The organism is Pseudomonas sp. G2-4 (genome assembly GCF_030064125.1).
Taxonomy (GTDB): Bacteria; Pseudomonadota; Gammaproteobacteria; order Pseudomonadales; family Pseudomonadaceae; genus Aquipseudomonas.
Genome location: NZ_CP125957.1, coordinates 455269 through 512939 on the forward strand (window position 1 = coordinate 455269; position 57671 = coordinate 512939).

The window sequence follows — 57671 nt, forward strand, 5'->3', positions numbered from 1 at the left end:
AGCCTGGAACAGCGGCAGGTACAAACCAAGGGTCTCGCGCAGGGCTTCGACGCTGATGAACGGCGTCAAGGCCTGGGCCAGGGCGCTGAGGTTCCACTGGCCGATGGGCACCTGGTTGCTGAACGAGTAACGGCCCTGGTCATCGGAGTGGTTGCAGATGAAATTGGCGTCGAAGTCGTCGAGGAAGGCGAACGGCCCGAAGTCGAAGGTGATGCCCAGGATCGACATGTTGTCGGTGTTCATCACGCCGTGACAGAAACCGTAGGCCTGCCATTTGGCAATCAGCTCGGCGTTGCGCTCGACGATTTCGCGGAACATCGCCAGGTACGGTTCCGGCTGCTCGCGGCATTCGGCAAAGTGCAGATTCAGCACATGCTCGGCGAGGGCCGCGTGCAGCTCGGGCTTCTTGGTGTAGTAGAAATATTCGAAATGCCCGAAGCGCACATGGCTGGGCGCCATGCGCAGCACCATGGCGGCGCGCTCCTGCTTTTCGCGCCACACCGGCGTGTCCGAACCGATCACGCACAAGGCGCGGGTGGTGGGAATGCCGAGGGCATGCAGGGCTTCGGACGCGAGGAATTCGCGGATCGAGGAGCGCAGCACGGCACGGCCATCGCCCATCCGTGAGAACGGCGTCTGGCCGGCGCCCTTGAGGTGCAAGTCCCAGTGCTCGCCAGCCTCGTTGTACACCTCTCCCAGCAGCAACCCTCGGCCATCGCCCAGTTGTGGGTTGTAGTGTCCGAACTGATGCCCGGAATACACCATCGCCCGCGGCTCGGTTTCGGCCCAGAGCTTGTGGCCGCCAAAGATCTCGGCAAACAGCGGTGCCTGGGCTTCGCTCGGGTCCAGGTCCAGCAACGCCATCGCCGCCGGGCTGGCAACCACCAGCCGTGGATTGTCGATGGGCTCGGGCAGCACATGGGTCGAGAAACCGTCGCCCAGCCGGGCAAAACGGTTATCTAAGGTCAGGGTTTCCAGCGTTTTCATGGCCGTCTCCGGCGGGACGCCCGCAGGGGCAACCCGCAATCAGTCGAGTGTGCCTTGCGGCGGCTCAGGCACCGGCTTGATGCTGGCGACAGCCGACGGCGCGGGCGTGATGGTCTTTTTATCAGGCTCGGCGGGTACCAGTTTGTACTCCTGCCCCTGCATATTCTTCAGATAGATTTCCATTTGCCGGAAGGAGATGTTGATGTGCTCCTTCTTGAACTCACGGTTGATGAAGCGGTTGATCTCGTCCAGCACCGGGTTGCGGTCACCGAGGTCGCGCACGTGCATGCGCAACTCGTGGTCGAGAGTGCTTTCACCAAAGTTCAGGAAGTACACGATCGGTTCCGGTTCCTTCAGCACCCGTGGGTTCTCGCGGGCCGCCTTGAGCAGCAACTCACGCACCAGATCCAGGTCCGAGCCGTAGTCCACGCCCAGTTTCAGGGTGACCCGGGTGACGGTGTCGGTCAACGACCAGTTGATCAGTTGTCCGGTGATGAAGGTCTTGTTCGGGACGATGATGTCCTTGCGGTCGAAGTCGGTGATGGTGGTTGCACGAATGCGGATCTTGCTGACCGTGCCCGACAGGTTACCAATGGTGATGGTGTCGCCGATCCGCACCGGGCGCTCGAACAGGATCATGATCCCGGAGATGAAGTTGGCGAAGATCTCCTGCATGCCGAAGCCCAGGCCCACCGACAACGCGGCCACCAACCATTGCAGTTTGTCCCAGCTCACGCCGAGGGTGGACAGCGTGGTGACGAAACCAAAGCCGGCGATCACGTAGGACAGCAGAGTTGTGGTGGCATAGGCACTGCCCTGGGCCAGGTTCAGCTTCGACAGCACGAACACTTCCAGCAGGCCTGGCAGGTTGCGGGCCAGGGCGAAGGTGATGCCGATAATGATCAGCGCGCCGAGCATATCGCCGATGCTGATGGGCACCATGCTCATGTTGGCGCCGGTGCCGCTGGTGTATTCGTAGAGGGTGATGTTGTCCAGGTACGAGAACACGCTGATCAGGTCCGACCAGACCCAATACAGCGCGGCGATGAAGCCGCCCAGCAAGGCCAGTCGGATCAGGCGCAGGGACTGTTCGTTGACCTTTTCGATATCCAGCGTCGGTTCCTCGATCACCGCTTCGCCGTCGCCGGCCTCCTTGGCCGCCTGACGCTTGGCCAGGGCACGTTGGTAGGCCAGGCGCCGAGCCGCGACCGACAGGCCGCGGACAAAGGTGGCTTCGATTACCAGCCAGAACATCAGCAGGTACAGGGTGTTGATCAGCCGGTCGCTGAGCTTCAGCGCGGTGTAGTAGTAGCCGAAGCACACCGCTACGAACAGTGCGATAGGCAATGCGGTGAACATCACCCCGACGGCCTTGCGGAACAGCGAAGTGTTCCGGTGCGTCGGGCTGTTGAGCAGCAGGCGACTGAGCAGCCACGCCATCAGGGCGTAGCAGGTCAGGACCACCGGCATGCCGAGCACGTCGTCGGCCAGGGCCGAGGGCTGCAACTCAGCCACGGCGACCACGGCCACCAGCGCCAGCACCACCAGCCCGAGCCGCCGGATCCAGCCCCGGAGGAATTCGACCTGGGGTTTCTCCCAGCGGAAATGCAACTCGGCGACGCCGCCGGGGGCCAGCACTCGATAGGCGGTGTAGAACACCAGCCAGGCCTGGCCGATCTGCAGCAGCGCCGCGCCGAGGTTGGCGTTCTGGCCGCGGGCGTCGATCTGCAAGGCGTAGCCGCACAGCGCCAGTGCCAGCGCCACTGGCATCGCCAGCAGGATATTGATCAGGATCGCTTGGGGGGTGTGCCACTGACTGTCGCGCTTGAAGTGACCCACGTCCTGGTGAACCTTGTTCAGCCGGGCATAAAGACTCTTGCGGCGCCACAGCAGCGCACCAATCAGCAGCGCCAGGGGCAGGAACAGCAGCGGCCGTTGTGTCAGGCCATCGGCCAGTTCACTGAGGCTTGAGGCCCAAGGCAGCGAGTCGACCTGCTTTTCCAGGCGGTTCGGCACGCCACGCATCCACTCGAAATCCAGCGGTTTGTTGCTGGGAATCCAGAACATCTGCTCTTCGAGGGTCGACCGCAGGTTCTGGGCGGTGCTGAGCAGTTGCTTCTGGTTGAGCTGCAAGGTGATGGATTCGTTGAGCACTGCGCTCAACTCGCGGTTCAGGCGTTCCAGCAGGTCGACGCGGGTCAGTGCCAGTTCCAGCAAGGTTTTGCGCAATTGCGGCGTAACCTGCTCCGACGGCTGGGTGGCCAGCAGGTTGTCGACATAGGTGCCCGGGTTGTTCAGCAATTCGCGCTGTTGGCTGACTTCGAACTGGTACAGGCGGATGTCAGCGATCTGGTCGGCCAGGTTCTGGTCCAGCTTCAGGCGCGGCAGGGTCTGGCGCTGCTTGTAGAGAATCTTGGAGAGCAGCAGGCTGCCTTTGAGCACGCTGATCTGCTCGTCCAGGGCTGCATCGGTCTGGGTGACGCTGTCCAGCAATTGCTTGGTCTGCAGATTCTGCTGGGTCACCTCGTTAAGGCGGTCGGTGCTCTTGAGCAGGTAGTCGGAGAGCTTCAGGTTGGCCGCGCTTTCGGTCGCCAGCAAACTGCTACCACCGGCCTTCTGGGCTTCAATGGATTGCTGCGTCACCGTCTCCTGGGACTGGGCCAGGCGCTTCTGGTTGATCAGGTTTTGCAGGTCCTGGATTTCCTGCTCCATGCGGGCGATCTTTTCCATCAGCAAGTCATGCTGACCATTGCCCAGGTCTTGCAGTTGGCTGTTGCCAGCCAGTTCCTGGCGGCGTAGCGGAATCAGCGCATTGAGCGCCAGCAGCTCGGCGCTGAGCTGGTCGCGTTGCTCGCTGCTCAGGGTTTTGCCGGCGTCCCGGCCGGCCTTGAGGAGGGTGTTGATCTGCTGGATGCGGGTCTGGCTACTGGAAATTTCGGCCTGGGCGCGCTCCGGGCGTGTCTGGGCCGTGATGATCAGGCTGTTGGCGTCGGCCAGGGCTTTCTGCAGGTCGCTCTGCTGGGTGGAGCGTTCCGTCAGCATTTGTTCGAGCTGGGGAATCGGCAGGTTGGCGTAGCGTTGCGCCACCGGCACCACCGTGGTGCCCTTGAGTCGCGCCAGCTCGCGCTGGTTTTCGATGTTCTGCTTGGGGGCGGTCGCCAATTGCTGCTTGAGGGCGAGCAGCTTCTGTTCGTAGTCGGCCTTGTTGTTGAGCTGGGTCAGGGTGCTTTGCAGCACTGCCTGCAAGGCCTTCTGCTCGGCTTCCGGCAGTTTGCGGTCGGCGATCTTGTCCAGGCTGGCCTCTACTGAGGCGCTGGTCAGCGGTTCAGCGGCTTGCAGCGTGCAGACGGAAAGACTCAGGCCCAGCAGGGCGATGGTGAAAAAGGAGCGCAGGGTAGGCATAGAGACCGGTCAAGCAAGTGAGAGTGGGAGCAGTTTAGAGGAACAAGCCGGGACCCGGGCGACTTCCTTCGGGGAATCTGACGCCCACTTTGCCGATCTTGTTCCCGTCCATGACCGCGACGGTCCACAGGGTGTTGTTCCATTCCACCTGGTCGCCGACCACCGGTGCGCCGCCCACTTTCTGGGCGATGAAGCGGCCCAGGGACATGTCCGGGTCGATGCCGTCCAGTTGCAATCCGTACAGGGCGGCAACCGCGGCCAGCTGGGCGTCTCCTTCGAGTACGAAGTCGCCGAAAAAGCGCAGATCCAGGCCGCGTTGCGGCGCCTGGCTGAACAGTTTTCCCAGTGCTGGCAAGTCGTGTTCATGGCCGATAACACACAACAAATCATTGACTTCCAGCACCGTACTACCCGACGGATGGAGCAGTTGCTGGCCACGAAACAGGGCGGCGATGCGTGTGCCATCGGGCATTTTCAGGTCTCGCAGGGGCGAGCCGATGCACCATTTTTCCGCGCCCAGGCGATAGATGAACAGCTCCCACTCGCTGGTGACGTGGACCTCCAACGCCGCCCGGGAAATCGGCAAGGGCTCCGGCGGGACGGTCACGTGCAGCAGCTTGGCGACCCAAGGCAGACTCGTGCCCTGCACCAGCAGCGACACCAGCACGATAAAGAACGCCAGGTTGAAGTAGAGCTGGGCGTGGGGCAGGCCGGCCATCAACGGGAACACCGCCAGGATGATCGGCACCGCGCCGCGCAGGCCGACCCAGGAAATGAACACCTTTTCGCGCCCATGGAACGCCTTGAACGGCAGCAGGCCCACCATGACCGACAGGGGCCGTGCAAACAGAATCATCCACAGCGCCAGGCCAAGGGCGGGCAGGGCAATGGGCAGCAGGTCATGGGGCGTGACCAGCAGCCCCAGCACCAGGAACATGCCGATCTGTGCCAGCCAGGCCATGCCATCGAGCATGTGCAGAATGCCGTGGCGGCTGCGTACCGGGCGGTTGCCGATCGCAAGACCGCACAGATAAACCGCGAGGAAGCCGCTGCCGTGCAAGGCATTGGTCAGGGCGAACACGGCAAGGCCGCCGCTGATGACGAGGATCGGGTAGAGGCCGTTGGCCAGATTGATGCGATTGACCAGTTGCAGCATCAGCCAGCCGCCACCCAGGCCAATCACCGCGCCAATACCGAATTCGCGCACCAGATGCCCCAACAGGTTCCAGTGCAAGCCGGTTTCACCACTGGCGAGCATGCCGATCAGCGTGACAGTGAGGAACACCGCCATGGGGTCGTTACTGCCAGACTCGATCTCAAGGGTGGCGCTGACCCGCTCGTTGAGGCCCTTGCCGCCCAGCAGTGAGAACACCGCGGCGGCATCGGTCGAGCCAACGATGGCGCCAATCAGCAGGCCCTGGATCAGGTTCAGATTGAACAGCCAGGCCGCCGCCAGCCCAGTCAGCCCGGTGGTGATCAACACGCCGACCGTGGCCAGCGACAACGCGGGCCACAAGGCCACGCGAAAACTCGAGACCCGCGTGCGCAAGCCGCCGTCCAGCAGGATGACGGCCAAGGCGAGGTTGCCGACCAGATAGGCCGTGGCGTAGTTATCGAAAAGAATGCCGGCGCCGTCGACACCGGCCACCATGCCCACGGCCAGGATGATCACCAGGATCGGGATGCCCAGGCGGGACGAAAGAGAACTGACCAGAATGCTCGCACCTACCAGCAACGCGCCGATCAAGAACAGGCTGTTGATGGTCGTCGCAGTCAAAGGCAGTACTCCGGGAAAAACTGAAGGGCGGGCACAGACTGACCATGCAGTCTGCGTGCCAGCGATTCTAACCTGTTGAAATGTGATGCTGTCAAAAAAGGTTGGGGATTGGGGTACAAGTGCGGCAGCAATCCCTCGCCACAAAAGCTGGAGGGTTGATCGCTCTCGGTCTGTGGGCGATCAACCGTTCCGCGGATTAAAGGCTGAACCGCCCAACCATGCTGTTCAAATCCACGGCCAGGCGCGACAGTTCGTTGCTGGCGGCGCTGGTCTGGTTGGCGCCGGTGGCCGATTGCACCGACAGGTCGCGGATGTTCACCAGGTTGCGGTCCACTTCACGGGCCACCTGGGCCTGTTCTTCGGCGGCGCTGGCGATGACCAGGTTGCGTTCGTTGATCTCGACGATGGCGGTGTTGATCGTGTCCAGGGACATGCCGGCGCCGCGCGCGATGTTCAGGGTCGACTCCGCGCGTTCGGTGCTGTTACGCATCGAATCCACGGCGTGTTCGGTGCCGCTCTGGATGCTGCCGATCATGCGTTCGATCTCGCTGGTCGACTGCTGGGTACGATGGGCCAGGGCGCGCACTTCGTCCGCCACCACGGCAAAACCGCGACCAGCTTCACCGGCACGGGCGGCTTCGATGGCAGCGTTCAGGGCCAGCAGGTTAGTCTGGTCGGCCAGGCCACGGATCACGTCCAGCACCTTGCCGATGTCGCGGGACTCATCGGCCAGGTTGCCGATCAGCGTGGCGGTGCTTTGCACATCGGCGCTCATGCGTTCGATGGCGCTGACGGTTTCCTGCACCAGGTCCCGGCCGTCGCCGGCGGAAGTGGTGGCGTTTTTCGAGGCTTCGGACGTGCTGACCGCGTTGCGCGCCACTTCTTCCACGGCGCTGGTCATTTCGTTGACCGCCGTGGCGGCCTGTTCGATTTCGTTGTTCTGCTGGGTCAGGCCACGGGCACTTTCGTCGGTGACGCTGTTGAGCTCTTCGGCAGCGGAGGCCAGTTGCGTGGCCGAACCGGAGATCCGCTGCAGGGTGTCGCGCAGCTTTTCCTGCATGGTCGACATCGCCCGCAGCAGGCGACCGGCTTCGTCGCTGCCATCAACATTGATCGGCCGAGTCAGGTTGCCCTTGGCAATTTCTTCGGCTGCGTCCAGCGCGCTGCCAATTGGCCGAGTAATGCTGTTGGTCAGCAGCCAGGCGAACAGCAGGGTCAGGCCGGTAGCGATGACCAGCAGGGTGACCACCCAGTTGAAGGCGCTTGAATATTGTTGAGCTGCGTCCTGATTGAGGGCCTCGGCTTGCCGATTGTTGATCTCCACCAGGCGGCCGATCGCGGCATTGATGGCATCTGAGTTACTCAGCAGTTCAGTGTTGAGCAACGCCCCCAATTCAGCGATCTGATTGTTGCGTGACAAGGTTTTCATGCGCTCTTCGAGCTGGCGGTACTGCCCGAGCAGCTGCACATACTGATCGTAGGCGGCCCGTTCGTCGGGGGCGCTGATGAGCTTTTCGTAGGCGGCCTGGGCCGCGCGGATCTGCTGGCTGCGTTGTTCGAACAGCTCGTAGGTTTTCTGCTGGACGTCCGGTTCGCGGTTGACCATCAGGCGATAGGACAATACTCGCAAGCGAAGGGTGAGCTGGGTGAACTCATCCAGGGCCTTGATACTGGGCACACTGTTCTCGGCGATGCTTTCGCCGGACGCGCGGATTTTGCTCATCTGGGTCAGGGCAAATACCCCAAGGGCGAGCATCAGGGCGCCGATCAGGGCAAATCCCAGGAACGCCCGCGGCGCGATGTTCATATTACGTAACGACATGGAAAATACCGGAAGGAGGCGCGTCCGTGCGGGGCTGTGACGGGTGTTCAAGACTTATCGGTCATCCGACTGAAGTCTTGAGGGGCTGCGTGCTTTTGTCGCAGACCACCGGCCATGGCACGACGAAGGGTCGGAACCAGATCTTTGATGTGCAGTCTCTACAGCTCATCAGCGAAGCACTGCCCCCCTAAACCGTGGCATCGGCGGTGACTTTTCTTTATCGTACGCGCCCCTTGAAAAAGCCTGGAAATCAATATGTTGGAAACATCCCTCAGCCAGCTGGAGCAACTGGTCAACGACCTGGTGCAACAGAATCGACACCTCACCGGCCTGAACGAAACCCTGAGCGCGGAACTTGCCAGGGCCAAGGATGAAAATGAAAGCCTGCAGTTGAGCCTGATGGAACAGGAAGAACTGCACGGAACGACCGCCGCCCGTATCCAGGCCCTGATCGAGCGCGCCAGCGCCGGTCCTGTCAGCGCATGACGCATGGCGCCGATGGGGTGACAGTCGTCTCGATCCTGGGAGAAGACTATTCAATCAAGGCGCCGGCCGGGCAGGAACAGGCCCTGCTGGACGCTGCGTCGATGCTCAAGGCCGCACTGGCCGACACCAAAAGGAAATACCCGACGCTGATCGGTGATCGCCTGCTGGTGCTGGCGGCGATGAACCTGTGTTCGCAACAGATGGACATGCAGAAGCAACATCAAGCGGAACTCGACCGTTATCAAGAGCAAGTCAGTGCCACGGTCGATGTGATTGCCAAGACGATTCAGCAAGCCTGAAACCGTTAACGAATGTTGACTGTGGGGCTTGTGGGAGCGAGCTTGCTCGCGATGGCGTCAGCACAGCTACCTGTGTGTTGGCCGAAACACCGCTATCGCGAGCAAGCTCGCTCCCACAGTGGATTGGTGGTGAATGCACATGTTGTGTTCACTTGGAACCCCTGTGGGAGCGAGCCTGCTCGCGATTGGATTTCAGTGGCGCCGCAAGAACTGGATCAAAACCACTCATCCCGCATCCCCAGGCACGTATCATCCCGCGCCTCAAGAATCGCCAGTTCATGCTGACAGCCCGGCACTTCCCAGGTCAGGAAGTACCGCGCCGCTTGCAGCTTGCCTCTATAGAAATCACTATCCGCCGCCTGACCCTTGGCCAAGCCTTCCTCGGCACGAATCGCCTGTTCCAGCCAGCGCCAGCCAATCACCATGTGACCAAATACCTTGAGGTACACCGCTGAGTTGGCGAGGCTGCTGTTGACCTTGCCTTGGGCCAGGTCCGTCAGTAGCCCGAGGGTGACCGTTTGCAGGCGCGCCACCAAGGCTTCCAGTGGCTGACGCAAAAGCGTCAGTGAATCGTGCGCCTGGGCGCGTTCGGTGGTGTCGGCCACCAGGCGAATCAGCTGCTTGAGCCCTGCGCCGCCGTTTTGCGCCAGTTTGCGCCCCAGCAAGTCCAGGGACTGGATGCCGTGGGTGCCTTCATGGATCGGGTTCAGGCGGTTATCGCGGTAATACTGTTCCACCGGGTATTCACGGGTGTAGCCATGGCCGCCAAGAATCTGGATCGCCAGCTCGTTGGCCTTCAGGCAAAACTCCGATGGCCAGGATTTGACGATGGGCGTCAGCAAATCCAGCAGCTCTTGGGCGCGCCTGCGCTCGGCTTCGCTTTCCAGGGTCGTGGTGTCGTCGAACAACCGCGCGGCGTACAGGCCCAGATCGAAAGAGCCTTCAACATAGGCCTTCTGAGTCAGCAGCATGCGGCGCACGTCGGCGTGCTGGATGATCGCCACGGGGGCGGTGGTGGGATCCTTGCTGTCGGGCACCCGACCCTGTGGACGTTCGCGGGCGTATTCAAGGGAATACAGGTAGCCGGCGTAACCCAGCATCACTGCGCCCATGCCGACGCCGATCCGCGCTTCGTTCATCATCTGGAACATGTAGCTCAGGCCGTGGTGCGGTTTTCCTACGAGATAACCGACACATTCGCCGTTGTCACCGAAGTTCAGCGCCGTGGAGGTGGTGCCGCGCCAGCCCATCTTGTGGAACAACCCGGCCAGCAGCACATCGTTACGCTGGCCGAGGCTGCCATCGTCGTTGACCAGGAACTTGGGCACGATAAACAGCGAAATACCCTTCACGCCCGGCGGTGCGTCCGGCAACTTTGCCAGGACCATGTGCACGATGTTTTCCGACAGCGGATGGTCGCCACCGGAGATGAAAATCTTGTTGCCTTTGAGTCGATAGGTGCCGTCGGCCGCCGGCTCTGCACGTGTACGAATATCCGCCAGCGAAGAGCCCGCATGGGGTTCGGTCAGGGCCATGGTGCCGAAGAAGCGACCGTCGATCATCGGTTGCAGGAAGCGTTGCTTCTGCTCCTCGCTGCCGAAGCTTTCGATCAGGTTCGCCGCGCCCATGGTCAGGAACGGATAAGAAGTGGATGCGGCGTTGGCCGATTGGAAGTGGGCGAAGCAGGCCTGGGACAGCAACGTTGGCAGTTGCATGCCGCCCGCGTCGAAGCTGCGCGCAGCGTTGAGGAAGCCGGCCTCGAGAAACGCATCCACCGCCGGCTTCACTTCCGGAATCAGAATCGCCTGGCCGTTCTCGTAGCGCGGTTCGTTTTCATCGTTCTTGCGATTGTGCGGCGCGAAATATTTCTCGGCGATGTTGCGTGCCGTTGAGATGGCCGCGTCGAAGGTTTCGCGATTGTGTTCGGCGAACCGCTCGCGCTGGGTCAGGCCCTCGGCATCAAGGACTTCATACAGCTCGAAAGCCAGATTGCGGGAACTGAGCAACGTCTCGGACATGGCGGCCTACCTTTTTTTGGAGTGGACCGAGTCTAGGTGTGAGGCAGGAGGGTGAACAGCAAGATTGATTTGGGTGATGGAGTGGCAGAACGCAGGGGGTGATCTGACGCGGATAAAAAACTGTGGGAGCGAGCTTGCTCGCGATAGCGGTGCCCCAGTCGACAACATTCCTGACTGAAGCACCGCTATCGCGAGCAAGCTCGCTCCCACAGGGGGATTCGATTGCCAGGCACCCTTGCAGGTGCCTGGTCTACAGCGGTTTAGCCGATGGTCATCAGGCTGGCGTTACCACCCGCGGCAGCGGTGTTGACGCTCAAGGCCCGCTCGATCACCAAACGCTCCAACGCGATGTTGGTCTCGCCCTGGGACAAACCGTGCACCCCGACGATGGCGCCGGCACGCTTGGCCACTTGCTGGCAAACGCTGCGCAGTTGATCCGAGTCACCGTGATGCAGGACCGCATCGAACAGCACCTCGTCCTTGGCCCAGTCGGCAACCCGTTGGATACGTGCCTGAATGTCCTTCGGCAAGCGTGCGAACAAGGCCTTGCTGGTGTCGGTTTCCGGCCACACGGCCGAGCCGCCGACCGCCAGTACGGCCGCCAGTTGCGTCAGCAGATCGCCTTCCACGTCCGCCAGGCACAGCACGTGTTCGCGCGGCAGGATGGCGTAGCTGTTGCGTTCGCCGGTCGGGCCGGTCAGCTGGCGGGTAATACCGCTTTGCGATTGGGCGGCGAACTGCACGCACAGGGCGCTCAGCTCAGCGAGCTTCTGGCTGTCGGCCCACGCTTGCAGGGCAGTCAGCGGTTTGCTCATGGCGTCGCGCAAACGCAGGTCCGGTGCGGTGACGGCATCGCCACGCACGAAGGATTGCTGGATCGCATCGGTAGGACGAGTCGACAGCAGGCGGTACAGGTACAGCGGACCACCGGCCTTGGGGCCGGTGCCCGACAGGCCTTCGCCACCGAACGGCTGCACACCGACCACGGCGCCGACAATGTTGCGGTTCACATAGACGTTACCGGCATGGACGTTGTCGATCACCTTGGCGATGGTTTCGTCGATGCGGGTATGCACACCCAGGGTCAGGCCATAGCCGGAGGCGTTGATCTGGCTGATCAACTGATCCAGTTCCTTGCGCTTGTAGCGCACTACGTGCAGCACCGGACCGAAAATCTCGCGTTGCAACTCGTCGAAGCTTTCCAGCTCGATCAGGGTTGGCATCACGAATGTGCCGCGCTTGCACTCGTCGCTGTCGGCGATTGCCATCTGGTACACGGTGCGACCTTTGTCGCGCATGGCCTGGATGTGTTTCTCGATGCCGGCCTTGGCTTCGGCGTCGATCACCGGGCCGATGTCTACCGACAGACGCTCCGGGTTGCCGAGACGTGCTTCAGCCATGGCGCCCTTGAGCATTTCGATGACACGGTCGGCGGAATCTTCCTGCAAGCACAGTACCCGCAGGGCCGAGCAACGCTGGCCAGCGCTGTCGAATGCCGAGGACACCACGTCGATGACCACTTGTTCGGTCAGCGCCGAAGAGTCGACGATCATTGCGTTCTGGCCGCCGGTTTCGGCGATCAGGGGGATCGGGCGACCCTGGTTGTCCAGGCGACCGGCGATGTTGCGTTGCAACAGGCGAGCGACTTCGGTGGAGCCGGTGAACATCACACCTTTGACCCGATCATCACCGACCAGACGGGCGCCAACGGTTTCGCCACGGCCCGGCAGCAGTTGCAGCACGCCTTCTGGAATGCCGGCTTCGAGCATCAGGCGCACAGCTTGAGCGGCCACCAATGGCGTCTGCTCGGCTGGCTTGGCCAGCACCGGATTACCGGCGGCCAGGGCGGCCGCTACCTGCCCACTGAAAATCGCCAGTGGGAAGTTCCACGGGCTGATGCAAACCACCGGGCCCAGTGGGCGGTGGGCATCGTTGGTGAAATCGTTGCGTGCCTGCACCGCGTAATAGCGCAGGAAGTCCACGGCTTCACGCACTTCAGCGATGGCGTTGGCGAAGGTCTTGCCGGCTTCACGGGCCAGCAGGCCCATCAATGGCTGGATTTCGCCTTCCATCAAGTCGGCGGCACGCTCCAGGATCGCCGCACGCTCGGCCGGCGGCGTGGCCTGCCAGATAGGTGCCGCATTGAGGGCGCACTGGATGGCATTGTCGACGTCGGTGATCGTGGCTTCCTGTACATGGCCCACCACGTCACGCAGATCGGACGGGTTCAAAACCTGCACCGGTGTTCCTTCACTGGCTGCGCAACCGAGCATCGGTACAGCTTTCCAGTCGTTATGAGCGGTGGACAGCAGGGCACAGGACAGCGAAGCCAGGCGATGTTCGTTGGCCAGGTCGATGCCGGCGGAGTTGGCGCGCTCGCTGCCATACAGGTCACGTGGCAGCGGGATACGTGGGTGCGGCAAGCCGAAGCCGCCTTCCAGCGTTGCCATCTGCTCGATGCTGGCCACTGGGTCGGCCACCAGCTCCTGGATGGAAATGGACTGGTCGGCGATGCGGTTGACGAACGAGGTGTTCGCACCGTTCTCCAGCAGGCGACGAACCAGGTAGGCCAGCAGCGTCTCATGAGTGCCCACCGGTGCGTACACGCGGCATGGACGGTTCAGCTTGCCTTCGGAAACCTTGCCTACAACCTGTTCGTACAGCGGTTCACCCATGCCGTGCAGGCACTGGAACTCGTACTGACCCGGGTAATAGTTCTGACCGGCGATGTGATAAATGGCTGCCAGGGTGTGGGCGTTGTGCGTGGCAAACTGCGGGTAGATGACTTCCGGCACCGACAGCAGTTTGCGCGCGCAGGCGATGTAGGACACGTCGGTGTACACCTTGCGGGTATAGACCGGATAGCCTTCCAGGCCTTCGACCTGGGCGCGTTTGATTTCGCTGTCCCAGTAGGCGCCTTTTACCAGGCGGATCATCAGGCGATGACGGCTGCGGCGTGCCAGATCGATGACGTAGTCGATCACGTATGGGCAGCGCTTCTGGTACGCCTGGATCACGAAGCCGATGCCGTTCCAGCCGGTCAGCTGCGGCTCGAAGCACAGGCGTTCGAGCAGATCCAGCGACAGCTCGAGGCGGTCGGCCTCTTCGGCGTCGATGTTCAGGCCGATGTCGTATTGCTTGGCCAGCAGGGTCAGCGACAGCAGGCGTGGGTACAGCTCTTCCATCACGCGCTCGTACTGGGCGCGGCTGTAACGCGGGTGCAGCGCCGAGAGCTTGATGGAAATGCCCGGGCCTTCATAAATCCCACGACCGTGGGACGCTTTGCCGATCGAATGGATGGCTTGCTCGTACGAGGCCAGGTACTTCTGGGCGTCATGTTCGGTGAGGGCTGCCTCACCGAGCATGTCGTAGGAGTAGCGGAAACCCTTGGATTCGAACTTGCTGGCGTTGGCCAGGGCTTCGGCGATGGTTTCGCCGGTGACGAACTGCTCGCCCATCAGGCGCATGGCCATGTCGACGCCCTTGCGGATCATCGGCTCGCCGCTCTTGCCGATGATGCGGCTCAGGGAGGAGGTCAGGCCTGCTTCATTATGGGTGGCGACCAGTTTGCCGGTCAGCAGCAAGCCCCACGTGGCGGCGTTGACGAACAGCGACGGGCTGTTGCCCAGGTGTGGATGCCAGTTGCCGGTGCTGATCTTGTCGCGGATCAGTGCATCGCGAGTGCCTTTATCCGGGATGCGCAGCAACGCCTCGGCCAGGCACATCAGCGCCACGCCTTCCTGGGACGACAGGGAAAACTCCTGCAACAGGCCCTGGACAATACCGGCACGACCGCCGGCACTCTTCTGGTTACGCAGCTTTTCAGCAATCGAAGCCGCCAGCTTGTTGGTGGCTTCGGCCATTTCGACCGGCAGACGAGCCTGCTCGATCAGCATCGGCACCACTTCCGGCTCGGGGCGACGGTAAGCGGCGGTGATGGAGGCGCGCAGGACCGACTGTGGCAGGATGCTCTCGGCAAACTCCAGGAAGCATTGGTGGGCGTGATCGACCTGGACGTCGCCAGCATCATCGCTGTCGCTGCGAGGCGAACCGTTCAGCTCGGTCAGGGTTGCACCACCCTCGAGTTTTTCCAGGTAATTGAAAATTGCCTGTTTGATCAGCCAGTGAGGCGTGCGATCAATCGAGGTCGCGGCCGCCTTGAGGCGTTCGCGGGTCGGGTCGTCGAGTTTGACCCCAAGGGTGGTGGTAGCCATATTTTTATCCTCATGTTTACCACGTATCGCGTGGCATCAGCTGGCGGCAAGATTAGCTGCGAGCTGACCTGGGTGCAACCGGGTGCAACCCTTTTTTCGTCGAAATACTAAGCAGCTCATCAGGAAACAAATACGCCCGGGGCAATCCAGCCTCGCCTTAGTGCGTTGGCTTCTAGCGAGGTCTGTTGACTGCACTAAAAAGGAGCAAAAAACAGCGGAATTGCGATAAAACCGATCAGGTGCAACTTATTCGAACGAAACTGGTTGCACCTTATTTGATTTGTTGAATAGCATTCGCGGCCAAGGTGCAACCGGCTCCAAACCGAGGGGCATCGGCTGATGGCTTTCCTGGGGAAACATCAGTCATAAATTCGCGGGACTGCAAAAACGTCGCTACAACCTTTATGTTGTCGGCGTTTTCAACTGCCACCGCTACATAAAAACAAAGCCAGGGCGTAACTCATGAGTGTTAGTAATCCTACCTTGATCACCTTCGTGATCTACATCGCAGCCATGGTCCTGATCGGCCTGATGGCTTATCGCTCCACCAATAACCTTTCCGATTACATCCTGGGCGGTCGCAGCCTGGGCAGTGTCGTGACGGCCCTGTCTGCCGGTGCTTCCGACATGAGCGGTTGGTTGTTGATGGGTTTGCCTGGTGCAATCTACATGTCCGGTTTGTCGGAAAGCTGGATTGCCATCGGCCTCATCGTCGGCGCCTACCTGAACTGGCTGTTCGTGGCCGGTCGCCTGCGGGTGCAGACCGAGCACAACGGCGATGCGTTGACGCTGCCGGATTACTTCTCCAGCCGTTTCGAGGATAAGAGCGGCGTGCTGCGGATCATCGCTGCGGTGGTGATCCTGGTGTTCTTCACCATCTACTGTGCTTCCGGCATCGTGGCCGGCGCCCGTCTGTTCGAAAGCACCTTCGGCATGTCTTACGAGACTGCGCTGTGGGCCGGTGCTGCCGCGACCATTGCCTACACCTTCGTCGGTGGTTTCCTGGCCGTGAGCTGGACCGACACCGTACAGGCGACCCTGATGATCTTCGCGCTGATTCTCACGCCGATCATCGTGCTGTTGGCCACCGGCGGCGTGGACACCACGTTCCTGGCCATCGAGGCGAAAGATCCTTCGTCCTTCGACATGCTGAAAAACACCACTTTCATCGGCGTGATCTCGCTGATGGGTTGGGGCCTGGGCTACTTCGGCCAGCCGCATATCCTGGCGCGCTTCATGGCGGCCGATTCGGTCAAGTCCATCGCCAAGGCACGTCGCATCTCCATGGCCTGGATGATCCTGTGCCTGGGCGGTACCGTTGCCGTTGGCTTCTTCGGCATCGCTTACTTCTCGGCACACCCTGAAGTGGCCGGTCCTGTGACCGAGAACCCTGAGCGTGTATTCATCGAGTTGGCTAAGATCCTGTTCAACCCATGGGTTGCCGGTGTACTGCTGTCGGCCATCCTGGCGGCGGTGATGAGCACCTTGAGCTGCCAACTGCTGGTGTGCTCCAGTGCCCTGACCGAAGACTTCTACAAGACGTTTCTGCGCAAGAGCGCTTCCCAGCTGGAACTGGTCTGGGTCGGCCGCGCCATGGTGCTGCTGGTGGCGTTGGTCGCCATCGCCCTGGCTGCCAACCCGAATAACCGTGTACTGGGTCTGGTGAGCTACGCCTGGGCCGGTTTCGGTGCCGCCTTCGGCCCTGTTGTCCTGATCTCCGTGATCTGGAAAAACATGACCCGTAACGGCGCATTGGCCGGCATCCTGGTGGGTGCGATCACCGTAATCGTCTGGAAGCACTTCGAACTGCTGGGCCTTTACGAAATCATCCCGGGCTTTATCTTCGCCAGCCTGGCTATCTACTTCGTCAGCAAGATGGGCTCGCCTACCGCCGGTATGCTGCAGCGCTTCGAAGCGGCCGAAAAAGATTTTCGCCTGAACCAGTAAGGCTTCCAGCGAGGCCTGTATGGCTCGCTTGAAGGTTTATACAAAAAGCGGCCCGTCTCCCATGGAGACGGGCCGTTTTTTATGGCGCCTCAGTCCGGGCTAGCGTCGGGTTGGTTGAGGAAAATCAGCACACCCAGGATCGCCATGTAGAACCTGAACGCGGCATCCTGGCCGTTCCAGATTTCTGACTGCCACATCAGAAACCATTCGCCGCCGACGACCATGAAGCCGAAAAACCAGACGAAGAAACCCACCGTCAAACCGGCGATGGCCCAGCCCTTGGCCCGGGCGAACACCACGCCCTCGGCCTTGCGTGCCTGCCACAGCTTCAGCGCGCCGTAGCCCAGCAGCTCCGCCGTGATCGCTTCACCGAGGATGATCAGCCAATAGGCGCCGTGCCATATCCAGGGTTGGTCGATGGCTCGATAGCGGGCGGCATTGTCGGGGAAGGTGGTATCCATACTCAGCACGTGATGGACGAAATTGAAGTTGGAGCTGTAGTCCGTGATGTTGTTGAACACGGTCAGGAAGGCGAATGCGGCGAGCGCCAGGGTCATTGCAATCTTTGCGTAGCGAATGGTCATGCGTTGCGTCCTTTGATTTTTATAACGGGTAAAAAACGTTATCACGCCAACTTGCAGCCCGAGTCCTGTTGCGTTGTAAGAAGTTGTTGATTCATTCGTGCGCCGGTTTCTGTAGGGCACGATGCAAGGAATGTCTGTCGGAAAGTGCCATACGTTTTGCAGCTTTTAGCTCCTTGCACGTAAGGCAAATCTGTTTTTTCTGAGCGTCGATCAACTTTCCGGATGGCTGATGCAGAATCGCCCGCCTTTCATTCAGCAGAGGACATCGGATGTTCGCGCCTGCCAACCAACCGCGTTTCACATTGACGCTCGACAGCGGGCCGAACGGGCTCAAGGTGCTTGAGTTCAAGGGCCAGGAGGCCATCAGCCAGCCCTATCGCTTTGACTTGGAACTGGTCAGTGAGCGACCCGACCTGGCATTGGAAGAACTCCTGCATTGCCCGGCCTACCTGGGTTTCGATGTGCCGGGCCGTGGCATACATGGCCAGGTCTACAGCGTGGCCCAGGGTGATTCGGGCAAGCGCCTGACCCGTTACCAGATCAGCCTGGTGCCACGCCTGGCTTACCTGCGTCATCGCATCAACCAGCGGATTTTCCAGCATCTGAGCGTGCCGGCGATCATCGCCAGGGTCTTGAAGGACCATGGCATCCAGAGCGACGCGTTCCAGTTCAGCCTCGGCGGGCAATACCCCGAGCGTGAATATTGCGTGCAGTACGGTGAGAGCGATCTGGCCTTCATCGAACGGCTTTGTGCCGAGGTTGGCATCCATTACCACTTCCGGCACAGCCCTGACGGTCACCTGCTGGTGTTTGGTGACGACCAAACGGTGTTTCCCCGTTTACCTCAGTCGACGATATACCTGCCGGGCAGCGGCATGGTCGCCGACGAGCCGGCGATCAAGCGCTTGGCGGTGCGGCTCCAGGCCCGGACCAACGCGGTGACGCTGCGTGACTACGATTTCCGCAAACCCAGCTTGCTGTTGCAAGCCAGTCTCGATAATCAGCAGCAACCGGTGCTGGAGGACTATCGCTACCCCGGCCAGTTTTCCGACCGCGAACAAGGCCGCTACCTGACCCGGCGCGCCCTCGAACGCCATGGTGCCGATTCTCGGCTGGCAGAGGGTCGCAGTGATCAGGCAGCACTTGTCAGCGGGCACTTCATGCACATCCATGGACATCCCCGGGCGCAGTGGAATGACCTGTGGCTGCTCACGGAGGTCAGCCACCATGGCCGCCAGCCGCAAGTGCTGGAAGAAACGGCTGGCGATAATCCGGACGATTTCCAGGGTTACAGCAATAGCTTTCTGGCAACCCCATGGGAGGTTTTCTTCCGTCCTCCCCTTTGTCACGAAAAACCGCCGGCCCACGGTTATCAGCCGGCGGTGGTGACCGGGCCCGTCGACAGCGAGATCCATTGCGACGAGTTCGGGCGGGTCAAGGTGCAATTGATCTGGGATCGCGACGGCCAACGAAACGAGCACTCCAGTTGCTGGCTGCGGGTAGCCTCCGGTTGGGCTCACGACCGTTACGGCGGCGTGATGATTCCTCGGGTCGGCATGGAAGTACTGGTGGGTTTCATCGATGGTGATGTGGATAAGCCTCTGGTGGTGGGTTGCCTGCCGAACGGCGCCAACCCAGTGCCACTGGATCTGCCGGCGGACAAGACCCGCAGCATATTGCGCAGCCAGAGCAGCCCCGGCGGAGGGGGCTACAACGAGTTGCGTATCGAAGATCGCAAGGGGGCCGAGGAGATCTATCTGCGAGCGCAGCGCAACTGGACCCAGCATGTGCTGCACGACCAGCGGTTGCAGGTCGATCATGAACGCAGCGTTGTCGTCACCGGCACGGCGCGGCACGAGCTCAAGGCCGATGAGCAGCGCCTTACCCATGGTCGGCGCCAGGCCGAAGTCAGGCAGGACGACCACCTGGTGGTAGCCGGCGAGCGGCATATTCGCGTGACCACCCAGGCCCTCAGTGCCAGCCAGCATTTTCACGTCCGTGCGGGGCAGCAAATAGTCTTGGACGGTGGTGTCAGCGCGACCATCCAAGCCGGCGGGCATTGGATCAACATCGGCGCGGGGGGGATTTTCAGCAGCGTACCCATTGAGGTCGGTGGTGCGCCGATGGTCGCTATGAACGCGACTCCGGCGTCGCCCGGCCTATGCGAGAAGCGTATCGCCGCTGCGGCCGCTGTACTTTCCCAGGCGCAAATCCTCAGCCTGCAAGGCCAGGCGCCGTTTTGCGAGGAATGTGAGCGTTGCAAACGGGGTGTCTGCGCAGTGCCGCCGGCCTTTGGCAAGTTTGTTGATATTTTGGGGCGCCCATGAGTACCGGCCAATCTCCACGCGTCTGGCTGGAGCTGCACCCCTTGCAGGCAGACGAGCAGCTCTTCGCTGTCTTCAGCAACGCTTGTGCCGCCGCGCCGTTGGCGGCCTGGAGACGTTCAATGACGTCGGCACCCAGCCCGATCTGGACCGATACGCCTTACGCCGAGTGGGAAGCGGTCATGCCCTATGTCGGCGTTGTCGCCATAGACAGTGAGTTTCTTGACTGGGTGGCGGCCACCGACTCGCTCGACTGGGGTTGGCTGGCGGTGTCCTCTGTCGGCCAGGAGACTCTTGCCGAGCATCTGCGTGGGCTTACACAGGTTCTGTTGCCCGGAGGCAAGTCGGTTTTCTTCCGCTTCTGGGATGGGCGGTTCGTATGGCCCATCCTGCAGTCCGGTGAGGTGGACGCGGGGCAGTTGCTACCGGTCATCAGTCGCTGTCTGATCAACGGCCAATCGCTTGAAGTCGCGGGAAACGTCCAACGCTCGGCTCGGGCTTTTCCCTGGTGGGAGGTCCCCTCTGCATTGCTGGATGAATTGGCCGAAACGCCGACAGATTGTCTGCTGAACAACGTATTCAAGTGGCTGAGCGAGGAGCATCCGCACCTCTTCGAGCAGGCCGACGAGAGCATCCTGCGCTGCAAGCTCGCGCACTTCCTTGAAGCACCTGGATCGGCGCGCGCGTCAAAAGCGCAATTGCAGGCGTACTTGAGGCAAGAGCTGGGTTGATGTCCGCGGGCGTTCACGTGGCGCGTCCGCTCGGCTGTGAACCCCTGACGTTCGACGCACTTCAAGGTAAACTCGTCGCCCTTCGCAGGAGCCGCCATGAATTATCGTCACGCCTTCCACGCCGGCAATCACGCCGACGTGTTCAAACACCTGACCTTGACCCGCCTCATCGCCCTGATGTCGCGCAAGGAGCAGCCCTTCGCCTACCTCGATACCCATGCGGGTATCGGGCTGTACGACCTGCAAGGCGACCAGGCCAATCGTACCGGTGAATACCTGGAAGGCATTGCGCGGTTGTGGGGCCAGGATGATCTGCCGCCGCTGACCGCCGATTACATGAACGTGATGCACGAGATGAACCCCGATGGGCAATTGCGCTACTACCCGGGTTCACCGGAGCTGGCACGGCGCCTGACCCGGCCGCAGGACCGGGTGTTGCTCAATGAAAAGCACCCCGAAGACGGCGTGCTGCTCAAGGACAACATGAAAGGCGACCGTCGGGTGACCGTGCATCTTGGTGAGGGCTGGCACGTGCCCCGGGCGCTGCTGCCGGTGGCCGAGAAGCGTGGCTTGATGCTGATCGATCCGCCGTTCGAGCAGCTTGATGAGATGCAGCGTTGCGCCGCTTCCCTCAAGGACGCCATTGGCCGGATGCGCCAGACGGTGGCGGCGATCTGGTACCCGGTGAAGGACCAGCGGATGCTGCGCCGCTTCTACCAGGACCTGGCCGGCACGGGGGCGCCGAAACTGTTGCGGGTGGAGCTGTTGGTACACCCGCTGGCCACGCCCAACAGCCTGAACGGCTCCGGCCTGGCGATTGCCAATCCGCCGTGGGGGTTGGAAGAGGAACTGCGTGAGCTGCTGCCGTGGCTGTCGAAAAAGCTGGGGCAGACCCAGGGTGGCTGGCAGATGGATTGGTTGATCGCTGAGTGATGTTTTGCTGGCGTCTGGAAGGGCGCTATCGCGAGCAAGCTCGCTCCCACATTGGCCCTGGGGTGCAGCAACATTTGTGTATGCCACCAGACCTGTGGGAGCGAGCCTGCTCGCGAAGCTTTTCAGGGCAAGACGGTCAGATCGGGCACGTCACGCCGGTCCCGCCAATCCCGCAATAGCCTTCCGGGTTCTTCGCCAGGTACTGCTGGTGATAGGCCTCGGCGAAGTAGACCGTCGGTGCTTCTTCGATTTCGGTGGTGATGGTGCCTTTGCCGGCCTTGGTCAACTCAGTCTGGAAGACTTGCTCGCTGTGTTTGGCCGCTGCCAGTTGGGTCGGGTTGGTGGCATAGATCACCGAACGGTACTGGGTGCCGATATCGTTCCCCTGGCGCATGCCCTGGGTCGGGTTGTGCAGTTCCCAGAACATCTTCAGAAGCTGTTCGTAGCTGACTTTCGCTGGCTCGTAGACCACCAGCACCACTTCGCTGTGGCCGGTAAGGCCCGAGCAGACTTCTTCGTACGTCGGGTTCGGCGTGAAACCACCGGCGTAACCCACCGCTGTACTGACCACGCCTTCGCGCTGCCAGAACTTGCGTTCCGCTCCCCAGAAGCAGCCGAGGCCGAAGATCGCGAAATCCACGTCCATGGCAAACGGGCCCAGTAGGGGCGCGTCGAGGACGAAGTGTTTGTCCGGCACGGTCATCGGGGTTTCACGGCCAGGCAGGGCTTGTTCTTGAGTAGGAAGCACGTTTTTATTCACCAGGATTTCCGAGCGCAAGACCATTATCAGTCCTCTCAGTCAGATTGAATTGAGCGAAATAGACCGTCAGTGTGCCTCAGAAAAGCCGCCGCAAGCTATACGCAGCTGTCAGACCAGAGGCCCACGCGGATAACGCGTGAGCTTCTCGATCAGCTCCGCGCCGGGGATCGGACGGTCGAACAGGTAGCCCTGGCCGACATCGCAGCGATGACGGCGCAGGAACGCGAGTTGCTGGGAGGTTTCGATGCCTTCGGCCACGACCTTGAGTTTCAGGTTGTGAGCCATGGCGATCACCGCGGAGGTGATTTCCATGTCGTCCTGGTTGTCCGGGATCTCGTGGATGAAGCTGCGATCGATCTTGATGATGTCGATCGGGAATTTTTTCAGGTAGCTCAACGATGAGTAGCCGGTGCCGAAGTCGTCCATGGCCAGGGTCAGGCCCAGGCGCTTGAGCTGGTCGAGCTGCAAGTGGGTGTCTTCGGTGGCTTCCAGTAGCAGGCCTTCGGTCAGTTCCAGTTCCAGCAGGCGGGCAGGCAGCTGTTCTTCCTTGAGGATGCTGGCGATGGAGGCGACCAGGTCCGGGTCGGAGAACTGCTTGGGTGACAGGTTGATCGCCACTTGCAGGTTGCCCAGGCCGGCGGCGGTCAATTGCTTGCTCATGCGGCAGGCCTGGCGGGCGATCCATTTGCCGATGGGGATGATCAGGCCGGTTTCTTCGGCCACGCTGATGAACTGATCCGGGCGGATCATGCCCTTTTCAGGATGATTCCAGCGCAACAGTGCTTCCATGCCCAGCAAGCGGCCGCTGCGCAGGCACAGCTTGGGCTGGTAGAACACGTCCAGTTCATTCTGGGTCAGGGCGCGGCGCAGGTTGTTTTCCACAAACAGCTTGTAACTGGCCTCGGCGTTCAGCGCCTCGGTGAAGACCTGGAGCTGGTGCTTGCCGTTGGCCTTGGCTTTGTGCAGGGCGAGCCCGGCGTTGCGCATCAGGGTCTGCGGATCGCGGCCGTGCAGCGGCGCGCAGGCCAGGCCCACGGAGCCGGTCACGCTGATCAGTTGGTTATCGACGAACATCGGCTTGTCGAGCGTCATCAGCAACTGGCTGGCGATCTGCTGCCCGGCTTCCAGGTCGGTGTCGTCAAGAAGCACGGCGAATTCATTACTGGCGAACCGTGCCAGGCTACCGCTGGGGCTCAGGCTGTTGCGCAGGCGTCGGGCCAGGCTGATCAGCAGTTTGTCGCCGGTCTGGTGGCCAAGGCTGTCGTTGATGCGCTTGAAGTTGTCGATGTCCACCAACAGCAGGCTGATGGGCGAGTCGCTATCCCGGGCGAAGCGTTCATCGAGGTTGCGGATGAACGCCGGGCGGTTGCCCAGGTTGGTCAGGTTGTCGGTGTAGGCCAGGCGCTCGATGCGCTGCTGGGCCAGTTTGGTCTGGGTGATGTCTTCGTAGATACCGATGTAGTGGGTCAGTTCGCGGTTATCGCCGTAGACCTTGGAAATCGACAACTGGCCCCAGTAGGGTTCCAGGTTCTTGCGTCGGCTTTTGAATTCGCCTTGCCAGCTGTTGCTTTGAGCCAGCGCCGAGGGCGCGTCGAACAGCAACTCGCTGAGGTTCTCCAGGGCCGGCAGCTCTGACAGGCGCTGGCCGTGGACTTCTTCGGTGGAGTATTGGGTGATGGCGGTGAAGCTCGGGTTGACGTACTCCACCACGCCGTCGCAATTGACCAGCAGGAACGCGTTGGCGCTCTGCTCCACGGCGCGCTGGAACAGGTGCAGGGCGCTGGTGGCGGTCCGTCGGTTATGGTTATTGATGACCTGGGCGAACTGGTCGGCCAGTTCACCGGCAAAGGCGATTTCGTCCGATTGCCAGGCGCGTGTGACGCCCACCTGTTCCAGGCACAGCACGCCGACCACCTGGCCGTCGATACGAATGCTGGCGTCGAGGATGGCGTTGACGTTGCGGGCGCGCAGGTTCTCCGCCATTTCCCGGGTGCGCGGGTCGCGCATCGCATTGTGGGCATCGATGGCACGGCAGGTCTGCAGCGCCTCCATGTAATCGGGAAACTCGTTGACGTCGATCGCGTCCGGCAGGAAGTACTCCTGGGTGACGCGGTTGAAGGCCGAAATCGGCACCAGCTTGCCATCCGCCAGGTCCCAGATGCTGGCGCAGTCGATCTGATAGATATCGCAGGCGCTGCGGGTGATGAGTTCGGCGGCTTCGTGCAGTGAATTGCTGGCGCTGTAGCGCTGACGGCTCAGCAGCAGGATCAGGTCTTGTTGGGCGCGCACCCGGTCCAGATGCTGGAGCTGCTCCTGCTGGGCCCGCTGGTTCAATTCCAGGGCGATTTGCAGGCGCGAGTTCTGGGTTTCCAGGTCCAGGGCCGGCATCGACGGTTCGCTTTGCAGCAGGCTGTCCACCACCAGCAGGAAACCGCGCAGTAGATGGCGATTGTGCTGCTTGTAGGCTTCACCCGTTTCCAACAGGTTCATGGGCCCCTTGGTGGTATGGAGCGTATAGCGGATCTGGTAATGGGAGGACTGGGCCAGTTGTTGCTGGATGGCGTCATGCAGTTGATAGCGCGCCTCGGGTTCCATCAGGCTGGCATAGGGCGCGCTGACCAGTGAGCAAAGCTCTACTGCGGGCAGACCGAAGTAACGTTCGCAATTGGGGTCGAGGAACAATAGCGCCCAGCTCGCTTCATTCAGCCGTTCGAAACGCAGCATGCCGAGCCGCGAGGGCACCGGTAACTGCGTCACTACCTCGGCCGCCATACGGCTGGCGGCATCGGGTTGGCTTTTCATGAGGAAACTCGCTTCGAAAATGCTGATCGCGCCGGGCTGACGCCCTTGTAATTACGGATTGCGGCAAGGTTGCATCATTGCGGCACTGGCTGACAAGAGAGATGAAGGCCAAGTGCTATAAACCTTTTATCGGCCGACAGGGGGATTTCTACAGTTGTCAGCCGATCAGAGGGCACGGGGGGTTATACCACCCGTCAGCGCAACGGGATATCGACGGCCTGCAATGAGGTGCCGTCGCGGTCGTAAAAGGTGACCTGGACGCTCTGCGCCGTGACATACAAGCGGGCGAAGTTGTTCTGGCTGACCACTTTACTGGTCAGTTCATAGTGATATTCAGCGTTTCCCGTCCGGGCCATGGGGTGGTCGAAAATAAAATCCGAGGCTTTTGCAAAAGGCAGCAGTTTGCTGTTGTAGAACGGCGAGGAAACCACGGTATTGACTTCAAAATCAGGATCCTGGCTGTGACGCAGGCAACTGGTCATGGAACCGTGAACGTCACCGGACACGAAAATCACATTCTTGATCCCACGGCGGCGAATGGTTTCCAGCAAACGCAGGCGCTGTTTCGGGAAGGCTTGCCAGGCGTCACCGTCGTTGCGTTTGCTGTCCGGGAAGAACATGACGCTGGTGACGACGAATTTGACTCGGGCGGGGCTGTTGACGAGCCATTCGAGTAGGGCCTGTTCCTGTTCCTCATCCAGAATGCGCCGATCGTCCGCCGCCAGGTTGCGTTGCGTCCGGCTGTCGGTAATGAACCATTCGATATCGTGGTGGGTAAATAAATACCAGTACCGCTTTAACGACTTATTTAATGTCCTGTCGTTTGAAAGTTCATGGGCTGGGCCGTGACTGGCCTGATAAAGTGCATAAGCGCTCATGGCATTTGCATACAATACGTCGTCGTTGCCGGCTTTATTGGCAGGCCAGTTGTCCTCGATTTCATGATCGTCGAGGATCATGTAAGTGGGGGTTCCGGACATAAGTTTTCTGATGTGCGGTTGGGTAAAAACAGTGCGGTACTTAAAGAGAATGTCCTTATGGTTTCGGTCCGGAGCGACCACATTCAAGTCGTCGAGATAAACCTGGTCACCGGTCATCACGACAGCACTGATCGGCGGGTTGGCCTGCTCCACGATGCGATTGATGCCGGCAAAGGTGCGGTCCCCGAGCCCGGGTAGCACCGGGACGCCACGAGTGATCCGCAGATAACGGCAAGAGCCCACGATATAAGCGCGCGGGGCCCTGGTCTTGCTGGCCGGCGTGCGCAGGCAATAGGTTTTCCTGGGCCATTGCAGCGGCAGTTCCTGAATGGTTTCCACGGTATGGGTCGGGCTCAAGGGGCTGAACCAGCCCGCCTGATATTCATAGGCCATGTCGGGTTGAAGGTCATTCAAGACGATGACATCGGACATGTCGCGGTAAGCCTTCAATTGGACAAAATGCCCTTTCGACCAGACAGTATCGCCCTGGCGCCGATGGCGAATGCCGGCGAATACCAAGTTGTTGTCGTAATCGCCCCGCAGGAAGATGCGTGCGTGATTCGTTGTTGTATGGCCGACAATTGGGCCGACGGTAGGTTTGAACATATTCGAATCCATTCGAAATGCAGCATTTTTTAAAGTTCAGGTACAAGCGCTTAGTTGGCTTGATGAACCGATGCTAAAGCGCGACGCATAATAAATGTCGATCGGGGAGGGGGCGGAAGTTGTGGGTAATGACCACTAGAGGCTGTAGTCATTTATGCGAGGGGAGGTAGGAAAGCTATTGCCTGTTGGTAACGTCGACTTTTATTTCAGGCAAAAAAAGCCCCGCCAAACGGGCGGGGTTGAGGTACGAGCGTGGCGCTCGGAAAACAGTGCTCCGAATGGCCCTTCGCGAGGAAGGGCCGTGCGGTGTTACAGCAGGATGGTGCGGATGTCGCCCAGCAGGTCGCTCAGACGCTTGGTGAAGCGTGCAGCGGCAGCGCCGTTGATCACACGGTGATCGTAGGACAGCGACAGTGGCAGCATCAGCTTTGGCTGGAAGGCTTTACCGTCCCAGACAGGCTGGATGGTGGCCTTGGAAACACCCAGGATCGCCACTTCCGGCGCGTTGACGATCGGCGTGAAGCCGGTGCCGCCAATGTGGCCGAGGCTGGAAATGGTGAAACAGGCACCCTGCATGTCGTCGGCGGTGAGCTTCTTGTTCCGGGCTTTTTCGGCCAGGGCAGCGGCTTCGCCAGCCAGTTGCAGCAGGCTCTTCTGGTCAACGTTGCGGATGACCGGTACCAGCAGGCCTTCCGGAGTGTCGACGGCAAAGCCGATGTGCACGTATTTCTTGCGGATCACAGCCTTGCCGCTTGGGGCCAGGGAGCTGTTGAAGTCCGGCAGTTCCTTGAGCAGGTGCGCACAGGCCTTGAGCAGCAGCGGCAGCACGGTCAGCTTCACGCCGGCCTTTTCCGCCACGGCTTTCTGCGCGACGCGGAAAGCTTCCAGCTCGGTGATGTCGGCCTGGTCGAACTGAGTCACATGGGGAATGTTCAGCCAGCTGCGATGCAGGCTCGACGCGCCGATTTGCATCAGGCGAGTCATTGCCACTTCTTCGGTTTCGCCGAAACGGCTGAAGTCCACCGCCGGAATCGGCGGGATACCCGCGCCGCCGGTGGCGCCTTCGGCCGGTGCGTTCTTGGCCTTCTGCATCATGGCCTTGACGTAGGCTTGCACGTCTTCCTTCAGCACGCGGCCGTGTGGGCCACTTGGACCGACGGCCGACAGCTCGACACCGAATTCACGGGCCAGCTGACGCACCGCCGGGCCGGCGTGCACCTTGGCACCGCTTGGCGCAGGTGCGGCGGCAGGCGCTGGCGCTGCTTCAGCCTTGGCGGCGGGCGCGGCAGCAGCCGGAGCCGGAGCCGGAGCGGCTTCGGTCTTGGCAGCCGGCGCAGCGGCCTGGGCTGGCGCGGCAGGCGCGGCGGCACCGGCTACTTTCAGCTTCAGGATCAGGTCACCGGTACCCACTTCGTCTTCCAGCTTGATCTCGACGCTTTCCACCACACCGGCGGCTGGCGACGGGATTTCCATGCTGGCCTTGTCGGATTCCAGGGTGATCAGCGACTGGTCGGCTTCGACGGTGTCGCCAACCTTGACCAGTACTTCGATGATCTTGGCCTTGCCCGACGAACCGATGTCCGGAACATGAATGTCCTGGACCGTGGCAGCCGCAGCCGCAGGCGCAGCAGCCGGGGCGGGAGCCGCCTCGGCAGCCGGTGCCGCGGCAGGCTTTTCAGCTGCCGCCGCCGGTGCAGGCGCGGCCGCCTCAGGCGCCGCTGCGGCGCCCTCGACTTCCAGCTCCAGCAGTTCGTCGCCTTCTTTCAGGCGATCGCCCAGCTTCACTTTCAGGCTCTTGATGATACCGGCCTTCGGCGCAGGCACTTCCATGCTGGCCTTGTCCGATTCAAGCGTCAGGATGCTCTGGTCGGCTTCGATACGGTCGCCGACCTTCACAAACAGTTCAATTACTTCACCTTCACCGCTGCCGATGTCAGGTACGCGAATGAGTTCGCTCACGAAAATTCTCCTCAGCAGTCCAGTGGGTTGCGTTTTTCTGGATCGATGCCGAACTTGGCGATGGCTTCGGCCACCACTTTAGGTTCGATATCGCCACGGTCAGCCAGGGCTTCCAGGGCTGCCAACACAACGAACTTACGGTCGACTTCGAAGAAGTGACGCAGCTTCTTGCGGCTGTCGCTACGGCCGAAACCGTCGGTGCCCAGCACCTTGAATTCCTTGGATGGAACCCACTGGCGGATCTGCTCGGCGAACAGCTTCATGTAGTCGGTAGAGGCGATGACCGGACCTTTACGGCCGTTCAGGCACTCTTCGACGTAGCTCAGCTTAGGCTTCTGGCCCGGGTGCAGACGGTTGCTGCGCTCCACGGCCAGGCCATCGCGACGCAGTTCGTTGAAGCTGGTGACGCTCCAGACGTCGGCGCCGACGTTGAACTCTTCCCGCAGGATCTTCGCGGCTTCACGCACTTCGCGCAGGATGGTGCCGGAGCCCATCAGCTGGACGTGGTGCGCTGCTTCGCGGGTGTCTTCCTCGAGCAGGTACATGCCCTTGACGATGCCCGCTTCCACGCCGGCCGGCATGGCTGGCTGCTGGTAGGACTCGTTCATCACGGTGATGTAGTAGAAGACGTCCTGTTGCTCTTCGGTCATCTTCTTCATGCCGTCCTGGATGATCACCGCCAGCTCGTAGCCGTAGGTTGGATCATAGGTGCGGCAGTTCGGGATGGTCCCGGCCAGCATGTGGCTGTGGCCGTCTTCGTGCTGCAGGCCTTCACCGTTGAGGGTGGTCCGGCCGGCGGTACCGCCGATCAGGAAGCCACGGGTACGGCTGTCGCCGGCGGCCCAGGCCAGGTCGCCGATACGCTGGAAGCCGAACATCGAGTAGAAGATGTAGAACGGCAGCATCGGCTGGTTGTGGCTGGAGTACGAAGTACCGGCGGCAATGAAGGAGCTCATGGCGCCCGCTTCGTTGATGCCTTCTTCGAGGATCTGGCCCTTCTTGTCTTCGCGGTAGAACATCACCTGGTCTTTATCGACTGGCTCGTAGAGCTGGCCGACGGACGAGTAGATGCCCAACTGACGGAACATGCCTTCCATGCCGAAGGTACGGGCTTCGTCCGGGATGATCGGGACGATGCGCTGGCCGATTTCCTTGTCCTTGACCAGCTGCGCGAGGATTCGCACGAAGGCCATGGTGGTGGAGATTTCACGGTCGCCCGAGCCGTCCAGGATCGCCTTGAGGGTCTCCAGTGGCGGCGTTGGGAGGCTGAAGCTCTTGGCGCGACGCTGCGGCACGAAACCGCCCAGTGCGGCACGGCGCTCGGCCAGGTAACGGGCTTCGGCGCTGCCTTCTTCGGGCTTGAAGAACGGCAGGTTTTCCAGCTCGCTGTCCTTGACCGGAATGTCGAAACGGTCGCGGAACAGCTTCAGGCTGTCGACATCGACTTTCTTGGTGTTGTGCGCGGTGTTCTTCGCTTCGCCTGCACCGGTGCCATAACCCTTGATGGTCTTGGCCAGGATGACGGTCGGCTGCTCTTTGTGGTTGACCGCCTGATGGTACGCCGCGTAGACCTTGTACGGGTCGTGGCCGCCTCGGTTGAGTTTCCAGATCTCGTCGTCGGACAGGTCGGCAACCATTGCCTTGAGTTCAGGCGAGTTGAAGAAGTGCTCGCGGACAAACGCACCGTCCTTGGCCTTGTAGTTCTGGTACTCGCCGTCGATGACTTCGTCCATGCGACGCTGCAGGATGCCGTCGACGTCCTTGGCCAGCAGAGGGTCCCAGAAACGGCCCCAGATGACTTTGTTAACGTTCCACTGGGCGCCACGGAACACGCCTTCGAGTTCCTGGATGATCTTGGCGTTGCCGCGAACCGGGCCGTCGAGGCGCTGCAGGTTGCAGTTGATGACGAAGATCAGGTTGTCCAGCTTCTCGCGGCCGGCCAGGGAGATAGCGCCCAGGGATTCCGGCTCGTCGCACTCGCCGTCGCCCATGAAGCACCAGACTTTCTGCTTGCCGGCCGGGATGAAGCCGCGAGCTTCCAGGTACTTCATGAAACGTGCCTGGTAGATCGCCTGGATCGGGCCCAGGCCCATGGAAACGGTCGGGAACTGCCAGAAGTCAGGCATCAGCCAAGGGTGCGGGTACGAGGATAGGCCGTTGCCGTCCACTTCCTGGCGGAAGTTGTTCATCTGGTCTTCGGTGATGCGGCCTTCCATGAACGCACGGGCGTAGACGCCTGGCGATGCGTGACCCTGGAAGTAGATCAGGTCGCCGCCGTGTTCGTCGGTCGGGGCCTGGAAGAAGTAGTTGAAGCCGATGTCATACAGCGTCGCGCTGGAGGCGAAGCTGGAGATGTGACCGCCCAGGTCAGAATCTTTCAGGTTGGTACGCATGACCATGGCCAACGCGTTCCAACGTACCAACGAGCGAATGCGGCGTTCCATGAACAGGTCGCCAGGCATGCGTGCTTCGTGGGTCACAGGGATCGTGTTGCGGTATGGCGTAGTGATGGCGTAGGGCAGTTGCGAACCGCTGCGGGTTGCGAGTTCGCCCATACGGGTCATCAGATAATGAGCACGGTCTTCGCCTTCTTTGTCGAGAACCGATTCCAGGGCGTCCAGCCATTCCTGGGTTTCGACGGGATCGAGGTCTTGCATGGCTTGCTCCAGGGCGGAAAGGCTACCAGAATCGGTTGCCTGAGTTTGCGACTGGCCTTGTGGGCAGACGATTATAAATTCTTGGATTGCCGAAGGGTTGTTTCGGCGGCGTGTAGTTTTACTACAAATCGTCGGCCGTTTCAGCCTTTCGAATGTATAGACGAGTAGTAAAACTACACATGAGCAGCTCGTGGCCCCTCGTTTCGTTGTGAGAATAATCGTTACTGTTGGTCTTTAGCCAACTCGAACAGGTAAAAACTTGATGCAGGCTGCCAATAAAATCAGATTTTCAGCTATTTATCATCTTTGTTCGACAGTCGATCAGGTAGTGTCTTTTGAAAAAACACTACATCCAGCCTTTCCCGCGCCGACCAAGGATAGACCATGAGCCTGCCCACGCTTGTCGAAGTACCGGCCATTCTCCAGTCATTGGTCAGCCGTGCCGAGCAGTCGTTCCGTGCGGCGGTCGCCTCGCTGGACGACGATCACGGGCTGTCCGCCTGGACGCCCGAGCGCTGGGACGAGTTCAAGCGCATTGCCGCGGCCAGTGATTTTGTCATCGAGCAAAGTGTCCGCGACCCATCGATGCTGCTGGAGTTGGTGCGCAGTGGCGAGCTGGATCGCAGCTTCGGCCCCGGTGAAATGTGCGCGCAGATCGGTACCGCCGTGCAGGCCGCCGAGACTGAGGATGAGCTGGGCCGCGTCCTGCGCCGCCAGCGCACCCGCCAGCAGGTGCGGATCATCTGGCGCGACCTGACACGCCGGGCCGATCTGGTCCAGACCTGTCGCGACCTCTCGGACATGGCCGACACCTGCATCGACCAGGCCTATCAATGGCTCTACCAGCGCCTCATTCAGCAGTTTGGCACCCCGACTGGCCGGCGCAGCGGTGAGGCGCAGCACATGGTCATCCTGGGCATGGGCAAGCTCGGTGCGGTGGAGCTGAACCTTTCTTCGGACATCGACCTGATTTTCGCCTACCCCGAGGGCGGCGAAACCGTCGGGGCGAAACGGCCGCTGGATAACCAGGAATTTTTCATTCGCGTTGGCCAGCGCCTGATCAAGGCTTTGGACCCGATGACCGTCGACGGTTTCGTGTTCCGCGTCGACATGCGCCTGCGCCCCTACGGTTCGGCCGGCGCACTGGTACTGAGCTTCAACGCGTTGGAGCAGTATTACCAGGATCAGGGCCGCGACTGGGAGCGCTACGCGATGATCAAGGCGCGGGTGGTGGCGGGCGACCAGGTGGCCGGCGCGCAACTGCTCGACATGCTGCGACCGTTCGTTTATCGCCGTTATCTGGATTTCTCCGCCATCGAAGCGCTGCGCACCATGAAGCAGCTGATCCAGCAGGAAGTGCGGCGCAAGGGCATGGCCGACAACATCAAGCTGGGCTCGGGCGGGATTCGCGAGGTGGAGTTCATAGCCCAGGCGTTCCAGTTGATTCACGGCGGGCGCGACTTGAGCTTGCAGCAACGGCCGTTGCTCAAAGTGCTAGGCACCTTGGAGGGGCAGGGTTACCTGCCGGCCAAGGTGATTGACGAGTTGCGCCAGGGCTACGAATTCCTGCGCTACACCGAGCATGCGATCCAGGCGATTGCCGACCGTCAGACCCAGATGTTGCCAGACAGCCCGCAGGACCAAGCGCGCATTGCGTTCATGCTGGGTTTTTCCGACTGGCCGGCCTTCCATGAGCAATTGATGTACTGGCGCGGACGGGTTGCCTGGCATTTCGGCCAGGTCATCGCTGACCCGGATGAAGACGAGGGCAGCGAAAGCGAAGTGGTGGTGGGTGGCGAATGGTTGCCGTTGTGGGAAGACAGCCAGGATGAAGAGGCGGCATGTCGTCAGTTGCAAGAGGGTGGTTTTGTCGATGCGTCCAAAGCCCTCAAGGCTCTGGCGGCCTTGCGCGGCAGTCCGCAATTGCGTGCCATGCAACGCTTGGGGCGCGAGCGACTGGATGCGTTTATTCCGCGCCTGTTGGCCCAGGCGGTGGAACATGCCAATCCCGACCTGGTGCTTGAGCGGGTGCTGCCGCTGGTGGAAGCGGTTGCCCGCCGCTCGGCCTACCTGGTGCTGCTGACGGAAAACCCCGGCGCCCTGCGGCGTTTGCTGACGCTGTGTGCGGCCAGTCCGTGGATCGCTGAGCAGATCACGCGTTTTCCGCTGTTGCTCGATGAATTGCTCAACGAGGGCCGTTTGTTCAAGCCGCCCCTGGCGCCGGAACTGGCCGCTGAGTTGCGTGAACGCCTGACGCGCATCCCCGAGGATGACCTTGAGCAGCAGATGGAGGCGCTGCGACATTTCAAACTGGCGCATCGCCTGCGGGTGGCGGCTTCGGAAATCGCCGGCAGCCTGCCGTTGATGAAAGTCAGCGACTACCTGACCTGGCTGGCCGAGGCCATCCTCGAACAGGTGCTGGCCCTGGCCTGGCGCCAAACCGTGGCCAAGCATGGCGTGCCACTGCGCACCGATGGCAGCCTGTGCGATCCGGGCTTCATTATTGTCGGTTATGGGAAAGTCGGCGGCCTGGAATTGGGGCATGGTTCCGACTTGGACCTGGTGTTCATCCACGATGGCGACCCGCAGGCGGAAACCGATGGGCCGAAACCTATCGACGGCGCGCAGTTCTTCACCCGGCTCGGCCAGCGGATCATTCACTTGCTGACCGCCCAGACCAACTCCGGGCAGTTGTATGAAGTGGACATGCGCCTGCGGCCGTCTGGAGCATCGGGGTTGCTGGTCAGTTCCCTCGGGGCGTTTGCCCGTTATCAGGAGAACGAGGCTTGGACCTGGGAGCATCAGGCGTTGGTGCGGGCCCGGGTGCTGGTGGGCAGCCAGGATGTGGGCCGGGCGTTCGAGAGCGTTCGCGCCCAGGTGCTGGGGCGCAAGCGTGATTTGCCAATGTTGCGCCAGGAGGTCAGCGAGATGCGCGCCAAGATGCGCGATAATCTGGGCAGCAAGGCCACCGTCGCCGGGACCGCGCCAAATGCCTTCGAGGCCACGGCGCCCTTCGATCTCAAGCAGGATGCCGGAGGTATCGTCGATATTGAATTTATGGTGCAATACGCGGCCTTGGCGTGGTCCGAGGAGCATCCGTCGCTGCTGCGCTACACCGATAACATCCGCATCCTGGAAGGGTTGCAGGAGGTCGGTCTGATGCCGGCAGAAGACGCCACCCTGTTGCGCGAGGCCTATAAAGCCTACCGCTCCGCCGCTCACCGCCAGGCGTTGCAGAAAGATGCCGGGGTGATTGCAGGCGACCAGTTCGTAGCTGAACGCCAGCAGGTGTTGCGGATCTGGCGGGAGCTGGGGCTGAGCTGAAACTTTAAATGTGGGAGCGAGCCTGCTCGCGATAGCGGAGTGTCAGGCGACATTGATGTTGGATGTGATGGTCTCTTCGCGAGCAGGCTCGCTCCCACAGTAGATGGGTGGTGTGTTGTAGATTAAGGCAACAGGTAACGACCTAAGCCACAGTGATTCTCGAGGCGGGGAGGCGTAGGCCTCCCCGTATCGTTTTTGGAAACCACATGAATATTCTGATCGTTGGGCCCAGCTGGGTCGGTGACATGGTGATGGCGCAGACACTGTTCCAGTGCCTGAAACAGCGCCATCCACAGTGCGAAATCGACGTCCTGGCTCCAGAGTGGAGCCGGCCGATCCTTGAGCGCATGCCTGAGGTACGCAAGGCCTTGAGCTTCCCGCTCGGCCACGGTGTGCTGGAGCTGGCGACCCGTCGGCGCATCGGTAAATCCCTGGCCGGTCAGTATGACCAGGCGATCCTGCTGCCCAATTCCTTGAAATCGGCGCTGGTGCCGTTCTTCGCTGGTATCCCCAAGCGCACCGGCTGGCGTGGCGAGTTCCGCTACGGCCTGCTCAACGACGTGCGCACGTTGGACAAAGACCGCTACCCACTGATGATCGAACGCTTCATGGCCCTGGCCTACGATCCGGGTGTCGAGTTGCCCAAGCCGTATCCACGTCCGAACCTGCAGATCGATCCGGCCTCCCGTGAAGCGGCGCTGGCCAAGTTCGGCCTGAGCCTGGACCGTCCGGTGCTGGCCCTGTGTCCGGGCGCAGAGTTTGGTGAGTCCAAGCGCTGGCCGGCGGAGCATTACGCCCAGGTCGCGGAGGCAAAGATTCGCGACGGCTGGCAAGTCTGGCTGTTCGGTTCGAAAAACGATCATTCGGTGGGCGAAGACATTCGCTCGCGGTTGATCCCGGGCCTTCGGGAAGAGTCGGTGAACCTCAGCGGCGATACGTCCCTGGCCGAGGCCATCGACCTGCTGTCCTGCGCCGATTCGGTGGTGTCCAACGACTCCGGCCTGATGCACGTGGCCGCCGCCCTGAATCGACCATTAGTGGCGGTCTACGGCTCCACTTCGCCGGGCTTCACGCCGCCGTTGGCCGACAAGGTCGAGGTCGTGCGCCTGGGTATCGAGTGCAGCCCATGCTTCGACCGCACCTGCCGATTTGGTCATTACAACTGCTTGCGCCAGCTCATGCCACCGTCGGTGAATGAAGCCCTGGACCGTTTGCAAGGCACACCCGTGGAGGTTCAGTAACTTGCGGGTATTGCTGATCAAGACCTCTTCGCTGGGGGATGTTATTCACACCCTGCCGGCGCTGACCGACGCGGCGCGGGCGATTCCTGGCATTAAGTTCGATTGGGTCGTGGAAGAAGGCTTCGCCGAAATTCCCACCTGGCATCCGGCCGTGGGCAAGGTTATCCCGGTGGCTATCCGGCGCTGGCGCAAGAACCTCTGGCAAACCATCAAGAACGGTGAGTGGCGACGCTTCAAACAGAGCGTGCGCGTGCAAAAGTACGACCTGGTCATCGATGCCCAGGGCCTGCTGAAAAGCGCCTGGCTGACCCGTTACGTCAAGGCCCCGGTGGCCGGTCTGGATAAGGATTCAGCCCGGGAACCCTTGGCCGCGCGTTTCTATTCCCGGCGCCTGGCGGTGGCCAGGAGTCAGCACGCGGTTGAGCGCGTGCGTCAATTGTTCGCCCTGGCGCTGGGCTATGACTTGCCGCAAACCCGGGGCAGCTATGGCCTCAACATCGACCGACTGGTGGAGTTGCCACGCCCTTATCCCTACGTGGTGTTCCTGCATGGCACGACCTGGGAGTCCAAGCACTGGCCCGAGCTCTATTGGCGCCAGCTCACCGAGCGCATGGGGCAGTTCGGCGTGGTGGTAAAACTGCCGTGGGGCAACCCGGCCGAGAAGGCTCGGGCTGAACGTATCGCCAGCGGGTTGCGCAACGCCCTGGTGCTGCCGAAGCTGAATCTGGGGGGAATGGGCAAGATACTCGCCGGCGCCCAGGCCTGCGTGGCCGTGGACACGGGTCTCGGTCACCTGGCCGCGGCCTTGGACGTGCCGACGATTTCGCTGCTCGGTCCGACGAATCCGGTGCTGACGGGTGCCTACGGCAAGGACCAGATCCACCTCGCCAGCGATTTCCCTTGTGCGCCCTGCATGCAAAAGCAGTGCACTTACCCGCCGACCGCCGAAGATGCCCGGCGGTTTGATCTGAAACGCGAGCAGCCCCTGTGCTTCACGCGTCTGAACCCCGAGCGTGTTGCCAGCCACCTGAGCACGTTATTGGCTGAGGAGCCACGCTGATGCAATTGGCTTTTGTCCTTTACAAGTATTTCCCCTTCGGCGGCCTGCAGCGTGATTTCATGCGCATTGCCCTGGAGTGTCAGCAACGTGGTCACCAGATCCGTGTCTACACGCTGATCTGGGAGGGTGACGTTCCGCCGGGTTTCGAAGTGCTGGTGGCGCCGGTCAAGGCGTTGTTCAACCATCGCCGTAACGAGAAGCTCAGTGCATGGATGGAGGCCGACCTGGCCAAGCGCCCGGTGGATCGCTTGATCGGCTTCAACAAAATGCCCGGCCTGGACGTGTATTACGCTGCCGATGGCTGCTTCGAAGACAAGGCACAGAACCTGCGCAATTCGCTGTACCGGCGCTGGGGTCGCTACCGCCATTTCGCCGAGTACGAGCGGGCCGTGTTCGCCAAGGACGCAAAAACCGACGTGCTGATGATCTCCGAAGTCCAGCAGCCGCTGTTTATCAAGCACTACGGCACGCCGTTGGAGCGCTTTCACTTGCTGCCACCCGGCATCGCCCAGGACCGTCGCCGGCCCGCCGATGCCGATGAGATCCGCGCCGCGTTCCGTGCCGAATTCGAGCTGGCCGATGACGATCTGCTGCTGGTGCAAATCGGTTCCGGCTTCAAGACCAAAGGGGTGGATCGCAGTCTCAAGGCTTTGGCCGCGCTGCCTGGTGAATTGAGAAAGCGCACTCGGCTATTTGTAATTGGCCAGGACGACCCCAAAGTATTCCAATTGCAGAGCGCCACGCTGGGGCTCGGTGACAACGTACGGTTCCTCAAGGGTCGCAGCGATATTCCGCGTTTCCTGCTGGGGGCCGACCTGTTGATCCATCCGGCCTACAACGAGAACACCGGCACCGTGCTGCTCGAGGCACTGGTGGCCGGGTTGCCGGTGCTGGTCAGCGCGGTGTGCGGGTATGCCCATTACATCGCCGAAGCTGACAGCGGCCGGGTGCTCGACGAGCCGTTCGAACAGGCACAGCTCGCCGGGTACCTGGGCCGTATGTTGAGCGACGCCGACGCACGGGCGGCCTGGAGCCGCAACGGTCTGGCCTTCGCCGAGACGGCCGACCTCTACAGCATGCCGCAGCACGCGGCCGATGTGATATTGGCGGAGCACGCACAATGAAACTGATGCTGGCCGAACCGTTCAAGAGCCTTTGGGCCGGACGCGATGCGTTCGCCGAAGTCGAGGCGCTCAAGGGCGAGGTCTATCGTGAACTGGAAGCCCGGCGCACCTTGCGCACGGAGGTGGACGGTCGCGGCTTTTTTGTGAAGATCCACCGTGGCATCGGTTGGGGCGAAATCTTCAAGAACCTGCTGACCGCCAAGTTGCCGGTATTGGGCGCGGGGCAGGAATGGAAGGCTATCCAGCGCTTGCAGGAAGCTGGCGTGCCGACCATGACAGCCGTTGCGTATGGCGAGAAGGGTAGCAATCCGGCGGACCAGCACTCGTTCATTGTCACCGAAGAACTGGCGCCGACCGTCAGCCTCGAAGACTTCAGCATTGATTGGGTCAAGCAACCACCACAGCCGGCGCTCAAGCAGGCCCTGATCGCCGAAGTCGCACGCATGACCGGCATGATGCACCGTGCTGGGGTCAACCATCGTGACTGCTACATCTGCCACTTTTTGCTGCACACCGACAAACCGGTAACGCCTGGGGATTTCAAGCTCTCGGTGATTGATCTGCATCGCGCCCAGACACGTCCGGCCATCACCACTCGCTGGCGCAACAAGGACCTGGCGGCGTTGTATTTCTCGGCGCTGGATATTGGCCTGACCCGTCGCGACAAGCTGCGTTTCCTCAAGGGCTATTTCCAGCAGCCGCTGCGCCAGATCCTCGCCGAAGAGGCTCCGCTGTTGAACTGGCTTGAAGGCAAGGCCAACAAACTGTATGCCCGCAAACAGCGGTACGGAGACGCGCTCTGATGTCGGGTTGGACACTGGAGCCGGCCTACACTGAGCTGGCCCAGGATTTCGGGAGTCTCGAGACGGTGTTCGCCCTCGAAGGTGAGCGTTTGACTCGCGACCCGCTTTCAGAGGTGATCCGGGTGCAGCGCAATGGCGTGAATTATTACGTCAAGCGCTACGTCGGGGCCGGCAAGGGCTTGCGACGCTATCTGGGCAGGCCACGGGTCAAGTCCGAATGGCAAAATCTCAAGCGCTTCGCCAAGTGGGGTATCCCCACCGCTGAAATCGTGGCCTGGGGTCTGGAGCGAAACGGTGCTGCCTATGCCCGTGGCGCGATGATTACTCGCGAGCTGCCTCATACAGAGGACCTCTCGGCCTTGGCGGATCGTCATGATCCGAGGTTGGCGGACCGAGCCTGGGTCGACGGAGTGAGCCGGCAATTGGCTGGCTATACGCGGACCATGCACGACCACCGCTTCACCCATAATGATCTGAAGTGGCGCAACCTGCTGATCGATGACGAATCGAAGCTGTTCCTGATTGACTGTCCGAACGGTGATTTCTGGCGCGGTTTCTGGCTCAAGTACCGCATCACCAAAGACCTGGCGTGCCTGGACAAGGTGGCCAAATACCATTTGTCGGCCACTCAGCGCCTGCGTTTTTACCTGCAATATCGCCAGCGTGAGCGGCTCGATGCGTGCGACAAGAAACGCATCCGTCACGTGGTGAGATTTTTCGAGGGGCGTGAATGACGGATTTTCTGGCCGTTGAAGACCGGGCGTTGCTGCAGCGGCATGGCCTGGACAGCTTCGAGGCCCTATGGGCGCGGCAACTGGACGCGGTGGATGAACCCAATACCTCGGGCGGTGGCTGGAGCAGCGTGTTCCGGCTGGAGCTGGAAGGGCAGGGCTATTACCTCAAGCGCCAGAGCAATTACCTGACCCGAACCTTGTCTCACCCCTTGGGTGAGCCGAGTTTTTCCCGGGAGTTTCGCAACATCAGTCGTTATCGCCAGTTGGGGATTCCCGCCCTGCAAGCGGTGTTCTATGGCCAGCGCAAGGTGGGTGACGAGCTACGGGCCATCCTGCTGACCCGTGCCCTGGATGGCTGGGATGACCTGGATTCACTCTTGCAACGCTGGCCGACCCTGACGGCGGCGCAGCGCACCACCATCCTGAAAGCCTGTGGCCAGTTGGCGCGGCGCCTGCACGGCATGCATCAAGTGCACGGTTGTTTCTATCCCAAGCACATTTTTCTGCAAGCCACCGCCAGCGGCTATCAGGCGCAATTGATCGACCTGGAAAAGACACGACCGTTGCTGTTCGGCCAGCGAGATCGGATCAAGGATCTGGAGCCTTTGCTGCGCCGCGCCTCGATCTGGAGTCACGACGATGTGCGCCAGTTGCTGTCTACCTATCTGGACCAACCACTCGATGGTGCTCTGGTCGACAGCTGGATGACTCGCCTGAGCGCCCGGCGCAACCATAAGGAAGCCCGTTGATGCACCTGTCCGAATTGAAGAGTGCCGGTCGCAGCCCCCGCTTGCCCCTGAGCCTGGAACTGGCCGATGCCGCCGGCCCGGCGCAGTTGCAGCTGCTATCGCTGTTGCGGGTATTGCCGGGCCAGCGTTACGTCGGAGCGGGCGTCTGGCGCGGCCGACCGGTACTGGCCAAGTTGTTGGTAGGCAGCAAGGCCGCGCGGCATTTTCAGCGGGAACTGCAAGGTGTGCGCCTGCTGGCGGAACAGGGGTTGACGACGCCGCTGTTGCTCGCCGATGGCCTGAAAGAAGGTGAAGGCGGCTGGCTGTTGTTCGAGTTGCTCGAAGGTGCCGAGAGTCTTGGCGATGCCTGGAAGCAGGTCGAGCACCTGCCATTGCTGGCCGACGAACAAACGGCGGTATTGGCCGAAGCTCTGGGCGCCATCGCGCAACTGCACGGCAAAGGCCTGTGGCAGGAAGACCTGCACCTGGACAATCTGCTGCGCCACGACGGCAAGCTCTATTTGATCGACGGTGCCGGCATTCGCGTCGAAACCCCGGGCCAGCCCTTGTCGCGGCAGAAAGTATTGGAGAATCTGGGGGTGTTTTTCGCCCAGTTGCCCAAGTCCCTCGAGCCGTTCAATGAAGAGCTGTTGGTGTACTACCTGCTGGGCAACGCTGAACACGCGCTGCCCATGGAGGCGCTGCAAAAACAGATCGACAAGGTTCACGCCTGGCGGCTGAAGGATTTCCTGGAAAAGGTTGGGCGCGAGTGCAGCCTGTTCAGCGTGCAGCGCGGGGCATTCGGCCTGCGGGCAATCCGTCGTGATGAAGAAGCGGCCATGACCCCGGTGCTGGAGCAGGCGGATGCCTTGCTTGACCAAGGGCACCTGTACAAGACCGGTGGCGCGGCGAGCGTCGGTAAAGTCGATGTGGACGGCCGCACCTTGGTGATCAAACGCTACAACATCAAGAGCTTCGCCCACTGGCTCAAGCGCTTCTGGCGCCCGAGCCGTGCCTGGCACTCCTGGCGCGAAGGCCATCGACTGACCTTCCTCGGCATCGCCACGCCCAAGCCGCTGGCACTGCTGGAAAGGCGTTTCCTGTGGCTGCGTCGCGGTGCGTACCTGGTGACCGAATACCTGTCTGGGCCCGACATCATCGAGCGCTTCGGCCCTTACGTGGAAAACGGTGATGTACCTGACTCCGAACTCCTGGCGCTGGACCGGATGTTCGCCGACCTGATCCGCGAGCGCATCAGCCACGGCGACTTGAAGGGCCACAACCTGTTCTGGCAGCACGACCGCTGGGCGTTGATCGACCTGGATTCCATGTGTCAGCACCGCACCCACGCCAGCTTCGCCCCGGCCTACGCCCGGGATCGCGCGCGGTTCATGCGCAACTGGCCTGAGGACAGTGCGTTGTATCGGGTGATTGATCAGCGGGTGCCCAAGGTGGTCGATAACGCTTGAACCGTTTGCCTGCTGTGTCGTGCCGCTCACTCAAGGCAATCGATGGCCCCGTGGCGAGGGAGCTTGCTCCCGCTGGGCTGCGCAGCAGCCCCCAAGCCATTCAACACCGTGTACCAGTAAAAACCAGTTGGCCGCTTTTACGACTGCTGCGCAGTCGAGCGGGAGCAAGCTCCCTCGCCACAGGACTGTGCATGGCTGCCAATACAGCCAATTGCCACTCTCTGCTAGAGGCTTAAAGCCGCTTTTAAGCTATAATCCCGCCCTTTCTGCCCCGCGCCCCCGGCGAGTGGCACATCAATTTTTCGCGGCGCTTGGTCGCCCGTATGCAGACATTAAGAGGCTAGACCCTGTGGCATTGACGATTCTTGGCCTGTCCGGCGCCCTTAGCCATGATCCTTCCGCAGCGCTGTACATAGACGGCAAGCTGATCGCGGCGGCCGAGGAAGAGCGCTTCGTACGCGATAAACATGCAAAGAACCGCATGCCCTATGAGTCGGCGAAGTTCTGCCTGGAACAGGCCGGCATCAAACCGTCCGACGTCGATGTGGTGGCGATCCCGTTCGCCCCGATCAGCCTGTTCGGTGAAGCGCGCTGGCACTACGCCAAGCGTTACTGGTACGCCCCGGACCGTGCCCTAGACGCAATCCTGATGGGCAACCGTCGCTACAAGCGCTATCGCCGCAAGATCGTCTGGTGCCTGGAGCAACTGGGCTTCGATCCGAAGAAAATCAAGATCGAGCCGGTCGAGCACCACCTGGCCCACGCTTCCAGTGCCTATCATTGCTCGGGCTTCCAAGAGAAAACCGCGATCCTGGGTATCGACGGCAAGGGCGAATACGCCACGACTTTCTTTGGCTACGGCGAAAACGGCAAGATCCACAAGATCAAGGAGTTCTTCGACCCGGACTCCCTGGGTGGCCTGTATGGCGCGATCACCGAATTCCTGGGCTTTGAAATGCTCGACGGCGAGTTCAAAGTCATGGGCATGGCGCCCTATGGCGATGCCAGCAAGTACGATTTCTCGCGCCTGGCCTCGTTCGAAAACGGCGAACTGGTGATCAACACCGACTATGCCAACGTGATCGGCCTGCGTCGTTATAAAGAGAAGGGCAAGGGCTTTTACTTCTCGCCGAAGCTGATCGAATGGCTCGGCCCGAAACGCGAAGGCGACATCGCCGACGAGCCGTACATTCATTACGCGGCCAGCATGCAGGCGCTGTTCGAGAAACTCGCGCTGCAAATGATCGACCATTACCTGGGCGACGTGCTCAAGGAAACCGGCAAGCTGGCTTTCGCTGGCGGCTGTGCCTTGAACGTCAAGCTGAACCAGAAAATTATCGCCCGTGACGACGTCAAAGAACTGTTCGTGCAGCCGGCTTCCGGCGATGCCGGCACTGCGGTGGGCGCGGCGGCTTACGTGTCCCATGCCCGTGGCGTGCCGGTGGAGAAGATGGAGCACGTCTATCTCGGCCCTGCCTACAGTAACGAAGACGTGATCGCCGCCTGCGCCCGTCATCCGAGCAAACCGGTGTGGCGCAAGATCGACAACACCCCCGAGCGCATTGCCAAGATCATGGTCGATGGCAATCCGGTGGCCTGGTTTCAGGGCCGCATGGAGTTCGGCCCGCGGGCCTTGGGCGGTCGCTCGATCATCGGTTGCCCGAGTGCCAGCGGCGTGGCTGATCGCATCAACGAACAAATCAAGTTCCGCGAGCGCTGGAGGCCTTTCTGCCCATCCATGCTCGACACCGTCGCGCCGCAGATGATCAAGGTCGATCACCCGGCGCCGTTCATGACCTTCACCTTCGAAGTGGCTGAAGAGTGGAAGACCCGCGTGCCGGAAGTCGTCCATGAAGACGGCACTTCCCGGGCCCAGGTGCTCAAGCGCGAGTACAACCCGCGCTACTACGACATGATGAAGGCACTGGAAGTCCTGACCGGCAACGGCGTGTCCCTGAACACCTCACTCAACCGCCGTGGCGAACCGATGATCTGTTCGCCGACCGATGCGTTGAACATGTTCTTTGGCTCCGATCTGCAGTACTTGATCATGGAAGACATCCTGGTGGTCAAAGACGGCGTGGATGCTTATGACTGAGGCGTTGATCAGCGTCGTCATCCCTGCTTATAACTATGCCAAGACATTGCCGCGTGCGGTGAACTCTGTTGTGGCGCAGTTGGGAGATGCCCAAGCTGAACTGCTGGTGATCGATGACGGCTCAACTGACGCGACGCCACAAGCACTGGAACAGCTTCAGGCTGAACATGCGAATTGCTTTCGAGTTCTGCGTAAACCCAATGGTGGGCTGTCTTCGGTACGCAATCGCGGGATCGAGGAGGCTCAGGGGCAATACCTGATCTTCCTGGATGCCGATGATGAGATGGCTCCAGGCGCGCTGGCTGCGGTGACCCAACATATCGCCAGTCATCCAGAGAGCCGTTTTATCATTGGTGGGCACTGGTCGGTGTTTTCCGATGGGCGTCGGGTCCGCCATTGCGTAAAACCCTTGCCCGCCACGCCGCGTGAACGTGTGCGTGGTTACTTGCTGGACAAGAAAGTGATGCTGTCCAACGGCGCCTGCGTAATGCATCGCGATGTGTTTGCGCCGGGCAATTACCCTGAACACTTGCGCAACGTCGAAGACATCCCGGTGTTCGCCCAGGTGTTGGCGCGTTTCCCATGCAGCGTTCTCGATCAGCCGCTGGCGCTGATCCATAAGCACGACGACAGCATGCGTCACGACCTCAAGCAAAGCCTGGCGGCGGGTGTGGGGATGGTTGACGAGGTGTTTTCCCCTGCGCGCTTGCCTGGAATGCAGGACTTGCGCCAGGCTTTCCTGGCTCAGCGCTGCCTGTCGTTGTTCCGTGATTGCTACACCGCTGGCGACTATGTCAAAGCCAGGGCTTTTTATGCCCAAGCTGTGCGCACCGATATTCGCTCTCTCACGCGTTGGCCCTATACCCGCAAGGCCATTCGGTTGTTGTTCAAGTGAGTGCGCCGTCGCCCGTCGAAAGTGTGCTCCAGGCTGAGGGATGCTGGGCGCAAAAGGCACGGGAGTTGGATCGTTATCGTTGGAAGTTGCTACGTGAGCGTCATGGTCGCTGTGGCAGCCTGCTGCGCCTGGTTCGTGATGTGCTCGTCGATGTCGCGATCGGGATACGCGCCAAAGCATGCTTGAATGCTACGGTCGACCCCATGCACTGTGAGGTGCTGTTGCTGCATTCGGCACCCAAGTCCATGGCGTTGCAGCGCAAGAATATTTTGATCGAGGCCCTGCGCGAGCGCGGACACGATCTGAAGGAAGCAGCGTTACGCTCACCGTCGCACGCTTGCGCCCAGCGAATGCTCGTGACGCCGCCGCAGTCTGTACCGCTGCGTTATCTGGTATACGCGGCCCATGCCCAGTGGTTAGTGATGGCCTACCAGCCCAAGGTGTTGATCAACGAGCGCAACGGTAGTCTCCATGCGCCATTTCTGCGCTTGGCATTGGCTGCGCGTGGCGCTCGACTGCTGCATCTGGCCCATGCCGCGACGCTGGAGTCTTCTCGACGCCTGGCGATGAACGACTTTGATTTCTACGGCGTCTTTGGACGCAGTTCGCTTGTTGCCTTGCAAGAACGCACATTGCGGTTTGGTGAGTCGACAGTCGTGCTGGTCGGTTCTTACCTAGCTGATGAAACCTATGACCTGCCCGTCGCTGATCCGGCTCTCCGGACAGTGTTGGTTTTGGGGGTTGGTCCTGACCGGGAGAAAGACTCGGGCTACCAGCACACCTATCAGTTGTTGTGCGATTGGGCCGAGCGGCATCCGCACTATCGCGTACTGTTCAAGCGTCACCCGCGCAGCAAGGCGCAATTCTGGAGCGCTGCTGCTGAGCGGTTAGCCAACGTAGAGCTGCTGGATATCACGTGCTCGCTGGCCCAGGCGCTGGCGCAGGCCAGCGTTGTGATCAATATTATGTCCAATGCCGGCATCGAGGCAGGGTTGGCGGGGCGGCCGGTGATCCATGTGAACGCAGGCAGTGATCGGGACATTTTTTCCCATTCGCTTTTTTTTGGGCCTCAAGTTCGTGATGAGCATGAATTGTCCCGTCAATTGCAGGCGCTTGAGCTCGACTACCCGGGGCATGTGGCCCGCGCCCGCCATTTCGCCGATTATCACTTGGTGTACGGTTCTCAGGGATTGGCAAAAACCGTTCAACTCGTCGATAACCTGTTGCACGACATAGAGCCTGTGCGGGATTTCGAGACCTTCAGGCTTCCTGCCGTCGGTTGAGTCCGGGTGGCCGATGCACTTAAGCGTTGAGCGCCAGCCTCACTTCCAGTTCATTGCACAGGCGTTGGTGGTTCAGGTAGTTCTCCAGGAACTGGTTGTCCTTGAGCAGCCACTCGCGCTCCTGCCGATAGCGCAACATATGCTTGAAATTGCGCAGGCGCAGGCCTTTGCGTAGCGGCTTGCGGTAGGTCCGCAGGTCTGCAATGTCGATCAGTCCCAGCGTGTTCTGCGGCGTCAATACGACGTTGCCCAGGTGCGCGGAGCGAAAGTAGATGCCGCTCTGATGCAGCTTTGCAACGAACTCCCCCAAGCGTGCTTGAAGATCCTCATTGGCATCCACGTTCAGCAGTTGACGCAGGGTGTGGCCAGGCAGTGGCGTGTAATGGACGGCATCGCGCGCGATGCTGGGGATGCGATAAACCTGGAGAATTTCCGGACACTCGATGCCGCGTTCGTGCAGCGTTCGGCAGTTATCGGCGAAGCGCTTGGCGTACGGAGCCCAGAGCGCGGATGTCAGCAGGCGTTTACGACGAAACAGCTTGAGTATCGAGCCATCAGTCAGGCGCAGGACTTTATCCCCTTTACCATCGGCTTCGAGAACCTCGGCACCTTCGCGCAGGCTGAGATAAAAAGCATGGTCGAGCGTTTGCATCTGTGCTCCAAGATCTGGCCCGATGGATGGGCCGCCGGCTATGTTACCGCAGTGTGCATGCTGCAAAAAACAGCTGTGGTATAGTCGCGCCAAATTTCAAGGGACCCCGGCCCTGTCCATGGGGTCGCCTGGACTCTGTCACAGAGTGTTGTTTCTGATCCATGTTGCTATTCACCATGCGTCGGCTGGCGTGTAGATGCCGCCTATCTTTTGGACACTCCATGACGACAATGCTGTTCATTTCCTTGGCCGCTCATCAAGGCCTTTATTTCAATCGGTTGCTCAACGAAACTGAACTACAAGGCAAAGTAGTTACCCCTTCACAGATGCCCTGGTTCGGGTCACTGCAGGTATCCAGGATCCTTTCTCGCATCGACTGGGCGAGCCTGATCGAAGAGAAATGCGAGGAACGTCGCGTCAAGAACAAGAGCAATGGCCGGCTTTACCGCCTGTTGTTACGTCTTGAACTCTTTGGGATGGCACTGCGGGCGCAGGCTTTGCTTGATCGAGAGCGTCCTGATGCATTGGTATTCTGGAACGGTGCCCATCGCTATTGCCGATTGCTGACGGCGCTGGCCCCGCCGGGTTGCCAGACGTTCTTTTTCGAGAATGGCCTGTTGCCTGATACCACGACGGTGGACCCCAAGGGTGTGAACTACCTGAATGCGGTTCCGCGTGAGGCCGATTTTTACCTCAACTATCCTTATTCCGTGCCTGAAAACCAGGCCGCGCCAGTGCTGATTCCCCGTCCGCCCCGTACCAGTGGCCCGGCACCCATTGCGCTGCCGGAGCAGTTTGTCTTCGTTCCGTTTCAGGATGACCGCGATAGCCAGGTTCGGCTGTTTTCTCCCTGGATCAGCAACATGCGCGAGATGTTTGCCTTGGGCGAACGACTGGCTGAAGAGACGGGGCTGACGGTGGTGTTCAAGGAACATCCATCCAGTCGCGAGACGTACCCGGAACTGCATGAGCGTACTGATGATCGCGTGCTGTTCGCCAACGGTAACGCTACCCAGCAGTTGATCGAGTCCAGTCTGTTTGTGGTCACGATCAATTCGACGGTTGGCCTGGAAAGCCTGCTCCTGGGCAAGCCCGTGCTTACTTTGGGCCAGGCGTTTTTCAACATAGAGGGGCTGGTGATGCATGCCGACACGGCTGAACAGGTGGTGGACTTGGCGCGTGCATTCCCGCGATGGCCGCTCAACGAGCAATTAAGACGTAACTTCCTGCACTACCTTCGCGAGCACTACTGCATCAAGGGTGGCTGGAAGAACGCCGATAAAGCTCAGTTACAACGAGTTGCCGATCGAATGCTGGGGAAAAGTTAAGTGCTGCCAAAAATGCAAAGATTTATCAGCAAGGATGTCCTGACGGTGTGGGCATCCATCGGGTTTCTGGTTTTGTTATGTGGCCCGTGGGTACTACCGAACAACAAGCTTTATCACCAGATGCTGATTGTGCTGCTCTGGGCGCCCGCCTTGCTGGCGCTGTTCCATCGGGACTTTCGCCTGTTATTCAAACAGCCGGAGTGTTTTTTTTTCGTCTTGTTCGTGGCCTGGACGTTCCTGGTATTGGCGGTCGAGGGGGGCGATAACGTCTTCGGCAAGGCCAAGGTGACATTCTATGTAGCCCTGACCCTGGCAGGCGTGTTGCTGGCGGCACAGAACCGCAAGTGGCGGTTAGAGTCCATGTTTTTGTACGCATCGATTATTGGCGGTGTTTTTGCGGCCGCTTCCTGGGCATATTTTTATGGTCTGTCCGCCCGGCCTGTGCACTCCCGGGTGATCGCCATCGGCTTATGGGATACCCCGATCATGGCCGCGCACGCGGTGGGCGCCTTGGCGATTATGGGCGCGTTCACCCTGCGAGCCAGGCACCTGCCTCCTGTTGTGATGGCGTTGCTACTGATCCCTGCAACCGGATATGCGCTGTTTTTGGGCTTCAGCCAAACGCGCGGTGTTTGGATCGGCTTGGTAGCCTGTCTACTCGTAATGGGCGTAGCGCGACCGTCACGCCTGGGAAGCGGGCTGCTCCTTCTGGGGGCGTTGGGAGTGGCGTGCATTGCTCTATTCAAACCCGAGATTCTATTGCAGCGTGGCGTTTCTTACCGTCCCGAGCTATGGCGAGGTGGTATCCAGTTGATTCTGGACCATTGGGCGACGGGGTTGGGATTCAACGAGTACCTGATTCCGGTCCCTGAAATAGCGAGGTCCTTCAAGCATCCCCATAACCTCTTTCTGGATACCGGAGTGCGTCTCGGGGTGCCGGGTCTGCTGCTGTTCGGCTGGCTGTGGCTGACGGCTGGCTGGCGCGGCTGGATTTCGCGAGCTCAGCCGCTGGGTCAAGTGTTGCTGGCACTCTGGGTTTTTTCCGGAGCGTCGTTGCTGACCGATGGCATCGGTCTCTGGCTCAAACCAAACGCCGATTGGTTGATCACTTGGCTGCCGATTGCTTTGAGTATCGTGTTGGCCGCTCGGGGGAGCGCTGAAACTGAACGCTCCACCCAAGGCGTTTCTGTTTCCTGATGCTTATGACGCGAAAGCGAATTGCTATCGCTGTGCTTTCCAGTCGTTCAGTCCTGACTGCGCCGGTGTTGTAATTCGTTCGCTGTTACAATCTGCAGCTTGTCTCTTTTTTCAAACGTCCGAGGCGCACCGAATGGCCAATTCCGACCAGCAGTCGAGCATGACGATTTACCTGCGGTTGCTGAAATACGTGCTTCCGTACTGGGGCTCTTTCGCCATCAGTATTATCGGTTTCGTGCTGTTCGCATCCAGCCAGCCGATGCTGGCAGACATGCTCAAGCATTTTCTCGACGCTTTGCAGAAGCCCAATGACACTCAGTTCATGGGCGTTTCGCTGGTACTCGGCGTGCCGTTGCTGATCGTACTCATTGCCGTCTACCAAGGCATAGGCTCATTCCTGGGTAACTACTACCTGGCCAAGGTTGCTCGTGGTGTTGTCCACGACCTGCGTTGCGCCCTGTTCGATAACCTGTTGACCCTGCCTAACCGCTACTTTGACAACCATAACTCCGGCCATCTGATATCCCGCATTACCTATAACGTGACCATGGTCACCGGCGCCGCCACGGATGCGATCAAGGTGGTGATCCGTGAGGGCCTGACGGTGGTGTTTCTGTTCGGTTATTTGCTGTACAGCAACTGGAAGATGACGCTGGTATTGCTGGCGATCCTGCCGGTTATTGCCGTTCTGGTGAGTAGTGCGAGCAAGAAATTTCGCAAACAGAGCAAGAAAATCCAGGTGGCGATGGGCGATGTGACCCACGTGGCCTCGGAGACGATCCAGGGCTACCGTGTGGTTCGCAGCTTTGGCGGTGAAAGCTACGAAATTGCACGGTTTCACAAGGCCAGCGCCGACAATATGAACCGCAGCCTGGGCATGACGCGCACCCAGTCGATCTATACGCCACTGCTGCAACTGGTGATTTATATCGGCATGGCCGTATTGATGTACCTGGTGCTTTATCTTCGCGGCGATGCCTCTGCTGGCGAACTGATTGCCTATATCACGGCTGCTGGTTTGTTACCCAAGCCTATCCGTCAGTTGTCGGAAGTCAGCGCCACGATCCAGAAGGGCCTGGCCGCAGCGGATAGCATTTTCGAGCAGCTCGACGAGGAACCGGAAGTCGATACGGGGACCATGGAGATGGCTCGTGTCAGCGGGCGTCTGGAAGTGCGTAACCTGAGCTTCCAGTATCCGGGTACCGAGAAGGTCGTGCTCGATGACATTTCCTTTACGGCCGAAGAGGGCCAGATGGTTGCTCTGGTGGGACGTTCGGGCAGCGGCAAGTCGACCTTGGCCAACCTGATCCCGCGTTTCTATCACCATGACCAGGGCCAGATCCTGCTCGATGGTGTGGATGTCGAGCAATATAAACTCACCAACCTGCGGCGCCACATCGCCCTCGTGAACCAACAGGTGACTCTGTTCAACGACAGCGTCACCAACAACATCGCTTATGGTGACCTTGCCGACGCGCCGTTCGAAGCCGTGCGCAAGGCGGCCGAAGATGCCTACGCCGCCGAGTTCATCGAGCAGATGCCTCAGGGGTACGACACACTGGTAGGCGAAAACGGCGTCCTCCTTTCCGGGGGGCAGCGTCAGCGTCTGGCGATAGCCCGTGCGCTGCTCAAGAACGCGCCGTTGTTGATCCTGGATGAGGCTACCTCGGCCCTTGATACCGAGTCCGAGCGCCACATCCAGGCAGCTTTGGATCAAGTGATAAAAGGGCGCACCACGCTGGTGATCGCTCACCGCTTGTCGACTATCGAGAAGGCCGACTTGATCTTGTTGATGGACAAGGGACGCATTGTCGAGCGCGGTACTCATGCCGAGTTGCTGGCACTCAATGGTTTCTACGCCCGGTTGCACGAGAAAGATTTCGTCGAAGGTGCCGAAGAGGCAACGAAGGAGTCCTTCGTTTGATTTTGAGTTACTGGCGGTCCTGGCGAGAAAGCGGTTGGACCCCCATTGATGCCGTGGCTTACGCCCAGGCCTGGCAACAGTTTGGCGGCAGCGTGGCCACTCACCCTGATGTGGTCGAGCGTCTGGCCGGGCTTGTCGGTATTCCGGTGCGTTATCTGGGCTGGTTCGTTGACGGTCAATTGTGTGCGGCGATCCCGACCTGGGGACGTCATGTGGCCTTATCCAAGGATGTGCTCAAGCGTGAGGGCAAGCGTGGCATGCTCGATCTTGGCAATGCCGAGATCATCCTGCCGATGGCCGAAGACACTCGGATTCGTGTACGACATCGCATGCGCTATGTGTCCGCACTCAATGCTCAGAACATCACCGGCCTTGCTGAGCAGCCTGAAGGTCTGGCGCTGGCCCGTGAGCCCGAGGATTACAGTAAGAAGTTTCGTTACAACCAGCGTCGCGAACAGCGTTTGCTGGAGGACGCGGGCGGCAGTATCCGGCCTATGCTGGAGCTGAGCGCCAGCGAACAGGCCGCCATCTATGCCGACCTGTTCCAACGCCGCTGGAACTTCGAAGCTCCGGGCAAAAAGCATCTGGCTGACGTGTTCGGGCTGATGCGTGAGTTCATGACCGGGTCCTTGATCTACCTGAACGATGAGCCGGTTGCGATTCAGATCCTGTATCGGGTCGAGGCGCCCAAGTGGACCAGTCTTGAATACATCAACGGCGGCGTCGACCCGCAGAGCCGCGAGTTCAGTCCTGGCAGCGTGCTCAGTTTCGTCAATACCCAAACCGCTTGGGAGCAAGCTCGAGCCTTGGGCAAGCCGCTGCGTTATTCGTTCGGCCGTGCCGATCGCGAATACAAGGATCGCTGGTGTCACCGGGTTCCGGTCTATCAGGTTTGAGCGAGGGTAAACAACCATGAGCGGACGCAAGCAGCTATTGCTCAAACGCCATCGTCAACGCAAACGCCTGATACTGATTGGCATGTTGCTGGTGGCGTCAGCTCTTGGTTTTTTTGTGTCGTGGTGGGCGTTGCCGCTGTTCCTGCTGCTGGGCTGGGTCGCCCACGAGGCCTGGTTTTGCGATCATCTGTTCTATGCTCCGAACGACGACTATCGTTATGACTTCCCGGCAGGCACGCCGCAGTTTCCCGCCATTTTGAACGATGGCCTCTTGCAGGTCGCGGGTGAGTTCAGTGCGGGGCAGACCCTGATTCTGCAGGTGCGGGTCAAAAGCCATTGGTTGGGGCGTTTTTTCGATCCTCAAGTATGGATCGGTGACGATCGCCAGGATCTGGAGCGCGGTGTTGCGGGTGAGCGTTTCCTCAATCTGTCCGGGCAGGATTCGCTGCTGACAAGCAGCGCCCTGAAAGTGCACGGCCGTTTTTGCAGCCTGGCGTCACAGGCGACTCTTCATGTCCTGAGCAACCCGGACTTTGGCCAGCAACGTTTGCTCATCATCGCCCCTCATGCCGATGATGCCGAACTCGCGGCTTTTGGTCTCTACAGCCGGGCCAGCGATGTGGCTATCGTCACGCTGACCCAAGGTGAAATCGAAGCCGATCACTATCGCGATATGGGGCTGGACGTGGCTCAAGCCGCTCGTCTGAAGGGCCGCCTGCGTAGCTGGGACAGCTTGGCGGTACCGTTGTGGGGTGGGGTGAGGCAACAGCAATGTGTGCAATTGGGCTACTACTGCCTGCAGTTGGGGGCAATGGCGCAACAGCCGGAGCGAAGCTTTGGCTCTCTGGAGTCGGGCGATAGTGATATTCGGGACGTGCGCCGGTTCAACACCCTGAGTCTGCCCGGTGACGTTGACGGCCAGCCCAATTGGCGCAACCTGGTGGCCGATCTGGTGCGACTGCTTGAGCATCACCGACCGGACGCGGTAGTGACACCTCACCCCGAACTGGATCCTCACAGCGACCATGTTGCCAGTACTCGCGCCTTGATGGAGGCAATTGAACTCAGTACCTGGCGCCCGCGTACCCTGCTGCTGTATGCCAACCACCTGCACGATAACGACCGTTGGCCAATGGGCCCGGCAGGCTATGGTATCGCCTTGCCTCCAGCCATCGAGCCGTTGCCGGCCGATGGGCTATGGAGCCCGCTGCTGGATGCGCCAACCCGCATGGACAAGGCGATGGCGTTAGGCATGCAACACGATTTACAGGGCCGTCCACCCTTCAAAAGACGACTGCGGCGAATGATCCAGCGGTTGTTGGCCGGGCGTCGCTGGCCTCGCACCGGGGAGGATGAGTTTTTCCGCAAGGCGGTGCGTCGACATGAGCTTTTCTGGACGCGTCCACTGGATGCGTCGCGAAAGGATGATTAACGAACCGTCGAAATGCGGTGTTCAGCCTATGCTTTGCTCTGGGCAATGAGTTGGGTATACGTGCGATGCAGCGCGGAGGCCGGTAAAACCCCGCGATTTCGGTTTCCGGGAGAGGCTCGGTTATGGACAGGACGACAAAGATATCGACACAACGGCCGCTGATTCGGCCTTCTGCGCTGACAGTCTCCCCGCAGGCACGGGCGGCGATCAAATCCCAGCGACCGCGATGTATCTGGCTGACCGGCCTGTCCGGAGCGGGAAAATCAACATTGGCCAATGCGTTGGAAGTACGCTTGCACGAGTTGGGGTTCCATACCTGCCTGCTTGACGGGGACAACCTGCGCCAGGGGTTATGCAGTGACCTGGGCATGAGTCCTGAGGCGCGCAAGGAGAACATCCGACGAATCGGCGAGGTGGCGCGATTGATGGTCGATGCCGGACTGATCGTCATTGTCGCGGCCATCTCCCCATTTCGGGCTGACCGTGAGGCCGCACGGCAATTGTTCTCCCCGGATACTTTTCTCGAGGTCTATGTGAGCACGCCTTTCGACGTTTGTGCCCAACGAGATCCAAAAGGCCTGTATCGGGAAGCGCGCGCGGGAAGGCTCAAGAATTTCACCGGGCTCGACAGCCCATACGAAGTACCGTTGACACCCGCTTGCGAAATCGACACCGACAAGCTGGAGCCGAGCCAGGCCTGCGACCGGCTGTGGGCGCTGTTGCACGACTAACGCATCCGGTTACAGCCATGGACGAGCCTTCGCCAACCCTGTGCTAATATCCCCGCCCTGTTCATTTTGTATGTGGGATGCTCCATGAAGTTGTCCATGCCGCGATTCGATCAAGCCCCTGTATTGGTGGTCGGCGATGTCATGCTCGACCGCTATTGGCATGGCGGTACCTCACGGATCTCCCCTGAGGCGCCGGTTCCGGTGGTCAAGGTCGAGCACATCGAGGACCGCCCCGGTGGTGCCGCCAACGTTGCCCTGAACATCGCGGCCCTTGGTGCGCCGGCCTCCCTGGTGGGCGTGACCGGTGACGACGAAGCCGCCGACAGCCTGACCAACAGCCTCAAGGGCGCGGGCGTGCGGGCGATATTCCAGCGCATTGCGCACCAGCCGACCATCGTCAAGCTGCGGGTCATGAGCCGTCACCAGCAACTGCTGCGGATCGATTTCGAAGAGCCCTTCGCCACCGACCCCCTGGCCCTCGGTGCCGAGGTTGATCGCCTGCTCGAAGGTATCAAGGTATTGGTATTGTCGGACTACGGCAAAGGTGCCTTGAAGAACCACCAAGTGCTGATCCAGGCCGCCCGCGCCCGTGGCATTCCGGTCGTGGCCGACCCCAAGGGCAAGGATTTTTCCATCTATCGGGGCGCGAGCCTGATCACGCCGAACCTCAGCGAGTTCGAAACCATCGTCGGTGGTTGCGTCGATGAGCACGATTTGGTCAACAAAGGCGCTCAGTTGATGCACGACCTCGACCTGGGTGCCTTGCTGGTGACACGTGGAGAGCATGGCATGACGCTGCTGCGTCCCGATCACCCCGCGTTGCACCTGCCGGCTCGTGCCCGTGAAGTGTTCGACGTGACGGGCGCCGGCGACACGGTGATTTCCACCTTGGCCGCCGCGATTGCCGCCGGCGAGGAACTGCCCCATGCGGTGGCCCTGGCGAACCTCGCGGCGGGCATCGTCGTCGGCAAGCTCGGTACGGCGGCCATCAGCGCCCCGGAACTGCGGCGCGCCATCCAGCGCGAAGAAGGTTCCGAGCGCGGCGTCCTGGGCCTGGAGCAATTGCTGTTGGCGGTTGACGATGCCCGTGCCCACAACGAGAGCATCGTCTTTACCAATGGCTGCTTCGATATTCTGCATGCCGGGCATGTGACGTACCTCGAGCAGGCCAGGGCCCAGGGCGATCGGCTGATCGTTGCGGTCAACGACGACGCGTCCGTGAGCCGTCTTAAAGGGCCGGGACGCCCGATCAACAGCGTCGACCGGCGCATGGCAGTTCTTGCCGGCCTTGGCGCGGTGGATTGGGTGATCAGCTTCAGCGAAGGCACGCCGGAAAATCTGCTGCGCCAGGTCAAGCCGGATGTACTGGTCAAGGGCGGCGATTACGGGATCGACCAGGTTGTGGGTGCTGACATCGTCGCGGCCTACGGCGGCACTGTGAAAGTATTGGGGTTGGTAGAGAACAGTTCGACGACAGCCATTGTCGAAAAGATCCGCAGCCATTGACGGGCTCGCTCCATACCCCCCGGGAAAGGCTTGCACCGCAAGCCTCTGCCTCCCCGGGCCGAGCCGCTCATAGGCCCCGTTTTCTTTCGTTTCGTGGTTAATAAGCTTATGAAAGTCATGCTCCTGGTAATGGATGAGCAGCGTGTGATTCTTGACCGGCTGTATGCAGTTGTGCAGGAGAACTGTGATGACTGTTCCGTCTATCGCCTGAGTAAACAGCAGCAGAAGCACCTCGGCCGGTTCCTGGCGTCGGTCAATTACGAAACTTTCGACCGGGTGGTGATTTTTTCTCGGGTCAAACGCCTAGCCCCGCAATTGAGTGTGTTGAAGTGCATTCCAGGGCTGATCTTCCTTGAGCACGACGCTTACCAAAACTACATGCCCGAAAGTAAATACAAGGGCGTCTACTCGCGTTTGTACCGCCGTCTGCCCAGTTGCCGCGCTCTGGTGTCGGGGGCCGTGTTGGCCCGCCGTATGCGGGCCGAGAACATCGATGCGGTGTTCGTTTCCAAAGGTTATGACGAGCAGATGCTGCGCAACACCGGCAGTGCCCGTGATATTCCCGTGGGGTTTCTCGGCAGCCTCAAGAGCACCGAATACGCCCAGCGCAAAGCGCTGCTTGACGCCCTGGTTCGACGCACCGGCATGCTCGTGACGCGGACCCAGTCGGGTAGCGAGTACCTGGAAACACTCAATCGCATCAAAATCTTCGTCAGCGCCGACCTGGGCATGGAGGAGTTCATGATCAAGAACTACGAGGCCATGGCTTGCGGATGCGTGCTGCTGGCCTGGAGTCAGGGCGAGGAAGATCAATTGCTCGGCTTTGAGGACATGGAAAACACCGTTTTCTATCGCTCCGAGGATGAGGCGGTGCAGAAGCTCGAGCTGCTGCAACGTGACCCGGAACTGGCCGCGCGGATCGCCCGTAATGGCCAGGCCTTCGCCGAAAGCCGATATTCCTTTGCACGCGTCGGACGGTCCTTGGCCGATGAAATCCAGCGTGAAATGCGTCCATGGCAAGCCCCTTCCGCATTAATCCGCTGGTGGGTCAAGTTGCGCTACGGCATGCACGTACCGGAATAGACGACATGAATGATCGTGTGCCTCAAGCCGGTGACGAAATGGCGCTTGATGAACTGCCTGGCGGTCATCAATCGCTATTGGGTGCATTGCCCCAGGCCTTGAAAGAGTGTTTGGACAGGGCTGCGCGGGTGGTGCTGATGGCCAATAATCCAGCGATCACGGCGGCCGACTTCCAGGCGCTCGATATCGGTCGCGACGATGTGGTCGTGACGTTCAACACCTGTGTGAAGGCAGCACTGCTCAACCCGCAGAGCGCTCATGTGTTCGTGCACGGTTTCAATGCCCCCGATGCCTATTTCTTCGGCCTGCCTTACAACCCCGAGGTGCAGCGTTTGTTCGACCTGCCCGGTGCGCGCTGCTTCACCATGCTGGTGGGGTGCACCGGGGAAATGTCACCGTTGCCGGGTGTGGCCCTGTATCGGGAGCGCATGCCGTTGCCGCCCTTGTGGAACTATCCGAGCGACAGGCCGGGTGGCAAGCGCTATGTCGGTCCTTCCACTGGTTTCAATGCGCTGGTGCTGTTCGATTGGCTGCGCGGACATGCAGGTTATACCTACCAGATCATGACCCTGGGCTTTTCCAACGAGGCGGGAAAGTTCTGGAGCGGGCACGCCTGGGATTATGAGCGGCAATGGCTGCTCACGTCTGATGTGATCGTCGTACCGTTGCAGCGCAAGCGTTGGTGGCAAGGTTGGTTTCGTCGCCGTTGAGTCAGATTGGCAAGGTCGAATAGCCTGATGCGATGCCGGCGAGGCAAGTTTTTTACGACAGGGGAAGGATGCGTGTTGAAAGTTGCGGTAGCCTTTTTTGGTATCCCGAGAAACTCGGAGATCTGCTTTCCCTCCATTCAGGAAAACGTCCTGGCGCAAATCCCG

At 60.5% G+C, this 57671-nt stretch carries 40 protein-coding genes and 1 pseudogene (2 of these 41 only partly in view); 27 read left to right on the plus strand and 14 right to left on the minus strand.

Annotated elements, in window-relative coordinates:
- The 5 genes and pseudogenes from selO to QNH97_RS29400 form a co-directional block, all read right to left on the minus strand.
- Nucleotides 1–987, minus strand: the 5' portion of a protein-coding gene (selO, locus tag QNH97_RS02075; RefSeq protein WP_283555376.1) for a protein adenylyltransferase SelO. Its footprint begins 477 nt before the window's first position; the window shows 987 of its 1464 coding nt (coding positions 1–987); the start codon lies at nucleotides 985–987; the stop codon falls past the left edge of the window.
- A 39-nt stretch (nucleotides 988–1026) separates the two neighbouring features.
- A complete protein-coding gene (mscK, locus tag QNH97_RS02080) occupies nucleotides 1027–4389 on the minus strand; it encodes a mechanosensitive channel MscK (protein ID WP_283555377.1) in 3363 nt (1120 codons plus the stop codon).
- A gap of 34 nt (nucleotides 4390–4423) precedes the next feature.
- Nucleotides 4424–6166 carry a potassium/proton antiporter gene (locus QNH97_RS02085; protein WP_283555378.1) on the minus strand — a complete coding sequence of 581 codons (1743 nt, stop codon included), beginning with the start codon at nucleotides 6164–6166 and terminating at the stop codon, nucleotides 4424–4426.
- A gap of 196 nt (nucleotides 6167–6362) precedes the next feature.
- Entirely contained in the window at nucleotides 6363–7235 is an 873-nt protein-coding gene (locus tag QNH97_RS29395) for a methyl-accepting chemotaxis protein (protein ID WP_502944557.1), read from the minus strand.
- Between the two features lie 30 nt (nucleotides 7236–7265).
- Nucleotides 7266–7988 (minus strand): annotated as a pseudogene (locus QNH97_RS29400) (MCP four helix bundle domain-containing protein); the annotation flags it as partial.
- Nucleotides 7989–8243: 255 nt separating this feature from the next.
- Between QNH97_RS29400 and QNH97_RS02095 the strand changes: the two are divergent.
- Together QNH97_RS02095 and QNH97_RS02100 are read left to right on the plus strand one after the other, a co-directional pair.
- On the plus strand, nucleotides 8244–8474 hold the full coding sequence (locus QNH97_RS02095; RefSeq protein ID WP_123345234.1) for a hypothetical protein: 231 nt from the start codon (nucleotides 8244–8246) through the stop codon (nucleotides 8472–8474).
- A complete protein-coding gene (locus QNH97_RS02100) occupies nucleotides 8471–8773 on the plus strand; it encodes a cell division protein ZapA (RefSeq protein ID WP_283555380.1) in 303 nt (100 codons plus the stop codon). Before QNH97_RS02095 ends, QNH97_RS02100 begins: the two co-directional genes overlap by 4 nt.
- 215 nt (nucleotides 8774–8988) lie before the next feature.
- Here QNH97_RS02100 and QNH97_RS02105 read toward each other — a convergent pair whose 3' ends face one another.
- A complete protein-coding gene (locus QNH97_RS02105) occupies nucleotides 8989–10791 on the minus strand; it encodes an acyl-CoA dehydrogenase (RefSeq protein WP_283555381.1) in 1803 nt (600 codons plus the stop codon).
- 260 nt (nucleotides 10792–11051) lie between these two features.
- Nucleotides 11052–15005: a trifunctional transcriptional regulator/proline dehydrogenase/L-glutamate gamma-semialdehyde dehydrogenase gene (gene putA, locus QNH97_RS02110; protein WP_283555382.1), complete on the minus strand. Its 3954-nt coding sequence runs from the start codon at nucleotides 15003–15005 to the stop codon at nucleotides 11052–11054.
- 462 nt (nucleotides 15006–15467) lie between these two features.
- Between putA and putP the strand changes: the two genes are divergently transcribed.
- On the plus strand, nucleotides 15468–16952 hold the full coding sequence (putP, locus tag QNH97_RS02115) for a sodium/proline symporter PutP (protein WP_283555383.1): 1485 nt from the start codon (nucleotides 15468–15470) through the stop codon (nucleotides 16950–16952).
- A gap of 89 nt (nucleotides 16953–17041) precedes the next feature.
- Here putP and QNH97_RS02120 read toward each other — a convergent pair whose 3' ends face one another.
- Complete coding sequence (locus QNH97_RS02120; protein ID WP_283555384.1) at nucleotides 17042–17536, minus strand: DUF2165 family protein; 495 nt, start codon at nucleotides 17534–17536, stop codon at nucleotides 17042–17044.
- A gap of 269 nt (nucleotides 17537–17805) precedes the next feature.
- On the opposite strand from QNH97_RS02120, the gene QNH97_RS02125 reads away from it, so the two are divergent.
- From QNH97_RS02125 to QNH97_RS02135, 3 genes are all read left to right on the plus strand, one after another.
- Nucleotides 17806–19863, plus strand: coding sequence for a type VI secretion system Vgr family protein (locus QNH97_RS02125; RefSeq protein ID WP_283555385.1), 2058 nt, complete (start codon nucleotides 17806–17808; stop codon nucleotides 19861–19863).
- Nucleotides 19860–20591 (plus strand): DUF4123 domain-containing protein, encoded by a 732-nt coding sequence (locus QNH97_RS02130; RefSeq protein WP_283555386.1) that lies wholly within the window; start codon nucleotides 19860–19862, stop codon nucleotides 20589–20591. The genes QNH97_RS02125 and QNH97_RS02130 overlap by 4 nt, the downstream gene beginning before the upstream one ends.
- Before the next feature lie 96 nt (nucleotides 20592–20687).
- The gene (locus tag QNH97_RS02135) at nucleotides 20688–21524 is read left to right on the plus strand and encodes a 23S rRNA (adenine(2030)-N(6))-methyltransferase RlmJ (protein ID WP_283555387.1); all 837 of its coding nucleotides are present in this window, start codon (nucleotides 20688–20690) and stop codon (nucleotides 21522–21524) included.
- Between the two features lie 136 nt (nucleotides 21525–21660).
- Here the strand turns inward: QNH97_RS02135 and msrA are convergent, their stop codons facing one another.
- From msrA to aceE, 5 genes are all read right to left on the minus strand, one after another.
- Nucleotides 21661–22308, minus strand: a complete 648-nt coding sequence (gene msrA, locus QNH97_RS02140; protein ID WP_283555388.1) for a peptide-methionine (S)-S-oxide reductase MsrA — start codon at nucleotides 22306–22308, stop codon at nucleotides 21661–21663.
- Between the two features lie 84 nt (nucleotides 22309–22392).
- Entirely contained in the window at nucleotides 22393–25086 is a 2694-nt protein-coding gene (locus QNH97_RS02145) for a putative bifunctional diguanylate cyclase/phosphodiesterase (RefSeq protein WP_283555389.1), read from the minus strand.
- A gap of 194 nt (nucleotides 25087–25280) precedes the next feature.
- Nucleotides 25281–26672: an alkaline phosphatase D family protein gene (locus tag QNH97_RS02150; RefSeq protein WP_283555390.1), complete on the minus strand. Its 1392-nt coding sequence runs from the start codon at nucleotides 26670–26672 to the stop codon at nucleotides 25281–25283.
- A gap of 309 nt (nucleotides 26673–26981) precedes the next feature.
- A complete protein-coding gene (gene aceF / locus QNH97_RS02155) occupies nucleotides 26982–28631 on the minus strand; it encodes a dihydrolipoyllysine-residue acetyltransferase (RefSeq protein WP_283555391.1) in 1650 nt (549 codons plus the stop codon).
- 11 nt (nucleotides 28632–28642) lie between these two features.
- Nucleotides 28643–31288, minus strand: coding sequence for a pyruvate dehydrogenase (acetyl-transferring), homodimeric type (aceE, locus tag QNH97_RS02160; RefSeq protein ID WP_283555392.1), 2646 nt, complete (start codon nucleotides 31286–31288; stop codon nucleotides 28643–28645).
- Between the two features lie 384 nt (nucleotides 31289–31672).
- On the opposite strand from aceE, the gene glnE reads away from it, so the two are divergent.
- The 11 genes from glnE to QNH97_RS02215 all read left to right on the plus strand — a co-directional run bounded on the left by glnE (nucleotide 31673) and on the right by QNH97_RS02215 (nucleotide 46047).
- Nucleotides 31673–34612, plus strand: a complete 2940-nt coding sequence (gene glnE, locus QNH97_RS02165) for a bifunctional [glutamate--ammonia ligase]-adenylyl-L-tyrosine phosphorylase/[glutamate--ammonia-ligase] adenylyltransferase (protein WP_283555393.1) — start codon at nucleotides 31673–31675, stop codon at nucleotides 34610–34612.
- 206 nt (nucleotides 34613–34818) lie between these two features.
- Nucleotides 34819–35853, plus strand: a complete 1035-nt coding sequence (gene waaF / locus QNH97_RS02170; RefSeq protein WP_283555394.1) for a lipopolysaccharide heptosyltransferase II — start codon at nucleotides 34819–34821, stop codon at nucleotides 35851–35853.
- 1 nt (nucleotide 35854) lies between these two features.
- Entirely contained in the window at nucleotides 35855–36913 is a 1059-nt protein-coding gene (gene waaC / locus QNH97_RS02175) for a lipopolysaccharide heptosyltransferase I (protein WP_283555395.1), read from the plus strand.
- A complete protein-coding gene (locus QNH97_RS02180; RefSeq protein WP_283555396.1) occupies nucleotides 36913–38037 on the plus strand; it encodes a glycosyltransferase family 4 protein in 1125 nt (374 codons plus the stop codon). Before waaC ends, QNH97_RS02180 begins: the two co-directional genes overlap by 1 nt.
- Nucleotides 38034–38840, plus strand: a complete 807-nt coding sequence (rfaP, locus tag QNH97_RS02185; RefSeq protein WP_283555397.1) for a lipopolysaccharide core heptose(I) kinase RfaP — start codon at nucleotides 38034–38036, stop codon at nucleotides 38838–38840. The genes QNH97_RS02180 and rfaP overlap by 4 nt, the downstream gene beginning before the upstream one ends.
- Complete coding sequence (locus QNH97_RS02190) at nucleotides 38840–39574, plus strand: lipopolysaccharide kinase InaA family protein (protein WP_283555398.1); 735 nt, start codon at nucleotides 38840–38842, stop codon at nucleotides 39572–39574. The genes rfaP and QNH97_RS02190 overlap by 1 nt, the downstream gene beginning before the upstream one ends.
- Nucleotides 39571–40323: a lipopolysaccharide kinase InaA family protein gene (locus QNH97_RS02195; RefSeq protein ID WP_283555399.1), complete on the plus strand. Its 753-nt coding sequence runs from the start codon at nucleotides 39571–39573 to the stop codon at nucleotides 40321–40323. Before QNH97_RS02190 ends, QNH97_RS02195 begins: the two co-directional genes overlap by 4 nt.
- Nucleotides 40323–41771, plus strand: coding sequence for a lipopolysaccharide kinase InaA family protein (locus tag QNH97_RS02200; protein ID WP_283555400.1), 1449 nt, complete (start codon nucleotides 40323–40325; stop codon nucleotides 41769–41771). The genes QNH97_RS02195 and QNH97_RS02200 overlap by 1 nt, the downstream gene beginning before the upstream one ends.
- Nucleotides 41772–42120: 349 nt before the next feature.
- Nucleotides 42121–43869 (plus strand): carbamoyltransferase family protein, encoded by a 1749-nt coding sequence (locus tag QNH97_RS02205; protein ID WP_283555401.1) that lies wholly within the window; start codon nucleotides 42121–42123, stop codon nucleotides 43867–43869.
- Nucleotides 43862–44764 (plus strand): glycosyltransferase family 2 protein, encoded by a 903-nt coding sequence (locus QNH97_RS02210; protein WP_283557590.1) that lies wholly within the window; start codon nucleotides 43862–43864, stop codon nucleotides 44762–44764. Before QNH97_RS02205 ends, QNH97_RS02210 begins: the two co-directional genes overlap by 8 nt.
- Before the next feature lie 65 nt (nucleotides 44765–44829).
- Nucleotides 44830–46047, plus strand: a complete 1218-nt coding sequence (locus QNH97_RS02215) for a glycosyltransferase family protein (RefSeq protein ID WP_283555402.1) — start codon at nucleotides 44830–44832, stop codon at nucleotides 46045–46047.
- 19 nt (nucleotides 46048–46066) lie between these two features.
- Here QNH97_RS02215 and QNH97_RS02220 read toward each other — a convergent pair whose 3' ends face one another.
- The gene (locus tag QNH97_RS02220) at nucleotides 46067–46699 is read right to left on the minus strand and encodes a BUD32 family EKC/KEOPS complex subunit (protein ID WP_283555403.1); all 633 of its coding nucleotides are present in this window, start codon (nucleotides 46697–46699) and stop codon (nucleotides 46067–46069) included.
- Nucleotides 46700–46920: 221 nt separating this feature from the next.
- On the opposite strand from QNH97_RS02220, the gene QNH97_RS02225 reads away from it, so the two are divergent.
- The 10 genes from QNH97_RS02225 to QNH97_RS02270 all read left to right on the plus strand — a co-directional run.
- Nucleotides 46921–48027 carry a capsular polysaccharide export protein, LipB/KpsS family gene (locus tag QNH97_RS02225; RefSeq protein ID WP_283555404.1) on the plus strand — a complete coding sequence of 369 codons (1107 nt, stop codon included), beginning with the start codon at nucleotides 46921–46923 and terminating at the stop codon, nucleotides 48025–48027.
- Nucleotides 48028–48039: 12 nt separating this feature from the next.
- A complete protein-coding gene (locus tag QNH97_RS02230; protein ID WP_283555405.1) occupies nucleotides 48040–49224 on the plus strand; it encodes an O-antigen ligase family protein in 1185 nt (394 codons plus the stop codon).
- Nucleotides 49225–49357: 133 nt separating this feature from the next.
- Nucleotides 49358–51148 carry a lipid A export permease/ATP-binding protein MsbA gene (gene msbA, locus QNH97_RS02235; protein WP_283555406.1) on the plus strand — a complete coding sequence of 597 codons (1791 nt, stop codon included), beginning with the start codon at nucleotides 49358–49360 and terminating at the stop codon, nucleotides 51146–51148.
- Nucleotides 51148–52044: a GNAT family N-acetyltransferase gene (locus QNH97_RS02240; protein WP_283557591.1), complete on the plus strand. Its 897-nt coding sequence runs from the start codon at nucleotides 51148–51150 to the stop codon at nucleotides 52042–52044. Before msbA ends, QNH97_RS02240 begins: the two co-directional genes overlap by 1 nt.
- Before the next feature lie 16 nt (nucleotides 52045–52060).
- Entirely contained in the window at nucleotides 52061–53476 is a 1416-nt protein-coding gene (locus QNH97_RS02245; protein ID WP_283555407.1) for a PIG-L deacetylase family protein, read from the plus strand.
- Nucleotides 53477–53598: 122 nt separating this feature from the next.
- Entirely contained in the window at nucleotides 53599–54207 is a 609-nt protein-coding gene (gene cysC, locus QNH97_RS02250; protein ID WP_283555408.1) for an adenylyl-sulfate kinase, read from the plus strand.
- 84 nt (nucleotides 54208–54291) lie between these two features.
- On the plus strand, nucleotides 54292–55713 hold the full coding sequence (hldE, locus tag QNH97_RS02255; RefSeq protein WP_283555409.1) for a bifunctional D-glycero-beta-D-manno-heptose-7-phosphate kinase/D-glycero-beta-D-manno-heptose 1-phosphate adenylyltransferase HldE: 1422 nt from the start codon (nucleotides 54292–54294) through the stop codon (nucleotides 55711–55713).
- A 108-nt stretch (nucleotides 55714–55821) separates the two neighbouring features.
- On the plus strand, nucleotides 55822–56796 hold the full coding sequence (locus QNH97_RS02260) for a glycosyltransferase family protein (protein WP_283555410.1): 975 nt from the start codon (nucleotides 55822–55824) through the stop codon (nucleotides 56794–56796).
- 5 nt (nucleotides 56797–56801) lie between these two features.
- Nucleotides 56802–57506, plus strand: coding sequence for a hypothetical protein (locus tag QNH97_RS02265; protein WP_283555411.1), 705 nt, complete (start codon nucleotides 56802–56804; stop codon nucleotides 57504–57506).
- A gap of 72 nt (nucleotides 57507–57578) precedes the next feature.
- A protein-coding gene (locus QNH97_RS02270) for a hypothetical protein (RefSeq protein ID WP_283555412.1) crosses the window boundary here: on the plus strand, nucleotides 57579–57671 show its beginning. Its footprint extends 714 nt past the window's final position; only the first 93 of its 807 coding nucleotides appear in the window; its start codon is at nucleotides 57579–57581; its stop codon lies off the right edge, out of view.

What these genes read in the sequence shown, in the direction of transcription:
- mscK (WP_283555377.1), bottom strand. Translation starts at nt 4,389, where the DNA reads ATGCCTACCCTGCGCTCCTTTTTCACCATCGCCCTGCTGGGCCTGAGT.
- aceE (WP_283555392.1), bottom strand. Translation starts at nt 31,288, where the DNA reads ATGCAAGACCTCGATCCCGTCGAAACCCAGGAATGGCTGGACGCCCTG.
- QNH97_RS02150 (WP_283555390.1), bottom strand. Translation starts at nt 26,672, where the DNA reads ATGTTCAAACCTACCGTCGGCCCAATTGTCGGCCATACAACAACGAAT.
- QNH97_RS02120 (WP_283555384.1), bottom strand. Translation starts at nt 17,536, where the DNA reads ATGACCATTCGCTACGCAAAGATTGCAATGACCCTGGCGCTCGCCGCA.
- QNH97_RS02210 (WP_283557590.1), top strand. Translation starts at nt 43,862, where the DNA reads ATGACTGAGGCGTTGATCAGCGTCGTCATCCCTGCTTATAACTATGCC.
- QNH97_RS02125 (WP_283555385.1), top strand. Translation starts at nt 17,806, where the DNA reads ATGTTCGCGCCTGCCAACCAACCGCGTTTCACATTGACGCTCGACAGC.
- rfaP (WP_283555397.1), top strand. Translation starts at nt 38,034, where the DNA reads ATGAAACTGATGCTGGCCGAACCGTTCAAGAGCCTTTGGGCCGGACGC.
- msrA (WP_283555388.1), bottom strand. Translation starts at nt 22,308, where the DNA reads ATGGTCTTGCGCTCGGAAATCCTGGTGAATAAAAACGTGCTTCCTACT.
- QNH97_RS02200 (WP_283555400.1), top strand. Translation starts at nt 40,323, where the DNA reads ATGCACCTGTCCGAATTGAAGAGTGCCGGTCGCAGCCCCCGCTTGCCC.
- putP (WP_283555383.1), top strand. Translation starts at nt 15,468, where the DNA reads ATGAGTGTTAGTAATCCTACCTTGATCACCTTCGTGATCTACATCGCA.
- QNH97_RS02180 (WP_283555396.1), top strand. Translation starts at nt 36,913, where the DNA reads ATGCAATTGGCTTTTGTCCTTTACAAGTATTTCCCCTTCGGCGGCCTG.
- QNH97_RS02245 (WP_283555407.1), top strand. Translation starts at nt 52,061, where the DNA reads ATGAGCGGACGCAAGCAGCTATTGCTCAAACGCCATCGTCAACGCAAA.
- hldE (WP_283555409.1), top strand. Translation starts at nt 54,292, where the DNA reads ATGAAGTTGTCCATGCCGCGATTCGATCAAGCCCCTGTATTGGTGGTC.
- QNH97_RS02220 (WP_283555403.1), bottom strand. Translation starts at nt 46,699, where the DNA reads ATGCAAACGCTCGACCATGCTTTTTATCTCAGCCTGCGCGAAGGTGCC.
- glnE (WP_283555393.1), top strand. Translation starts at nt 31,673, where the DNA reads ATGAGCCTGCCCACGCTTGTCGAAGTACCGGCCATTCTCCAGTCATTG.
- QNH97_RS02260 (WP_283555410.1), top strand. Translation starts at nt 55,822, where the DNA reads ATGAAAGTCATGCTCCTGGTAATGGATGAGCAGCGTGTGATTCTTGAC.
- QNH97_RS02100 (WP_283555380.1), top strand. Translation starts at nt 8,471, where the DNA reads ATGACGCATGGCGCCGATGGGGTGACAGTCGTCTCGATCCTGGGAGAA.
- QNH97_RS02265 (WP_283555411.1), top strand. Translation starts at nt 56,802, where the DNA reads ATGAATGATCGTGTGCCTCAAGCCGGTGACGAAATGGCGCTTGATGAA.
- QNH97_RS02105 (WP_283555381.1), bottom strand. Translation starts at nt 10,791, where the DNA reads ATGTCCGAGACGTTGCTCAGTTCCCGCAATCTGGCTTTCGAGCTGTAT.
- QNH97_RS02190 (WP_283555398.1), top strand. Translation starts at nt 38,840, where the DNA reads ATGTCGGGTTGGACACTGGAGCCGGCCTACACTGAGCTGGCCCAGGAT.
- msbA (WP_283555406.1), top strand. Translation starts at nt 49,358, where the DNA reads ATGGCCAATTCCGACCAGCAGTCGAGCATGACGATTTACCTGCGGTTG.
- putA (WP_283555382.1), bottom strand. Translation starts at nt 15,005, where the DNA reads ATGGCTACCACCACCCTTGGGGTCAAACTCGACGACCCGACCCGCGAA.
- QNH97_RS02195 (WP_283555399.1), top strand. Translation starts at nt 39,571, where the DNA reads ATGACGGATTTTCTGGCCGTTGAAGACCGGGCGTTGCTGCAGCGGCAT.
- QNH97_RS29395 (WP_502944557.1), bottom strand. Translation starts at nt 7,235, where the DNA reads ATGTCGACCATGCAGGAAAAGCTGCGCGACACCCTGCAGCGGATCTCC.
- QNH97_RS02095 (WP_123345234.1), top strand. Translation starts at nt 8,244, where the DNA reads ATGTTGGAAACATCCCTCAGCCAGCTGGAGCAACTGGTCAACGACCTG.
- QNH97_RS02135 (WP_283555387.1), top strand. Translation starts at nt 20,688, where the DNA reads ATGAATTATCGTCACGCCTTCCACGCCGGCAATCACGCCGACGTGTTC.
- cysC (WP_283555408.1), top strand. Translation starts at nt 53,599, where the DNA reads ATGGACAGGACGACAAAGATATCGACACAACGGCCGCTGATTCGGCCT.
- QNH97_RS02145 (WP_283555389.1), bottom strand. Translation starts at nt 25,086, where the DNA reads ATGAAAAGCCAACCCGATGCCGCCAGCCGTATGGCGGCCGAGGTAGTG.
- QNH97_RS02130 (WP_283555386.1), top strand. Translation starts at nt 19,860, where the DNA reads ATGAGTACCGGCCAATCTCCACGCGTCTGGCTGGAGCTGCACCCCTTG.
- waaF (WP_283555394.1), top strand. Translation starts at nt 34,819, where the DNA reads ATGAATATTCTGATCGTTGGGCCCAGCTGGGTCGGTGACATGGTGATG.
- QNH97_RS02230 (WP_283555405.1), top strand. Translation starts at nt 48,040, where the DNA reads ATGCAAAGATTTATCAGCAAGGATGTCCTGACGGTGTGGGCATCCATC.
- QNH97_RS02225 (WP_283555404.1), top strand. Translation starts at nt 46,921, where the DNA reads ATGACGACAATGCTGTTCATTTCCTTGGCCGCTCATCAAGGCCTTTAT.